This window comes from Nocardia sp. 348MFTsu5.1 (genome assembly GCF_000383535.1).
Taxonomy (GTDB): Bacteria; Actinomycetota; Actinomycetes; order Mycobacteriales; family Mycobacteriaceae; genus Williamsia; species Williamsia faeni.
This window is the reverse complement of sequence record NZ_KB911514.1, coordinates 1-57,671: the sequence shown is the minus strand read 5'-3', so window position 1 is coordinate 57,671 and position 57,671 is coordinate 1. Positions and strand designations below refer to the sequence as shown.

The 57,671-nt window shown below is 64.8% G+C and carries 51 protein-coding genes, 2 tRNA genes and 1 rRNA gene (1 of these 54 running past the window's edge); 20 read left to right on the top strand and 34 right to left on the bottom strand.

The features are described 5' to 3' along the window. A protein-coding gene (locus H290_RS0112775) for an Ig-like domain-containing protein (RefSeq protein WP_051121993.1) crosses the window boundary here: on the bottom strand, nt 1-4 show its 5' end (the start). It extends 1,232 nt beyond the left edge of the window; the window shows 4 of its 1,236 coding nt (coding positions 1-4); its start codon is at nt 2-4; its stop codon lies beyond the left edge, outside the window. A 248-nt stretch (nt 5-252) separates the two neighbouring features. Here H290_RS0112775 and H290_RS0112770 point away from each other — a divergent pair. From H290_RS0112770 to H290_RS30210, 3 genes are all read left to right on the top strand, one after another. Beyond that, nucleotides 253-325, top strand: a tRNA-Lys gene (locus H290_RS0112770). Between the two features lie 218 nt (nt 326-543). Further along, nucleotides 544-1,509 carry an ABC transporter ATP-binding protein gene (locus H290_RS0112765; protein WP_196809539.1) on the top strand — a complete coding sequence of 322 codons (966 nt, stop codon included), beginning with the start codon at nt 544-546 and terminating at the stop codon, nt 1,507-1,509. Continuing rightward, nucleotides 1,506-2,222 (top strand): ABC transporter permease subunit, encoded by a 717-nt coding sequence (locus H290_RS30210; protein ID WP_020107201.1) that lies wholly within the window; start codon nt 1,506-1,508, stop codon nt 2,220-2,222. The genes H290_RS0112765 and H290_RS30210 overlap by 4 nt, the downstream gene beginning before the upstream one ends. Nucleotides 2,223-2,263: 41 nt before the next feature. Here H290_RS30210 and H290_RS0112755 read toward each other — a convergent pair whose 3' ends face one another. Then, a complete protein-coding gene (locus H290_RS0112755; protein ID WP_020107200.1) occupies nt 2,264-2,512 on the bottom strand; it encodes a DUF3618 domain-containing protein in 249 nt (82 codons plus the stop codon). A gap of 143 nt (nt 2,513-2,655) precedes the next feature. Between H290_RS0112755 and bcp the strand changes: the two genes are divergently transcribed. Further along, a complete protein-coding gene (gene bcp, locus H290_RS0112750; RefSeq protein ID WP_020107199.1) occupies nt 2,656-3,129 on the top strand; it encodes a thioredoxin-dependent thiol peroxidase in 474 nt (157 codons plus the stop codon). Nucleotides 3,130-3,148: 19 nt separating this feature from the next. Continuing rightward, the gene (locus H290_RS0112745; RefSeq protein WP_020107198.1) at nt 3,149-3,862 is read left to right on the top strand and encodes a TetR/AcrR family transcriptional regulator; all 714 of its coding nucleotides are present in this window, start codon (nt 3,149-3,151) and stop codon (nt 3,860-3,862) included. A gap of 27 nt (nt 3,863-3,889) precedes the next feature. Here the strand turns inward: H290_RS0112745 and H290_RS0112740 are convergent, their stop codons facing one another. Continuing rightward, nucleotides 3,890-4,294 (bottom strand): holo-ACP synthase, encoded by a 405-nt coding sequence (locus H290_RS0112740; protein ID WP_028463121.1) that lies wholly within the window; start codon nt 4,292-4,294, stop codon nt 3,890-3,892. Nucleotides 4,295-4,307: 13 nt separating this feature from the next. After that, nucleotides 4,308-13,538: a type I polyketide synthase gene (locus tag H290_RS0112735; protein WP_020107196.1), complete on the bottom strand. Its 9,231-nt coding sequence runs from the start codon at nt 13,536-13,538 to the stop codon at nt 4,308-4,310. A gap of 436 nt (nt 13,539-13,974) precedes the next feature. Here H290_RS0112735 and H290_RS0112725 point away from each other — a divergent pair, with 436 nt between their 5' ends. Then, on the top strand, nt 13,975-14,403 hold the full coding sequence (locus H290_RS0112725) for an HIT family protein (protein WP_020107194.1): 429 nt from the start codon (nt 13,975-13,977) through the stop codon (nt 14,401-14,403). Beyond that, nucleotides 14,400-15,170 (top strand): NAD-dependent deacylase, encoded by a 771-nt coding sequence (locus H290_RS0112720; protein ID WP_020107193.1) that lies wholly within the window; start codon nt 14,400-14,402, stop codon nt 15,168-15,170. The genes H290_RS0112725 and H290_RS0112720 overlap by 4 nt, the downstream gene beginning before the upstream one ends. A 3-nt stretch (nt 15,171-15,173) precedes the next feature. Here H290_RS0112720 and H290_RS0112715 read toward each other — a convergent pair whose 3' ends face one another. From H290_RS0112715 to H290_RS0112705, 3 genes are all read right to left on the bottom strand, one after another. Continuing rightward, nucleotides 15,174-19,337 (bottom strand): AAA domain-containing protein, encoded by a 4,164-nt coding sequence (locus tag H290_RS0112715; RefSeq protein ID WP_020107192.1) that lies wholly within the window; start codon nt 19,335-19,337, stop codon nt 15,174-15,176. A 115-nt stretch (nt 19,338-19,452) separates the two neighbouring features. Continuing rightward, entirely contained in the window at nt 19,453-19,803 is a 351-nt protein-coding gene (locus H290_RS0112710; protein ID WP_020107191.1) for a rhodanese-like domain-containing protein, read from the bottom strand. Nucleotides 19,804-19,960: 157 nt separating this feature from the next. Further along, complete coding sequence (locus H290_RS0112705) at nt 19,961-21,682, bottom strand: DEAD/DEAH box helicase (RefSeq protein ID WP_020107190.1); 1,722 nt, start codon at nt 21,680-21,682, stop codon at nt 19,961-19,963. A gap of 223 nt (nt 21,683-21,905) precedes the next feature. Here H290_RS0112705 and H290_RS0112700 point away from each other — a divergent pair, with 223 nt between their 5' ends. Next, entirely contained in the window at nt 21,906-23,696 is a 1,791-nt protein-coding gene (locus H290_RS0112700) for a long-chain fatty acid--CoA ligase (protein WP_020107189.1), read from the top strand. A gap of 74 nt (nt 23,697-23,770) precedes the next feature. On the opposite strand, the gene H290_RS31165 is transcribed toward H290_RS0112700, so the two are convergent. From H290_RS31165 to H290_RS0112655, 9 genes are all read right to left on the bottom strand, one after another. Further along, nucleotides 23,771-23,944: a hypothetical protein gene (locus tag H290_RS31165; RefSeq protein ID WP_020107188.1), complete on the bottom strand. Its 174-nt coding sequence runs from the start codon at nt 23,942-23,944 to the stop codon at nt 23,771-23,773. 97 nt (nt 23,945-24,041) lie between these two features. After that, a complete protein-coding gene (locus H290_RS28480) occupies nt 24,042-24,968 on the bottom strand; it encodes a hypothetical protein (protein WP_020107187.1) in 927 nt (308 codons plus the stop codon). 63 nt (nt 24,969-25,031) lie between these two features. Further along, the gene (locus tag H290_RS0112685) at nt 25,032-25,343 is read right to left on the bottom strand and encodes a hypothetical protein (RefSeq protein ID WP_028463118.1); all 312 of its coding nucleotides are present in this window, start codon (nt 25,341-25,343) and stop codon (nt 25,032-25,034) included. A 125-nt stretch (nt 25,344-25,468) separates the two neighbouring features. Then, nucleotides 25,469-27,037: an HNH endonuclease signature motif containing protein gene (locus H290_RS28475; RefSeq protein ID WP_051121991.1), complete on the bottom strand. Its 1,569-nt coding sequence runs from the start codon at nt 27,035-27,037 to the stop codon at nt 25,469-25,471. 290 nt (nt 27,038-27,327) lie between these two features. Further along, entirely contained in the window at nt 27,328-28,140 is an 813-nt protein-coding gene (locus tag H290_RS0112675; RefSeq protein ID WP_051121989.1) for a hypothetical protein, read from the bottom strand. Between the two features lie 11 nt (nt 28,141-28,151). After that, nucleotides 28,152-28,400 (bottom strand): DUF2510 domain-containing protein, encoded by a 249-nt coding sequence (locus H290_RS32025; RefSeq protein ID WP_036518872.1) that lies wholly within the window; start codon nt 28,398-28,400, stop codon nt 28,152-28,154. A 154-nt stretch (nt 28,401-28,554) separates the two neighbouring features. Then, nucleotides 28,555-29,229 carry an Ltp family lipoprotein gene (locus tag H290_RS28465; protein WP_081631571.1) on the bottom strand — a complete coding sequence of 225 codons (675 nt, stop codon included), beginning with the start codon at nt 29,227-29,229 and terminating at the stop codon, nt 28,555-28,557. A gap of 235 nt (nt 29,230-29,464) precedes the next feature. After that, nucleotides 29,465-30,073 carry a hypothetical protein gene (locus H290_RS30205; RefSeq protein ID WP_155976831.1) on the bottom strand — a complete coding sequence of 203 codons (609 nt, stop codon included), beginning with the start codon at nt 30,071-30,073 and terminating at the stop codon, nt 29,465-29,467. Nucleotides 30,074-30,298: 225 nt separating this feature from the next. Then, a tRNA-Leu gene (locus H290_RS0112655) sits at nt 30,299-30,380 on the bottom strand. 59 nt (nt 30,381-30,439) lie between these two features. Between H290_RS0112655 and H290_RS0112650 the strand changes: the two genes are divergently transcribed. Both H290_RS0112650 and H290_RS0112645 read left to right on the top strand, forming a co-directional pair. Then, complete coding sequence (locus H290_RS0112650) at nt 30,440-30,889, top strand: glucitol operon activator (protein ID WP_036518870.1); 450 nt, start codon at nt 30,440-30,442, stop codon at nt 30,887-30,889. Next, entirely contained in the window at nt 30,886-31,245 is a 360-nt protein-coding gene (locus tag H290_RS0112645) for a DUF3817 domain-containing protein (protein WP_020107181.1), read from the top strand. Before H290_RS0112650 ends, H290_RS0112645 begins: the two co-directional genes overlap by 4 nt. Before the next feature lie 24 nt (nt 31,246-31,269). Here the strand turns inward: H290_RS0112645 and H290_RS0112640 are convergent, their stop codons facing one another. The 11 genes from H290_RS0112640 to clpS all read right to left on the bottom strand — a co-directional run bounded on the left by H290_RS0112640 (nt 31,270) and on the right by clpS (nt 38,930). Next, nucleotides 31,270-31,884 (bottom strand): non-canonical purine NTP pyrophosphatase, encoded by a 615-nt coding sequence (locus H290_RS0112640; protein ID WP_020107180.1) that lies wholly within the window; start codon nt 31,882-31,884, stop codon nt 31,270-31,272. Further along, a complete protein-coding gene (rph, locus tag H290_RS0112635; protein WP_020107179.1) occupies nt 31,884-32,669 on the bottom strand; it encodes a ribonuclease PH in 786 nt (261 codons plus the stop codon). The genes H290_RS0112640 and rph overlap by 1 nt, the downstream gene beginning before the upstream one ends. A gap of 77 nt (nt 32,670-32,746) precedes the next feature. Continuing rightward, the gene (locus H290_RS0112630; protein WP_020107178.1) at nt 32,747-33,511 is read right to left on the bottom strand and encodes a cyclic nucleotide-degrading phosphodiesterase; all 765 of its coding nucleotides are present in this window, start codon (nt 33,509-33,511) and stop codon (nt 32,747-32,749) included. 48 nt (nt 33,512-33,559) lie between these two features. Then, nucleotides 33,560-34,366: a glutamate racemase gene (gene murI, locus H290_RS0112625; protein WP_020107177.1), complete on the bottom strand. Its 807-nt coding sequence runs from the start codon at nt 34,364-34,366 to the stop codon at nt 33,560-33,562. A gap of 8 nt (nt 34,367-34,374) precedes the next feature. Continuing rightward, complete coding sequence (locus H290_RS0112620; protein WP_020107176.1) at nt 34,375-35,073, bottom strand: rhomboid family intramembrane serine protease; 699 nt, start codon at nt 35,071-35,073, stop codon at nt 34,375-34,377. Between the two features lie 52 nt (nt 35,074-35,125). Continuing rightward, on the bottom strand, nt 35,126-36,097 hold the full coding sequence (locus H290_RS0112615) for a PLP-dependent cysteine synthase family protein (RefSeq protein WP_020107175.1): 972 nt from the start codon (nt 36,095-36,097) through the stop codon (nt 35,126-35,128). Between the two features lie 27 nt (nt 36,098-36,124). After that, the gene (locus H290_RS0112610) at nt 36,125-36,397 is read right to left on the bottom strand and encodes a MoaD/ThiS family protein (RefSeq protein WP_020107174.1); all 273 of its coding nucleotides are present in this window, start codon (nt 36,395-36,397) and stop codon (nt 36,125-36,127) included. 11 nt (nt 36,398-36,408) lie between these two features. Next, on the bottom strand, nt 36,409-36,813 hold the full coding sequence (locus H290_RS0112605) for a Mov34/MPN/PAD-1 family protein (RefSeq protein WP_020107173.1): 405 nt from the start codon (nt 36,811-36,813) through the stop codon (nt 36,409-36,411). A 47-nt stretch (nt 36,814-36,860) separates the two neighbouring features. Continuing rightward, nucleotides 36,861-37,955 carry a P1 family peptidase gene (locus H290_RS0112600; protein WP_020107172.1) on the bottom strand — a complete coding sequence of 365 codons (1,095 nt, stop codon included), beginning with the start codon at nt 37,953-37,955 and terminating at the stop codon, nt 36,861-36,863. A gap of 53 nt (nt 37,956-38,008) precedes the next feature. Further along, on the bottom strand, nt 38,009-38,590 hold the full coding sequence (locus H290_RS0112595; RefSeq protein WP_020107171.1) for a DUF2017 domain-containing protein: 582 nt from the start codon (nt 38,588-38,590) through the stop codon (nt 38,009-38,011). A 4-nt stretch (nt 38,591-38,594) separates the two neighbouring features. Then, on the bottom strand, nt 38,595-38,930 hold the full coding sequence (gene clpS, locus H290_RS0112590) for an ATP-dependent Clp protease adapter ClpS (protein ID WP_051122012.1): 336 nt from the start codon (nt 38,928-38,930) through the stop codon (nt 38,595-38,597). Between the two features lie 34 nt (nt 38,931-38,964). Here clpS and H290_RS0112585 point away from each other — a divergent pair, with 34 nt between their 5' ends. The 6 genes from H290_RS0112585 to H290_RS0112560 all read left to right on the top strand — a co-directional run bounded on the left by H290_RS0112585 (nt 38,965) and on the right by H290_RS0112560 (nt 48,841). Next, a complete protein-coding gene (locus tag H290_RS0112585; protein ID WP_020107169.1) occupies nt 38,965-40,266 on the top strand; it encodes a nicotinate phosphoribosyltransferase in 1,302 nt (433 codons plus the stop codon). Between the two features lie 55 nt (nt 40,267-40,321). Then, nucleotides 40,322-40,915 (top strand): isochorismatase family protein, encoded by a 594-nt coding sequence (locus tag H290_RS0112580; protein WP_231373608.1) that lies wholly within the window; start codon nt 40,322-40,324, stop codon nt 40,913-40,915. Nucleotides 40,916-40,925: 10 nt separating this feature from the next. Then, the gene (locus tag H290_RS0112575; RefSeq protein ID WP_020107167.1) at nt 40,926-43,028 is read left to right on the top strand and encodes an ATP-dependent DNA helicase; all 2,103 of its coding nucleotides are present in this window, start codon (nt 40,926-40,928) and stop codon (nt 43,026-43,028) included. Nucleotides 43,029-43,140: 112 nt separating this feature from the next. Beyond that, entirely contained in the window at nt 43,141-45,147 is a 2,007-nt protein-coding gene (locus H290_RS0112570; protein ID WP_028463115.1) for a maltotransferase domain-containing protein, read from the top strand. Beyond that, complete coding sequence (glgB, locus tag H290_RS0112565; RefSeq protein ID WP_020107165.1) at nt 45,144-47,375, top strand: 1,4-alpha-glucan branching protein GlgB; 2,232 nt, start codon at nt 45,144-45,146, stop codon at nt 47,373-47,375. The genes H290_RS0112570 and glgB overlap by 4 nt, the downstream gene beginning before the upstream one ends. Before the next feature lie 17 nt (nt 47,376-47,392). Continuing rightward, nucleotides 47,393-48,841 (top strand): hypothetical protein, encoded by a 1,449-nt coding sequence (locus H290_RS0112560; RefSeq protein WP_155976830.1) that lies wholly within the window; start codon nt 47,393-47,395, stop codon nt 48,839-48,841. A gap of 25 nt (nt 48,842-48,866) precedes the next feature. Here H290_RS0112560 and H290_RS0112555 read toward each other — a convergent pair whose 3' ends face one another. From H290_RS0112555 to H290_RS0112540, 4 genes are read right to left on the bottom strand one after another with little or no spacing between them, the layout of a single operon-like run. After that, on the bottom strand, nt 48,867-49,793 hold the full coding sequence (locus H290_RS0112555; RefSeq protein ID WP_028463113.1) for a tetratricopeptide repeat protein: 927 nt from the start codon (nt 49,791-49,793) through the stop codon (nt 48,867-48,869). A 47-nt stretch (nt 49,794-49,840) separates the two neighbouring features. Next, entirely contained in the window at nt 49,841-51,046 is a 1,206-nt protein-coding gene (locus tag H290_RS28455; protein ID WP_020107162.1) for an MFS transporter, read from the bottom strand. 41 nt (nt 51,047-51,087) lie between these two features. Next, nucleotides 51,088-51,423 carry a DUF3817 domain-containing protein gene (locus H290_RS0112545; RefSeq protein WP_020107161.1) on the bottom strand — a complete coding sequence of 112 codons (336 nt, stop codon included), beginning with the start codon at nt 51,421-51,423 and terminating at the stop codon, nt 51,088-51,090. A 14-nt stretch (nt 51,424-51,437) separates the two neighbouring features. Then, on the bottom strand, nt 51,438-52,625 hold the full coding sequence (locus H290_RS0112540; protein ID WP_028463112.1) for an acetyl-CoA C-acetyltransferase: 1,188 nt from the start codon (nt 52,623-52,625) through the stop codon (nt 51,438-51,440). A 67-nt stretch (nt 52,626-52,692) separates the two neighbouring features. Between H290_RS0112540 and mce the strand changes: the two genes are divergently transcribed. From mce to H290_RS32020, 3 genes are all read left to right on the top strand, one after another. Next, nucleotides 52,693-53,172, top strand: a complete 480-nt coding sequence (gene mce, locus H290_RS0112535; protein WP_020107159.1) for a methylmalonyl-CoA epimerase — start codon at nt 52,693-52,695, stop codon at nt 53,170-53,172. A gap of 117 nt (nt 53,173-53,289) precedes the next feature. After that, entirely contained in the window at nt 53,290-54,369 is a 1,080-nt protein-coding gene (locus tag H290_RS0112530) for a hypothetical protein (RefSeq protein WP_020107158.1), read from the top strand. Between the two features lie 52 nt (nt 54,370-54,421). Beyond that, nucleotides 54,422-54,607, top strand: a complete 186-nt coding sequence (locus H290_RS32020) for a hypothetical protein (protein ID WP_155976829.1) — start codon at nt 54,422-54,424, stop codon at nt 54,605-54,607. 43 nt (nt 54,608-54,650) lie between these two features. Here the strand turns inward: H290_RS32020 and nucS are convergent, their stop codons facing one another. Beyond that, nucleotides 54,651-55,349 carry an endonuclease NucS gene (gene nucS / locus H290_RS0112520; protein ID WP_020107156.1) on the bottom strand — a complete coding sequence of 233 codons (699 nt, stop codon included), beginning with the start codon at nt 55,347-55,349 and terminating at the stop codon, nt 54,651-54,653. A 68-nt stretch (nt 55,350-55,417) separates the two neighbouring features. Between nucS and H290_RS0112515 the strand changes: the two genes are divergently transcribed. Next, nucleotides 55,418-55,954 carry an NUDIX hydrolase gene (locus tag H290_RS0112515; protein ID WP_020107155.1) on the top strand — a complete coding sequence of 179 codons (537 nt, stop codon included), beginning with the start codon at nt 55,418-55,420 and terminating at the stop codon, nt 55,952-55,954. Nucleotides 55,955-55,980: 26 nt separating this feature from the next. On the opposite strand, the gene glsA is transcribed toward H290_RS0112515, so the two are convergent. Together glsA and rrf are read right to left on the bottom strand one after the other, a co-directional pair. Beyond that, entirely contained in the window at nt 55,981-57,378 is a 1,398-nt protein-coding gene (glsA, locus tag H290_RS0112510; RefSeq protein WP_020107154.1) for a glutaminase A, read from the bottom strand. Nucleotides 57,379-57,525: 147 nt separating this feature from the next. Continuing rightward, nucleotides 57,526-57,642: ribosomal RNA gene (rrf, locus tag H290_RS0112505) — 5S ribosomal RNA — on the bottom strand. Nucleotides 57,643-57,671: the final 29 nt, after the last annotated feature.

The following is a 57,671-nucleotide window of genomic DNA, read 5'->3' as shown; positions in this document are numbered from 1 at the left end:
CCATCACACTCCCAAGATCTGTCTAAGGCCCGACAACGCGGGCAAGAAACTAACTATCCGCAGTCTACGGGGTGGAGACGACATCCATGGAAACGAAAACCCGCCGGCACTGTGACGCCCCTTACACGAAGCACCCTGCGAACCAGGGGTTTCCACTGTTTCAACCCGGGCGACCAGGCGATTTTTATTTCTGCGGGTCGGCCTGATAGCGTTCTGTCTCGCAAGAACAAGTCAAAAACAACTGAAGAACATGCGCCATTAGCTCAATTGGCAGAGCAGCTGACTCTTAATCAGCGGGTTCGGGGTTCGAGTCCCTGATGGCGCACAGCAAAGTAAAACCCCCGGGCGACTGGGGGTTTTCTCTTGTCCGAATGACATTCGGCCGAATGATCCACCTGATGTCACACCCCGCGATCACGCACGAGGTGATTCCTACCCTCCCAAAGTCGATCCGGCGTGTCGCGATTCGTTCAGGTATGTCGGGTCAGTTTGCGGGGTTTCGAGATCTTAAGATGTGGACATTCCGACTCCTAGGAGATGACTGTGTCCCATGCTCTCGCCTCGCCGCCCGGTGGATCCGGTGGCGCTCATCCGATCGAGTTCGAAGGGACAGTCAAGAAGTACGGCAGCCGTACCGTTCTCAACGGACTCAACTTCAGCGTTCCGGCCGGCTCGATCGTCGGCCTGCTCGGCCCCAACGGGGCCGGAAAGACGACCGCGATGCGGATCCTGCTCGGTCTCCAGCGTCCCACTGCGGGAACGGTCAGGATCATGGGACACGAGCCGGGAACCTCGGCTTACGGGAAAGAGCTGAAGAAGGTCGGCTCGATTCTCGAGGCGCCGCCGCTGTACAAAAACGTCTCTCCGCGGGACAACCTCGCGATCAGGGCGGCGGCAATCGGTCAAAAGATCGGCCGTCACGAGATCGACAGCCTCATCGCGCACGTCGGCCTCGAGGGCCGCGGCGGCGACGACGTCGGCAAGTTCTCCCTCGGTATGCGCCAGCGGATCGGCCTGGCGCTGGCCATGATCGGCGAACCCAACATCGTGATACTCGACGAACCCACCAACGGCATGGACCCCGCGGGTGCAGTCGACATCCGCAAGCTGGTCACCGCCCTGCCCCAACGCGGCGCGACCGCCCTGGTGTGCACGCATCGCCTCGCCGAGGTCGAGCACATGTGCGACTACGTCGTTGTCCTGCGAGAAGGGGAACTCGTCACACAGGGCAGCCTCGAAGACATCCTCGCTGCGGCGTCGTCGGCTTTCGGGCACCGGATCGAAGTTGCGCCCCACGAGGTCGAGTTGGCCCTGCGGGTGCTCTCCCCTCTCGCCCTCGGAGAGATCACAGTGTCCGGCGGGGTCATCGAGACGACACAGACATTGCCTGACCCGTCCGCCATCTCGCATCTGCTCGCCGACGCCGGAATCTACCTACGCGCCTTGGAATCCCATCGCGCGACACTGGAGGACGCGTTCCTCGAACTCACCCAGGAGGCGGGCCGATGAGGGCCGAGATCGCCAAGTTGCGCTATCTTCCGTTGCCGCGTTGGACCGCGGTCGCGGTCCTCGCGGCAGCAGTCATCGCCGGCTTCGCGCTCATCGCGTTCCGGCCGGACAGCAGCTCGACCTACACCGAGGTCCCCTCTACGGTCCTCGATTCGCTGAACCAGATCGCCCTCATGGTCCTCGGTGTCTGGATCGCCACCCTCGAGTTCAGCTCCGGCACTCTCCAGCGCACGCTGACCGCCGAATCGAGGCGTACGCGAGTCCTCACCGCAAAGCTGGTGGTGCTGATAGTGGCCGCGCTCATCCTGCTCGTCGTATCGGTCGCCACCCTCGGCGGGCTCATCCATTTCGCCGCGATCGAGAATGACGTCGACATCGACAAGGCGCATCTGGTGCGCACATTGTTCGGCACAATCCCGGTGTCGGTCGCATTCGCCTTGATCGGCTTCGGTTTCGGATTGCTACTGCGTTCGATGGGCGGCGGTATCACCGTCGCGCTGGCGTTCACCTTTGTGATCTCCGGTGTCGTCTCGCTCGCCCCGCACGCCGCCGAGTACACCGTCACCCAGTTCTCCAACGACCTCAGCAACCACCTGACCGGCAATGGCGCGACAGTCCATGGATGGACCCTGGCCGCGATCGGGACCCTTGGGTGGTGCTTGATCGTGATCGTGCCGGGTTGGATCAAGTTCTTACGCGACGACCTGAAGTAACACGGCCACGCGGTCGGCGGTGGACGGTGACGAAGACGTCGTCAGCTCACAATCTTCTTGATGACGACGGCAATCACGACCACGCCGACCGCGATCAGCGTTCCGGCAACCGCAGGCTTGCTGACCGTGGCGATGACGGTCGCCTTGGCGTCATCGGCCAACCGCTGCGGACTGGTGCGGGTGGCAAGCGCGTCGAGAGTCCCGGCCAGTTCGTCGCGAGCCCGCTCGATATCGCGTTCGATGCTGTCGATGCTGGGCGGCTTGGGGGTGTTGGGGGTGTCGCGTGCCACAGGTCCTCCATCAGTGCAGTGCCGTCCTCGCCGAAATCTGGGGCGTGGATCGGTCCGGTCAGGTCTTCCGCTCTACGGTAGTTCACCCACCGTGTTGCACGTGTTGCGCCACACTGATTGCCCACTCGGCTAGCCTGGGTTCGATGACTGACAACACACGTTTGGCGGTGGGCGACGACGCCCCCGGATTCTCTCTGCCCGATGCCGACGAGAACACCGTCTCCCTCGCGGACTACCGCGGACGAGCGGTGATCGTCTATTTCTATCCGGCCGCGAGTACACCCGGTTGCACCAAGCAGGCCTGCGACTTCCGTGACAATCTTGCCGAGCTCAACACCGAGGGCATCGACGTCATCGGGATCTCCCCCGACAAACCGGCCAAGCTCGCGAAGTTCCGCGACGCCGAGAGCCTGACGTTCCCGCTGCTCTCCGATGTCGACAAATCGGTCCTGACGGCGTGGGGCGCCTTCGGTGAGAAGAAGATGTACGGCAAGACCGTGACCGGTGTCATCCGGTCGACATTCCTGGTCGACGCCGACGGCAAAATCGCTGCCGCCCAATACAATGTGCGGGCCACCGGCCACGTGGCCAAGCTGCGCCGCGACCTCTCGGTCTGACCGGAGGCGGGCATCGTCCATGGTTTCACGGCAGTCCGGCCCCGGACCCGGGCCCACCGGAGCGCTCAAGACCAGTGCTCCGCGGTCCGGAGCTTCGAGGCTGCTCAGTGCCGAACCATTGGTTCCCCGCAAGCGGCCGACACAGCAACGTAGCCAACTGCGCTTCGATGCGATGCTGGCCGCTGCCCGGGAGCTGCTGATCGAGGTCGGTTTCGAGTCCCTGACCTGCGAGCACATCGCCGCGCGGGCCGACGTCCCGATCGGCACCCTCTATCAGTATTTCGCGAACAAGTACGTGGTGGTCTGCGAGCTCGACCGCGAAGACGCGACCGGCGTCCAGAGCGAGCTGGCGAGCTTTGCCGCGGAGATCCCGTCGCTGGACTGGCCCCGGCTGCTCGAGAAGTTCATCGATCACCTCGCCAGGCTCTGGCACGACGACCCGTCCCGGCGGGCCGTGTGGTTGGCCGTTCAGTCGACGCCGGCGACCAGGGCGACCGCGACAGTCCATGAACGCGCTCTGGCCGCCCAGGTGGCGCGCATCATCGCGCCGTTGACCCCGCAGCGCGATCGCCGTGCGCTGATGTCGGAGTTGCTGGTGCACACGGCGTATTCGCTGTTGAGCTTCTCGGTGCAGGAAGGCCACAACCATCCCGACACCGTGGCCGAACTCAAACTCATGCTCGGGCGGTACATGATGCTCGAGAATCCCGAAAGCCGCCAGACCACAGAGTGATCCGGCGGCATCCGCGAGCCGAGTAATTCAGTTCTCTGTCGGCACATCCTCGATGACGGCCACGGCGGCGGCCATGTCACCGTCGTGGGTCAGCGAGATGTGCACCACAGTGCCCTCCAAGAATCTGGAGATCTCACCGGCCAGCCTGATCGCCGGCCGACCCCAGGTGTCGGTGACAACCTCGATGTCGCCGTGACGGATCAAGGGCAACAACGGCTTCCGTGCAAAGCGGCTCACCGACCAGGCCTTGATGAAGGCTTCCTTCGCCGCCCAACGGGCGGCCAGGTGCCGGGCGTCTTCGCCGGTACCGGACGCCGAGTCACGACGCTCCCCCACCGTGAACCGGTCGGCGAATGTGGTGCCCGGCTGCTTCAGCTGTTCGGCGAAGCCGGGGACCGACACGAGGTCGATCCCCACTCCGATAACCGTCATTCCGTGCCGGCCGTCATACGCCGGCGCCGTAGTGCCCGTTGGCCGACAAGCGAGCGTCATGGTCGAGCAGCATGGCCGCTTCCTGGTCACCCTCGTAGGCACTGTCGTCGAAGCGACGGTTCGGCGGCCGCTGGTAGGCGGGCTTGCCACCGAACATCGACTCGAGCAGACGCTGCTGTCCCAGCCGTGAACGCTCTGCTGCCGCGGTCCGGTACTGCTCACGCTGAGCCGGATCAAGCGATGCGACAAAGGCTTCCGGATGGACAACCGCGATCAGTCCGGAGACGTGACCGAAGCCGAGGCTGGTCAGCAGACCCGCCTTGAGTGCGAACCGGTCGCCGAAGTGCAGCGGCTTGGTCGGCCAGACGAGGTGCTTGTACTCCTCCATGGCCTCATCGACACAGTCCAGGCTGCGGTTCGGCGGGATGACGCCGTCGCGCAACATCTGGCAGAGGCCGATCAGCTGGAAGGCTGCCGCACCACCCTTGGCGTGTCCGGTCAGCGACTTCTGGGACACCACGAAGAGCGGTGCACCTTCGCTGCGGCCGATCGCCGCGGCGAGACGCTCGTGCAGGTTCGCCTCGTTGGGATCGTTGGCCTTGGTCGAGGTGTCGTGCTTCGAGACCAGTGCCACGTCGTCCGGGCTCACACCCAGCTGGCGCAACGACCGGGCGAAGCCCGAATCCTTCTGTCCACGAGCCGCACCCAGTGCGCCGATGCCCGGAGCCGGGATCGAGGTGTGGACACCGTCGCCGAAGCTCTGTGCCCAACCGACAACACCGAGGACCGGCAGGCCCATCTCGGCCGCGACATCGCCGCGGGCGAGCAGGATCGTGCCGCCGCCCTGGGACTCCACGAATCCGCCACGACGACGGTCGTTGGCGCGGGAGTAGCGGCGCTCGTTGATGCCCTGCGCTGCCATCTTCCCGGACTCCGCGGTGGCCGACATGTCACCGAATCCGACGATGCCCTCGATACCGAGGTCATCGAAACCGCCGGCGACTGCGAACAGCGCCTTGCCGAGCTTGATCTTGTCGACACCCTCCTCCACCGAAACGGCGGCGGTGGCACAGGCGGCGACCGGATGGATCATCGCGCCGTAGCTACCGATGTAGGACTGGACCACGTGGGCCGCAACCACATTCGGAAGAGCTTCCTGCAGGATGTCGTTGGCCTTGGCCTCACCGGTGAAGGTGTCCAGGTACAGCGACCGCATCGACGTCATGCCGCCCATGCCGGTGCCCTGGGTGTTGGCGACCAGACCCGGGTGGACCCAGCGCATCAGTTCCGACGGCTCGAATCCGGAGGCCAGGAAGGCATCCACGGTGGCGATCAGGTTCCACAGTGCAACCCGGTCGATGGACTCGGTCATGTCCGCGGAGACACCCCAGCGAGTGGGATCGAATCCGGTGGGGATCTGACCGCCCACGGTCCGGCTCAGCTTGAACTTGCGCGGGACGCGGATCTCGGTGCCCGACATGCGGGTCACCTGCCATTCGCCGCTCTCGGCGTCGACCTTGATCTTGGTCTTGTCGGGTGCTGCGGACAGGAACGACCGTGCCTCGGCTTCCGACGCCACCGAGAAGGTGAGGTCGTTGTCCAGGAACACCGACGTGAGCAGTGGCGACGCGTTGTCGATCATGTCGCCGTCGTCGACGTACCGGCGGATGCCGCAGCGCTCGACCACGGTGTCGTGGTAGCGATCCGCGATCTCCGCTTCCGCCACCGGATCACCCGATTCGACGTCGTACCAACCCGGCTTCGGTGTTGCCTCCCAGGTGATGAGCCCGGTGCTCCAGGCCAGCTCGAGCACACCGGCGGCCGAGAGTTCTTCTGCGACCTCCATCTCGAAGCGGGTCCGGCTGCTGCCGTACGGTCCGAGCTCTCCGGCGCCGACGATCACCACCAGATCCTCGGGGCGGGCGTCGATGTTGCCCCATGCCGGGGTGGTCGACTCGGGAGCGCGGGCCGGCGACGGCAGCGCCGCCACTGTCGGCTCGTCGTCCTCGGTGTCGTCCTCGGTTGCGGCAGCCGCGTCGGCCTGAGCCTGAGCCAGTGCCTTCATGTCGAGCTTGGCATCGCCGAGCCCACCGGTCAGGTCGAGCTGCAACGGTTCGGTGCGTGCCTGCAGTCGTGCCGCCGGGGTGACGGCCTTGAGCAGTTCGGTGGCCATCTCGGGTGTCGACCACGTCTTGACACCGGCGGCCTCCACGGCCGCGACGAGTCCGTCGTTGTGGCCCATCAGACCGGTTCCGGAGACCCAGCCGATCAGAGCGTGAGCCAGCGTGACCTTCGAGTTCCACGAATCCTCGGCGCCCCAACGCTTCACGAGCGCGTCGAGCGCCGCCTTGGACTCGCCGTAGGCACCGTCGCCACCGAACATTCCGCGGTTCGGGGAACCGGGCAGCACCACGTGCAGGCGTGCGGCCAGGTGGTGGTCGGCAGCGATGTCACCGAGTCCGGCGATCAACCGCTCCACCGACCACAGCAGCACCTTCATCTCGAGCTCGGCGCGACCACCGGCATCGGTGAGATCACCGGCAACGCGGGGTGCGGCAAACGGGAACAGCAACGTCGGCTTGAGGGCCGGCTTCACCACACCTGTTTTGCCACCGAGGTTTTCGGTCTGCTCGCTACCGATCCACGAGACGAGCTCGTCGACGTCGGTGTACGACGACAGGTTCGCCGGAACCACCCAGAGTGCAGCGTTTCCGCGGGCACTGCGGCGGTACAGCGACTTGAAGAACGCCATCCGGTTGTCGTCGAGACGCGATGTCGTGGCGACAACGGTTGCGCCGTCGGCCAGGAGCTGTTCGACGACCGCTGCGGCGATCGAACCCTTGCTGGCGCCGGTCACGACCGCGATGTCATCCGAGTAGGACGAGGGCTTCGGATCCTGTGCGGCGTGGGCGATCTGGCCGTACAGGCGCGAATGCTCCTGGTAGCCGTTGGCCAATGCCTTGCCCTGCCACCAGGTGGCCTGGTGGCAGACCGTCTCGCCGGCACCGACGAAGCGCGCCGCGATGTCGTAGAAGTCCTGGTCGAGGACGTGCTCGTCTTCGATCCACAGTCGCGCCAGATCCTCACGGGAGGTGGCCCAGCGATCGTCGATCAGGACCGCACGGCGCTCGTCGAAGGCCGGGGTCACGACCCGCAGCCAGTCCGAACCCAGTTCGGCGCTGACACGTTCGAGGGCGGCGGTGTTGTCCTCGACGGGCTCGGCGGCCGAAACCTCATCGGCCAGACCGAGCTTCTCCAGGATGGTCTTGGCAGCCGAGGCCAGGGCCCCGCTACGCCCGGTGAACTGTTCGGTCAGCTCGCCCAGTGCCGCAGCGTCGACCATGCCTCCGCCACCACCGCCACCGACGGCCGGCTTCGACACGGCGATGCCCTTGATGGCACCGACCTTGGCGACCGCTGCGTCGATCAGTGCGTCGACGGCTTCGGCGTTGGCCGGAGGCGTCGAGATCAGGTCACCGAGATCGCCACCGCGCACGCTCACGCCGTCGCGGCTGCCGAGTGCCACCGCAACCGTGGTGTGCGTCGCCCAGCCGGAGCCGAGCTGCCACACCGAGGTGACGCGGTCCTCGATGTACGACGAGCGCTTGCCCGCCGGGCCGAAGACCTTACGGATCTGATCGCCCACCGCGTCGGAGAGGACCGAACCCAGTGGCTTGTAGCCGCGGGCCAGTGCGTTCACGGTCGATGCCAGCGCCGGCATCTCCGCCTCTGCGGCACCGTCGATCGCACCCAGTCCGAGTTCGCCGCCGATGTCGAGGAGCAGCTGGTTACGACGCGAGGAGACACCGTCACACAGCGCCTCGATCGTGTCCGCCGATCCGATCTGATCGACGCGGATCTTGGTCCACAGTGCGATCACCGAATTGACGGCGTCGGCCGGGCCGAACGAGATGTCGTCGGGACGCGGACCCGAATCTGCCGGGGCGGCAACAGGAGCCGGAGCGGCTGCGGCCGGCGCGGCAGCTTCGGCCGGTGCACCGGATTCCGCCGGTGCCTCGGCGACGTCGTCGTCCTCGTCCACCTCGGGTGCGGAGTCCTTGGACAGGATCGCATCGGAGTCGCGCTCGATGTTGAGCACCTGGACGGTGGCCTGCTGATAGTCGTCGAGCTTGAGTGTGTTGCCGGCCAGACCGCTCAGTGTCGGTGCCGACTTCACGCCGACCTCGATGAAGCGTTCGACGCCGACTCCGCCGCGCTCGGCGGGGGTGAACAGCAGATCCTGGGTCTCGATCCAGCGGACCGGGCTGGCGAACTGCCATGCCAGCAGCTCCACCAGGATCACGCGGGTCAGCTCGCCGGGCTTGGTGCTCCACGAATCCCAGTCGGCCAGAACCTCGTTCAGCGGATCCGACGGAACCAGGTCCGCGATCTCCTGGACGAAGTCGCGGCCCAGGTTGAACATCCGCGGCACCAGGTTGGGCACGTAGCGTCCGACGAGGATGTCGGGATCGATGTGCTCGGGCAGCAGGTCCTGCAAGCGGGTCCGGAAGTCCGGCACACCGGCGCGCAGCACTGTCGAGTGGAACGGCACGTCGATGCCGGGAACCACGATGAACGAGCGCTTGCCACCGGTCTTCGCGCGGCGGATCTCGATCTCGGCCTCGAGTGCTTCGAGACCCTTCACGGTGCCGGCGATGGCGTACTGCGAACCGAGCAGGTTGAGGTTCACGACCTCGACGAACTCGCCGCTGCGCTCACCGATCTCGTTGACGAAAGGAATGACGTCCTCGTCGGCCAGACCGAACTGGCTGGGCCGAATGGCCGCCATCTGGTAGTCGCTGCGGCCCTTGGCATCTCGCGGAACGAGATGGTGCATGGCCTCGCCGCGCTGGAAGACGACCTCGAGAACTGCCTCGAGCGGGAGAACACCGGCGCAGGCAGCCAGCGCGTTGTACTCGCCGACCGAGTGGCCACAGGTGATCGCACCTTCGACGAAGGCTCCGGACTCTTTCAGCTCGGCGATCTGCGCAACACCGAGAGTCGCCATGGCGACCTGGGTGAACTGCGTCAGGAACAGGACGCCATCGGGATGCTGGTAGGTGGTGCCGCCTGCCGACAACGTGGTCGGGTTGTCGCGGACCACGGCCAGGATCGAGAAGCCCAGTGCGTCACGGGTGTGCTTGTCGGCGCGGTCCCAGATCTTGCGAGCGGCCTTCGAGCGGGCCCGGGCGTCGAGACCCATGCCCTTGCTCTGGATGCCCTGACCCGGGAAGGCGTAGACGGTCTTCGGCGGGGCCAGCAGTCCGGTGGCGTTCATGACCAGCAGGTCACCCACCTTGCAGCTGACCTCGATGATGTCGCGGCCGGCATCCATGCCGACGCGGTCGACGCGAATCGTCACCTCATCGCCGGGACGGACCATGCCGAGGAAGCGGGCGGTCCAGCCCTGCAGTGCACGCGGAACCGGGATCGGGTTCTTGGCGTCGGTGGCGGTGGCGACGTGCTGCGCAGCGGCCGACAGCCACATGCCGTGCACGATCGGGCGTCCGAGTCCGGCCATCTTCGCGGCCGAATCGTTGACGTGGATCGGGTTGTGGTCACCCGACACCAACGCAAAGCCGTGCATCCGCGACGGGGTCGCGAACTTGGCTTCCCGCAACTTCTTCCGGGTTGCGTCACCGGCTGCGGCGCTCAGGGCGCCACCGGCGCGGGCCGGATCGGACAGTTCGCCGGCGCCGGTGCGGCCACGCACGGCGAAACGCTCTGTCATCTCGGCGATCACGACGGATCCGTCGGTGATGGCCACCGCGATGGTGATCACGCGGCCCATGTCGGTGTCGGTGACATCCGAAAGGGTTGCGGTGACGGTGAACTCGGCCTTGACGCGGGGCAGTTGTCCCACGGTCGATGCCACGTGGTCGAGGTGGACCAGATCGAGGAGGCCCTCGACAACGGGTGCACCGTCGTCGGTGGTGGCCGCTCCGATCACGCTGAACACGGTCGGCCAGCAGAGTCCGACGAGGGTGTCGGGGTTGGCGAAGCCGCTCACACCCTGCGGCAGTGAGGCGCTGAGGTGTTCGGGCAGCGTGTACGCGGTCACGGCGGCGTGATCGGCAACCGCTTCCGGGTCCCAGGTCGCCGTGCAGGTCGCGGTCCGGTCGGACACAGCGGTGAGCGATCCTCCGGCGGCGACGGTGAGGATCTGGCGCATCGCACCGGCAGCCGCATCAATGGTCACCTTCGGGGCACCACCGTCGAAGATCGAGTTGTCGACGATCATCGGGATCGAGACGGTCGACTTTCCGATCGGCACATTCAGGACGACGCCGTCTTCGGTGCGCTCCAGAACGGCACCGGTGGGCTCGTGCTCACCGCGCTCGTCCGACGGGAACTCCCAGGCATCGCGATCACCCAGCAGCGCAATCGGATTGGCGACCAGGCGGCCGGACCACTGGACGTTCAGCGCTTCGATGACGCTGCCGACGACTCCGTCGACATCGACCAGTCCGGCCCGCAGGCGAGCGCTGATCGGCTGCGACTGCTCACCGACACCGGCGAGGTCGGTGACGACCTGCGCCTCGAAACGGTCGAGCAGTTCGCCCACCGGCTCGTCGACGCGGGTGATACCGGCAACCGCAACGGGTCCGGGGATGATGCAGACCTCGTCGGCGCCGTAGCGGGCGTCATGGGCCTGCCACAGCGAGTCACTGCGCCACCAGCGGCGCACGTCCTTGTCGATGACGGGCACGAAGTTGACCGGCTTGCCCGGCGTCCGGCACAGCTCGAGGAAGAACACCAGGTCGGCGGGATGCAGTACATCGGTGCCGGCCGACGGGTAGACCGCGATCAGTGCATCGACGGCGGCACCGGCGTTGTCGGTGGCCGAGTCGTGTCCGAAGAGGGTGGTGATCTGGCCGCGGTCGGAGTCGTTCAGCCGCGCCTCGGCGCGCTGCAGCATCTCGACGAAGCGCTGGCGCCAGGTGATGTCGACCCAGGTCTTGTCACCGGTGGCGTCACCGACGGCGAGGTCGATGTAGCGCTCGAGCCACTGCTGATAGGTCATCTGAGCGACGTCACCGAAGTACGGCTTGGCCGTACCGGACAGGGCTTCGATGATCTCGTCGCGACGCTCGGCAACAGCCTCTTCGTCACCGGCGACGTCATCGAGCAGACGGCCACAACGCGAGGCGGCATTGTCGATCTCGTGAATGTCGGCGCCCAATTGGCTTCGGCCCGATGCCATTCCGGCAGCGGCGTAACCGGCACCGATCCACTCGTCACACCCGGGGGTGTTGACCAGCAGTTCCTTGACGGCCGGCGAGGTGGTCGCCTCTTTGGCGGCCATCGCGGCGGTGCCGACCAGGATGCCGTCGAGCGGCATCAGCGGGTAGTCGTGGGCCGCCGACCAGACACCGGTCAGGTATTCGCTGGCACGCTCGGCGGTGCCGATGCCGCCACCGACACAGATGACGACGTTCTGGCGGGCGCGCAGCTCGCCGTAGGTGGCCAGCAGCAGCGCGTCGAGGTCTTCCCACGAGTGGTGTCCACCCGCGCGGCCACCCTCGATCTGCACGATCACGGGGTAGTGCGGCACCTCGGCGGCGATGCGGATCACCGAGCGGATCTGTCCGATCGTGCCGGGCTTGAAGGCGATGTACGGGATCTGCGCGTCGGCGAGCTCAGAGACGAGCGCAACGGCCTCGTCGAGCTCGGGGATACCGGCCGACACGATGACACCGTCGATCGGGGCGCCGTTCGCGCGGGCCTTCTGCACCAGGCGCTTGCCGCCGATCTGCAGCTTCCAGAGGTACGGATCGAGGAACAGGGTGTTGAACTGTGCCTGGCGGCCCGGCTCGAGCAAGTCGGTCAGCTTCGCGATGTTCTCAGCGAAGATCGCCTCGGTCACCTGTCCGCCACCGGCCAGCTCGGCCCAGTGGCCGGCGTTGGCGGCAGCGGCGACGATCGCGGGATCAACCGTTGTCGGGGTCATACCGGCCAGCAGCATCGGTGAGCGACCGGTCAGGCGGGTGAACGCGGTCTCGACAACCTGGCGGCCATCGGGAAGCGACACGATGCGGGGGCGGTAGCTGCTCCACGGGATCTGGACATCAGGGATGCCGCCGGGTGCGAACAGGTTGCGCTGTCCGCCGCGCTGGCTGACGGAGATGAGTCCGATGCCCTGTCCGCGGACGACGGGAACACTCAGACGGGTGGCGACGTCGCCGGGACCGAGGTCGAGGATCCACTTCGCGCCGGCGTTGATCACGTCGTCGAGGGCATCAACCCACTGGACCTGATCGACCAGGACGGCGGCGGCGAGTCGACGGGCAGCAACCTCGTCGATGTCGCAGGCTCGCGCCCAATCGGCAACGAGATCGCATGCGGCTTCGAGTGAAGGATGGTGGAACGCGATCGACACGGACAGAGGATCGAAGACCGGCGCGAACGGCGAGCCACCGGTGACCTTCTTCTTGCGGTCGGCGGCTTCCGCGGCAGCAACCGTCTCGCACTGGCTGATGAACGCGGCCAGGTGACGCGGGGCGCCGGAGAGCACGACCGAGCGACGGCCGTTGATGATCGAGACAACAGGTGCCGACACCCGGTCGGACTCCGCGAGTCCCTGGGCGTATTCGTCGACAAGCACCTGGATGCGGGCGGGATCGACCTGGGTGACCGAGAGCATCGGGCTGCCCGAGGCGTCCACGGTCAGTCCGCGGCGGCGGGCGATCAACGCTCCGGCAGCACCGATGAGATGCGCAACCGCGAGGAGCGCGCCGTCTCCGAGCCCACCATCCTCAGATGCGGACCTGATGGCCTCGGCGGCCAATACGCCCTGCGAGTGACCCACGGCGGCAACCGGCGGCAACGCGCCGAGGTCGAGTCCCTGCTTGCGGTTCGCGCTGATCGCGGCGAGCTGCGCCAGCAGGATGCCCGGCACGGAGACCGGGGCGGCAACGAGTGCCGAGTCGGTCGGCAAGACCTCTTCGCTGTTGTAGGCGTGCACCCAGCTCAGGGGATGGAAGCCATCGGGGCGCGCGGCCGAGAGCTGATCGGCCACCGGCTCGATGAGTCGTTCGGCGGCTTCGACGATCTTGGTGGTGCTGCGGTCGAGATCTGCGTCGATCACCAATTCGGCGAGCACGGGCAGCCACGGGCCACCCTGTCCCCCGAAGCTGACTGCATAGGACTCACCCTCGCGAAGCCGGTCGATCAACGATCCATCTGGGCGCGGGGCCCAGGCTGAGTTCTCTTCTGCTCCTGCGCGAAACTGGTGAATGGTCACGGGGCTCCCTCATTGCTGTTGCATATTGATGGTCTGCGGCGTGACACCGCTCATCGTCTGTGACTGCGCACCTGCGAGCTGTTTACACCCGTCAGCGACCACAACGTTGTTGATCATGTTGTGGTACAACATGATTCATCGCCAGAGCCAGGCCTCGACGCCCGGCGTCCTCAGATGCGCATGGGAACTATGTTGGCACACGAAAATGAGGTTTTCCTCATGTTTGAAAGTGACCCACGGGTATACCCGCGGGTAACCTCCCGGGCACCCCCTCCAGCAATCCGCAAAGGGGGGCAAGCAATCGGATGATAGGCAGTTCACACCCCCCGAACGATCACTCGGACGGCGAAAATCGGACACAAAAAGTTGTTATCGAACCGTGACAATTGAATTGGTCACTATCTGTCGCGTCAGCGGCTCCCATTAGGCTGGGGTCATGACGGAGTGCATCTTCTGTGCCATCGCCGACGGCTCGTCGCCGGCCCACATCGTCTACGAAGACACCGACATCCTGGGCTTCCTCGACATCCGCCCCGTTCGCCCCGGTCACACCCTGCTCATCCCGAAGAAGCATGCCGCCGACCTCGCCGAACTGAGCCCGGAACTGGGCGGCAAACTCTTCGTGGCGGGCCAATCCATCGCGGCCGCACTGCGCGCATCGTCGATCGCAGCCGACGGCGTGAACCTACTGGTCAACGACGGGCGTGCAGCATTCCAATCCGTCTTCCATTCCCACCTGCACGTGGTGCCGCGTCATCACGGCGACAAACTGACCCTGGCACGGGGCCTGCTGACCAGACGCGACAACGACATGCCCGCAACGGCCGCGATCCTGCGTGCCCAACTGGAGGGTCCTCGCCGATGACCGACACCACGCTCGACCCGGCCATCGCAGATCTGGTGCGAGGCGCAGCCTGGGTGACGGTCTGCTCCGGCGCCGGAATGTCCGCCGAGAGCAATGTGCCGACCTTCCGGGACGCCGAGACCGGACTCTGGGAACGCTTCGACCCGACAGAACTGGCCACACCGCAGGCGTGGTCCCGGGACTCGGCGATGGTGTGGGCCTGGTACCAGTGGCGGGCCAAATTGGTCCGTTCGACCACACCCAATCCCGGCCATGTGGCGCTCGCCGAGTGGGCCGACCGCCGGACCGTCATGGTGGTGACCCAGAACGTCGACGATCTCCATGAGCGCGCCGGTAGCGCGGTCACCGCGCATCTGCACGGCAGTCTGTTCGAACCGAGATGCTCCCACTGCGATCTGCCCTATTCCGGCATCGACGCCGACCCCGAGGTCGCCACCGAGACGCTCCGCGTCCAACCACCGTCGTGTCCCCGGTGTCTGTCAGAGGTGCGCCCCGGTGTGGTGTGGTTCGGTGAACCACTCCCCTCCCACGCCTGGGAACGTGCTGCCGACGCCGCCGCCGGATGCGACCTGCTGATCGTCGTCGGTACCTCGGGCATCGTCTACCCGGCCGCATCATTGCCCGAGCGGGCTCTCGCCGCAGGCATCCCGGTGATCGAGATCAACCCGGAGCCAACACCTTTGAGCTCGTTGGTGACCCACTTCATGCAGACCACCGCAGCCGTCGGGCTCCCCGCATTGCTGCAGGAAGTCCCGCCGGCGGGCTGAATGCTAGTCGCCGTGGGTCAGGGTCAACGGTTCCCAGGGGTCCTCGACCGGACCGCCCGCAAGGTCGGGCCCCACCGAATCGGGCCGCACACCACGCTTTTCGAGTTCGTCCCAGAGACCGTCGAGTGCGTGCCCCGGATTCAGCAGGTATTCCGATTCCCGGACCCGCCAGAAACGCCAGCCACATCGGCGGAGTTCACGCTCGCGCTCCATGTCCGCGCGGGCCTGTTCGGGCGTGCTGGTGAACTCGTCGCCGTCGCACTCGACAGCCAGCCGTGCATCACTTCCGGTGACGACCAGATCCACAATCCGGTTGTTCACCACTACTTTTGGATTCACATAGAACCCACGGTCGACCAGGTCGACGAAGATCTGCTGCTCGAAAAGTGAATCGAACGGTTCGGTGCGTGCAGTCGGGGTCACGCCCGTCGGGATCGGATCCACCAGCGCACCTTCGGTCTTCTGCAAGTACGTCAGCAGCGAATAGCGCAGATCGTTCTCTTTGAGATCGTCGGGTTGAACGGAGTGGACGAGCCACAACTGTTCCATCGCGCGTGATGCCGCAACGTTGATGCGCCGCTGAGATTCGCTGCGGGTCAAAGCATTCACGTTGGTGTCGGGGCAGACAACCATCGACAGGAACACCACGTGCCGTTCGTCGCCCTGGAAGTCGGGCGGTGTGCCGACCCGGAGGCTGCGGTCACGCCACACCTGCGGGTCGATCGCTTCCCGCAACAACTGGGTGACCAGATCCACCTGACGCTGCCCCTGCAGGACCACGACACCGAAGGACATGCCGTCGTAGCGCGGGTCGTCCGCGCACTCGGTCAGCAGACGCACCAGCGCATTTGCCTCATCCACGTTGACCAGCGACGAGTTCGATCCGGTACTGCGGGCGTCCTCGACGTGGTGCGTCCGCAGCGGCGGCAACCGGTCGGCACCGAATTGGCGGACCGGGACCAGCGGTGAATCCGGATAGAACTGCCGGCTCGAGAACTCGATGATCTCGGGCATCGACCGGAAGTGTTCGCGCAATCGCACCACATGACCGAACCTCGTCCGAAGCATCGAGAACAGACTCGACCGCGGAGTGAGGCTGTCACGCATGTATTGCGGGATGTCGGGCAGATAGGTGTCGAGCTTGGCAAACACCTCTTCCATCCCCGATCCGCCGAAACCACCTGGTGCACACTGACGATCGTCGCCGACGACAATGACGCGCGGCGCGAGCCACAGCAGGAACAGACTGGAGATGTCGGCCTGGCTGGCCTCGTCGACGATGACCACGTCAAACGAGTTCTGCGCAGGCGCAACCGAACTGAGAACCTGGGCGATCGGCATGATCCATGCCGGAACCGCCGTCTGGGCCTGTGCCATCGCCGACCGGGCCGCCAGCCGGAAGCGCTCGGCATGTTTGCCCGAACCCTTCCCGATGTTGGTGATGTGGTCGCGGTACGACTGCAGCGCCTGCACCTGGCTGACGGTCATGTGCTCCAGGCACTCTCGCCAGGCACACGCGGCAGCCAACCTGGCCGTGAAGTGTGTGATGTCCGCCTCGACCTCGTCGAGGTCGGCTTCGAGACGGGTCTCGCGGGTGGGATCGCTGCGCTCTTGGGCCCACTGGTAGGCGCGGCGCCACGACCAGGCGGCATCGAGGTCGGCGAGCCGGTCCTCCCAGACCGGGTCGTCGGACGTCTCGATCAGAAGCTTCACCAGCGCGGGCGCCTTCTGCTTCAGACGCAATTCCAAAAGATCGAGGGCGCCCTGGTTTTCGAGTTCTCCGCGGGCGGTGTACCAGGCCCGGCGTGCTTCAAGCACCCCATCTGCGTCGGCTGCCCGCACCGCGGCCAGGAGCGCGTCCCCTTCCGGCGACGGACCTTTTTCGACCTCGGCCGACAGTGCTCGGGCGACATCGTCGAGCTCGCGTCGGGCCAGCACACCGTCGTTGGCCGCGGCGATCGCGCCGGCCTGCCGGGCAACCTCTTCGACCTCGTCGATGCTCTTCGGCCGTGGACCGCCAGGACTGATCGCATTGAGTTCACGGACCAACTGATCACGGCCGGTGAGCAATTCGGATACCCAGGCGAGCTGTCCGTCGAGACGAACCAACCGGCCGAGCTGCACCGAACGCGCCCCGGAGGTATCCATCGGGACGTTCACCTCGGCCAGGATCGCCTGCACACGCGCGACCGCGTCGAGCACACCGAGATGATCGGCGACCAGGCGCAGCGACGCCGCATCCGACGGTTCACGGCCGTCCACGGTGAACGTGGCACCGAGATCTTCGACGGCCTTCTGCTGTGGAGCTTTTCGGAAACGCCCACGCCACTGGCCACCGGACTCGAGGTACTCGGCGGCCTTCTCGTAGAGCACCAGATCGCCGGGCGCGGCGCCACCACCTTCGATGGTGTGCGTGCCGATCCGGGTGTCGCGTTCGGTGGCGTCGTCGATCACACCCGACAATGCCGTCACCCGATTCCACAGGTATGACGCCTCACCCGAGAGCAAACGGTCGGCCATCTGCTGCAGATGTGGTGGGAACGTACGGACTTCACGCACCGCGGCACCGAGCCGATCACACCGTGCCTTGACCCTGAGCAAACGGGCGCTGTCGACATCGGCGAGGATCGCGAGCAGCGACCCGCTGCCGACCATCTCTTCGACGGGGCGATTACGTACCCGACTGCAGATGGTTTCGAGTTCCATCGTCCCCGGCAACACCACGTCGAGGTCGGGCAGATGTTGACCGAGCCGGCTCGACCAGCGCTCGGTACGTCGACCCAGGAGTTCGAGAAGCCGGTCGAACTCTTCGGACTCCAGCGGCGGCAGCGCACTGTGTAGCGGCCCCGGAAGCCATTCATACTGTGCGGCAACGTCATTGCACTGCCGGACGATTCCGGCGGCGGTGCCGCTGTAGCCGGCGGCAACCCACTCGTGCTTTTCTGTCTCGGATTCGCGAAGCTGCCAGATCTCGCGCAGGATCTGCTCCCGTTTGGAACGGGCCTGGTCACGCTTGGACCTCAGGTTCTTGATCTCACTGGTCGCCACCCGCGACTGGAAACTCCCCTTGCGATTGGCAATCGCCTCCACGCTGTCGATCAGTGACTGCGACCCGTCTTTGGTGACGTCGGTGATCGATACCGCGAGCTGCTGAACTTCGACGGGCAGTTTGTCACGCAGGACATGCAGGGCCTGCGCCTTTTCCGAAACAACCAGCACCCGCTGCCCTTTGGCCAGCAGAGCGGTCATCAGGTTGGCGATGGTGTGCGTCTTACCGGTTCCGGGAGGCCCCTCGACCACAACGCCGCTGTCGAGACCGAGCTGGGCCAGGATGTCACGCTGCTCGACGTTGGACGGCAACGGATACAGCGCGTCCTCGATGAGCTCTTCGGCCGACATGGCGCCGCTCTCGCGCAGGCGCTGGATACGTTCCTCGGCCTCCACCGGTTCGACCAATTGGGCCAGACCGACCGGGATCTCGTTCGACTCGTCCCGAAGGGCGGCAATCATCGACTCGTAATAATCCAGGAGCGGGGCCGAACCGCGGCGCCGGAGCACCAGCGCCGGCTCCAGGTCGACTTTCACCGACGCCGGATCATCGGCGACCGCACGGCGCCATTTGGTGAAGAACTTCTCGATGGAATCCGCGACCGGCGAACGCGTGGTGGCCAATTGACCGGCCACCTCTGCCGAGGCGGAGAGATCGAACCCCTCGAAACCGGTCAGCAGATGTCCGGCATGCAGTTCTGGTTGCGAACCACCGGCCAGCTTGACCGTGATGGTTCCCGCAGTGTGGTCGTGCAGGGCAAGAACGGGCTGTGTCACGAGATGCTCTCGGACCAGCACGGGGTCGCCGTATGTCAGCAGTCCCGACGCGAGGACCAGTTCCAGCGACTCGGGGCGCTCGGCCAATTCGTCGATCGCCTGCGCGAGAAGGTCATACCCGGTGTTCTGCGCAGGATTGTCGCGCGACAGCTCGGTGATCACCTGGCCGACGGCCGCATCGCGATTCATCGGAATGTCGTAGCTGTCGCCGAGCCACACCACGCCGGCATGGTCGTCGACATCACGAATGACTGACGATTTTGCGCGGATCAGTTCATGCAGGAACTGCAACAAACGCAGAACTCTGCCACGCCGGTCGTCGCCGGACACCGAATCGGTCATCACGTCCTCGAGTTAAGCCTCAGGTTGACACTCTTTGCCACCCTGAACGCTACCCGCTGAAGCGCCTCGGTTCACACCGCGTGGCTGGTTGACGGCCCAGTTGACGGCCCTGTTGTCACTTGTGTCCGATGGCGGTGCGCAATGCGCGATACCCGCCGACAACGTAATGCACGTTGGTGTATCCCATGGCGGCGATCTTCTCGGCGATCCGGGCGGCCTGTGACTTCACCGACACGACGTCGATCTCGGTGTCGAGACCGTCGATCGCAGCGATTCGGCGGCTCGACCCCGGTTCGAATGCATCGTGCAACTCACCGGGTTCGACCACCACGGCTCCGGGCAAACTGCCCTGATGCCGGACCACCTGTGGTCGCATGTCGACCACTATCGCCGTTCCGCGATCGCGATGTTCGGCGGCTTCTGCCGCCGAGATCGGATCCGCCGTCGCCACTGGACTCATCACCATTCCTACTGCTCAAACCTTCGTGTTGCTCAAAAGCACGTGCGCCACTCGTTAGGTCGCGTCGCAGACCCGCATTGTTACGGGAATGTTTCACATTAACGAACGTAGCCCAAACACGGACATGGTTTGGCAATAAGGAACAGCCTCGAACAGGGACTATCTAGGGTCGGCCTCGACCCGCTACCTTCTGCGTACCGCGTCGGTCGCGGCCGTATGACTTGTTGCCGTACCCCTGCGAACGACCGCGCGGAGATCCCTCATCCTTCTTGATCCCGATGGGAACACCGGCGATTCGGGTGCTGCGCAACCGCGACAACGTTTCGCGGTCGAGGTTGCGAGGCAGCTCGACCAGGGAATGGTCGGCCCGAATGCTGATGTGACCGAAGTCTCCACGGGACAGGCCGCCCTCGTTGGCGATTGCGCCCACGATTGCACCCGGCGTGACGTTGTTCTGACGTCCCACAGCAAGGCGGTACGTCGCGAAATCTCCGTCACCGCGCCCGGAACGCTCAGTGCGTTCCTTGCGGTCACGGTCTTTGCGTTCGCTTGCCGGCGGATCGGGTGACAGCAGGAATCCGCCGTCACGCGTTTCGAGTGCCAGGGCGGCCGCGATGTCGGCCATCGTGACGTCGTTCTCGCTGGCGTAGTCCTCGATCAGCTTGCGGAAGAGGTCGAGATTGTCCGATCCCAGGTTGCTGGTGATCGACTCGCCGAACTTCGCCACACGCTGCGCGTTGACGTCATCGACACTGGGCAGGCCGATCTCGTCGAGCGGCTGCCGGGTGGCCTTCTCGATCGCCCGGAGCAGGTGACGCTCGCGCGGCGAGACGAAGAGCAGCGCATTGCCCGAACGACCGGCGCGGCCGGTACGTCCGATGCGGTGCACATAGGCCTCGGTGTCGTGCGGGATGTCGTAGTTGAGGACATGCGAGATCCGCTCGACATCGAGTCCGCGGGCAGCAACATCGGTGGCGACCAGGATGTCGACCTGACCGTTCTTCAGCTGAGCGATCGTCCGCTCACGCTGCGCCTGGGCGATGTCACCGTTGATCGCTGCCGCCGAGAAGCCACGCGAACGCAAACGCTCGGCAAGGTCCTCGGTGGCCTGCTTGGTACGGACGAAGACGATCATCGCGTCGAACGACTCGACTTCGAGCACGCGCGTCAACGCATCGAGCTTGCGCTGGTGCGATACCTGCAAGTACTTCTGCGTGATGTTGGACGCGGTCGCGGTCTTGGCCTTCATGGTGACCTCGACCGGATTCTTGAGGTACCGCTGCGACAACCGTCCGATGGTCTTCGGCATGGTGGCCGAGAACAGAGCGACCTGCTTGCTCTCCGGGGTGTCGCGCAGAATCCGCTCGACGTCTTCGGCGAAGCCCATGTTGAGCATCTCGTCCGCCTCGTCGAGGACGAGGTAGTCGAGCTCGGAGATGTCGAGGGTGCCCTTGTCGAGGTGATCGATCACGCGACCAGGTGTGCCCACGATGATCTGGGCGCCGCGGCGCAGACCGGACAGCTGGACGGTGTAGCTCTGGCCACCGTAGATCGGCAGGACCTTCACACCGGGGAGGTGAACCGAGTAACGCCCGAAGGCTTCGGCGACCTGCAATGCGAGCTCACGAGTCGGTGCGAGGATCAGCGCTTTGGGCTTACGAGCGCTCGGATCGATGCCCGAAAGAATCGGTACCGCGAAGGCGGCGGTCTTACCTGTACCGGTCTGTGCAAGACCGACCACATCCCGGCCGTCGAGGAGCGGCGGAATTGTCGCTGCCTGGATCGGCGAAGGGGTTTCATAACCCACATCCGTGAGTGCTTGCAACACACGGGGATCCATCCCGAGGTCTGCAAAGGTCACGGTTTCTTCATTTTCGGCGGCCATATCACTCGTGGGGACCGCACCAATACTGTCTGTCATCGGTTCCCACTGTAGCCGTGATCAGCTCAAATCCGTTATTCCCAACCCGCGTGGTGAGGATGCGATACGCATACACTGCCCGCGCCCTACTCGCGAGTAACGCGAAAAGGTAACCTGGCCCACAACCACTGGTGTCCGAATTGGTCGGCCACCCGCTCTCCGCCCCAACCTTCCACTGGAGGCCAACGTGCAAGAGATCACCGTCCCCTCTGACTTCGTTGTTCCGGAGAAGGCATCGATCGTCGATTCGATGCTGAAGCACCGCTCGGAGTCACCTACAAAAGCATTGTTCAAGCGCCGTGCAGCGGACGGCTCCTGGTACGACGTGACCACCAAAGAGTTCGCCGATCTCGTCGACAAGGTCGCCAAGGGTTTCATCGCCTCGGGCGTCGGACCGGGCGACCGGGTCTCCATCCTCTCGGCCACCCGCTACGAGTGGACCGTCGTCGACTACGCCGTCTGGCGGGCCGGCGGCACCACCGTCGCCATCTATGAGACCTCGTCGTCGTCGCAGGTCCAGTACATCGTCGAGAACTCCGGCACATCGCTGCTGGTTGTCGAAAACGCCAATCAGAAGGCGCAGCACTCGCCTTCACTGGCCGACGCCGCCGAACTCAAAGAGACGCTGGTCATCGAGGAGGGAGCCATCGAGGAACTGGTCAAGCGAGGCGAGGGGATCGGCGACGACGAACTCGAACAGCGTCACGCGAACACCCTGGCGTCCGACGTCGCGACGCTGGTCTACACCTCCGGCACCACCGGTAAGCCCAAAGGTGTGGCACTGACCCACGCCAACTTCATCCACGAATGCCACGCGGTCCGTGTCACCCTCGGGGACCTGATGTCGGAAGGCAGCTCCACGCTGCTGTTCCTCCCGCTGGCGCACATCTTCGCGCGAGTCATCTCGGTGGCATCGATCGTGCATCTCGTGCAGCTCGGTCACACCACGGTGACCCCCACGCTGATGGACGACCTGGCCGCGTTCAAGCCCAGCTACCTGCTGTCGGTCCCCCGCGTGTTCGAAAAGGTCTACAACAGCGCCGAGCAGAAGGCCGAGGACGGCGGCAAGGGCAAGATCTTCGCCGCCGCGACCGAAACCGCCATCGCCTACTCGAAGGCCCTGGAATCCGGCGGGCCCGGATTGGTCCTCAAGGTCAAGCACAAGATCTTCGACGTCCTCGTCTACTCGAAGCTGCGCGCCGCACTGGGAGGTAATTGCGACAGCGCCGTCTCCGGCGGTGCAGCTCTGGGCGCACGCCTCGGCCACTTCTTCCGCGGCGTCGGTATCCCGATTTTCGAGGGCTACGGACTGAGCGAGACCACCGCGGCCGTCACAGTCAATGCCGAAGGCGCACAACGCATCGGAACCGTCGGCCGCCCCGTCCACGGCCAGTCGGTGGCCATCGCCGACGACGGCGAGGTCCTGCTCAAGGGACCGGTGGTCTTCGGGGGTTACTGGAAGAACGAGCAGGCCACCAGCGAAGCGATCAAGGACGGCTGGTTCCACACCGGCGACATCGGCACCCTCGACGACGGATACCTCTCCATCACCGGACGCAAGAAGGAACTGATCGTCACCGCCGGCGGCAAGAACGTCTCGCCGGCCCAGATGGAAGATGCCGTCCGCGCCCATCCGCTGGTCAGCCAGGCTCTGGTCGTCGGCGACAACAAGCCGTACATCGCCGCCCTGGTCACCCTGGATCCAGAGGCACTGCCGGGTTGGCTCCATCGGCACGAACTCCCCGCGGACACGCCGATCTCAGATCTGCTGGACAACGAGAAAATACGCGCCGACATCGACGACGCCATCGCCGCGGCGAACGCTCTGGTGTCCAAGGCCGAAGCGATCAAGAAGTACCGCATCATCGACACCGACTTCACCATCGAGTCGGGCGAGCTCACTCCCACGCTCAAACTCAAGCGCAACGTGATCCACGATTCACACAACACTGAGATCGAGGGTCTTTACACCAAGTAGGACCGCCTCGGCGGAACACAACAGCGGTACAAAACAAAGGGAGATCACCGTCGCGGTGATCTCCCTTTGGTTCTCTACTTCAGTACCAGCACAACCACCACAACCGCCACGAGGACCGCCAGGATCAACCATTCCAGCTTGTCGCCACGACTCTTTCGCGACGTCACCCCATCACCGTCCGGGTGTAGGCCGGCCTGTTGCGCGCGGAAGCCATTGGTCCATGGCGGTGGGGGTGGAAACGCACTCACTATCAACAACTCCTCGATTACTTGGCGACCGGTCAACGGCGGGCACTGCAGCTGTGTTCCCCAAACGTGCCCGCGCGGGACCGACGTCACATTCCGGCTACGGTACGACGCCGACTGCGGCGCTCAACACCTCGTTGACGGTATTCGTTAACGCTGTAAGGCGGTCCCGTCCTGCCTGCCAATCTTCTTCGAGCTCTTGACGACTGAGCAGAACCACCACAAACCGCCCTTCGTCACCGACGAGTCCCGCGCTGTGCAAGTAGCTGGTCGTGCCCCAACAGCACATCCACCCCTGTTTGGCGGCGATCGGGCCGGTGGACCGCGGAGCCAGCAGACCGAAATCTTGATCAAAGCCATCGGCGGCCACGGCTGGTGCCGCGGCGAGCGCCCCGATGATCAGGTCGCGGTCGCGCTGCGGCATGCGCAGCACGTGCCGGTAGATCCGCGCGATGTCCGCGGCGGTGACCGTCACCTCACCCCAAATGGACGGATCTTCTGGCATCACCGTTCCGGTCAGGCCAAGTCGCGCCGCCACCCGGCCGACCGCTCCTGCCCCGTCGAAGCCAGTCCACAGCTCGTTCATCGCAAGGTCGTCGCTAGGCCCGAGTGCTTGCCGGATCAGATCGATGGCGAACGGATCCACCACCAACCCTTCAGCGCGTCTCCTGTCGACGATGTCCACCGCGACAATCAATTTCGAGAGCGACGCCGACAACATCGGAATTGCAGGGCGACCACCCAGCGCCAGTTGACCGGTCTGCGTATCAAGGATGGCTGCCTCGAGCTCGATCCGTCCCATGCCATCGGCCGCATTCGCTGCGGCCTCGGCGGCTGCGTCTACGTAGTTCTGGTTCGCTGTCGCCGAGTCCGCCGCGATCACGTCGGGGCCGGCCTCGGTCGCGCTGCCGGCACCGCAGAACACCGCACCGACCGAGGCCGTCAACAGGATGTGCACAGCAATCAACCAGCCCGCCACGACAGCTCGTGCGGACTTGTGGCCGGAGGCTGCGAGGCTGGCAAACATGGTATTTCCAGCATCCGCTCGAATGTCTTGCGGTGCCACTTCGGGACCACCCGTCGGCTCGAGTCAGGTGCTTTTCGACTCCTCGATCGGCCGCAGTACCCAGCCGGGTACCCAATGCGTCACCTTCTCGTCACGGCCCCGCGCCGGGATCGTGTACGTGACCTTGCCGAACCACTCGCCCCATTCGGTCATCCCCCACTCGGTGAGGACACCGACCGTCTTCCTTCGGAACTGCAGACCTTCGGGGTGATAGATGCCGGAGTGATGCGGCTGGTAGGCGTAGAGCGTCACGAGGTCTATCGACACGGCAACATGGCCAACTCGAACAAACGCCGGCCGACGGGGTTGCCCACCGTCTCCGCCAATATTCGCCACCTTCACCGTTCGATCATACGTTCGAATCTCTGCTAGTCTCAACTACGGCAGGGCGGCGATACCTGCAGACGCGAACGCGGATGTGGAAGACGCCGCCCGCCATTTCAGCTCAATCAGCGGACACATCAGGCAGCGCGGTAGATCGCGCGGCGCCAGCCGAAGTCGACTTTGTACACCGGTGCCTCGGCGGCCTTCTGCTCGAATGCCGCGCGGGCGCGCTGCTTGAACCATTCGGCGTCGGCGTCGCTGTCGGGATTCCACAACTCCGGATTCGTGAAGTACTTCTCCGGGAAATGAGTGTTGTTGGGCCGCGGCGGATCCAGGGTTCCGCGTTGGCGCCACCCGACTCGGCCCTGCCAGCCCGGTGGGCCGGTGCCCTCGTTGATGATCTCGGTGATCCACCCGGTGTCCCCGTCATGGATGTGACCGTGATCGGGACCGCAGACCAGGGTCAGGACGGTGATATCGGTACGACCGCCCTTGGAGTACTCGACTGTGTGATGCACCGCGGTTTCCGTCGCGGGCGCATCACAGCCCGGCCGGGAACATCCCCGTTCGGCGGCGATCAACGCCAGGCGTTGATATGCGGTGGCCAATCGTTTTTCACGGCCGAGGAACAGGGGGCGGTGTTTGTCGTCGAGCAACGCCAGGAACTTGCGGCTCACACCGGCCAGGCGCAGGGCATCGCGGACCGGCACCACCCCGCCGGAGGCGGTGGTCGCCAAGCCGGCCTCGGCCTCGAGCTGTTCCAGGGTCATCGTCACGATGACCTGCGCGGGCAGACCACGATGCTGACCGAGGATGCCTTGCCCGACCACCATTTCCATCAACCGTTTGAACGCGTCATGATTGCGCTGACCCGGGGTGCGGGTATCACGCTTGGCTGCGGCCTTGAGCGTCTCAGCATCAGCCTTGTCTGCGCTCCCGGTGGGTGAGTCCGGATCGTTCGGGTTGTTCATCCCCTGCGCGGCCCACTTCGCGGCCACGATGTCCCACAACGCTTTGGTGGCCGGATCCAACGTGCCCTTGATCCCCGCCATATGGTCGGCACCCTGCTTGGACACTTTCAGGTCTCGTTTTTGCGCCCGGTCGACGTCATCGAACTCACCGTCCGGATTGAGGTAGGCATGTAGATGCAGGCCCACCCTTTTCAACTCATCCGGATCCATCGTCCGGGCGGCTTCGGCCATCAACCGTTCACCCTCGGACCACAGAGCCAGATCACTACGAATCGTTCCCGGCAACGCCCGCAACACTTCATCGATCACGTTGTAATGGGCGATTCCGATCGCACCGTCCCGCAACGCCAGCCACGTCGTGGGATACACCGGCGAGGTGACCTCACCCGATGGTGTGTGCCATTCACCCACGCGTTCAGCGCGTTTCGACCGCGCGCTGGCCTGGGTCGCCGAGATGCGTAGGTGGTGACGTAAGAACTTGTTGTGCTTGAGACCCTGCTTCGCGGCGACCGACCGCTCCCGCAACTCGACTGCGACCCGAACCTTCACGGCTTCATCACGACGGGTCTGCATCTCGACAACTTGAGCGAGGTTCACTGTTTCTTTGTCCGACAACATCGCCAACGAAACATCAACAAGCCTGCGGGACAACACTTCACGGACAGCAACGATCTCCTCCGCATCAAGAGCCATGCCCTCGATACGGTTGATCAGATCTGCCACCCCCGAACCCATGAGATATTTCTATCAGTGCCCTCCGACAAGTCTGTTGCCAGCGGTTTTGCGTCAAACCTGGTGCACGTCAGGCACAATGTCGGCTCCCGGCATCGACTCTGGCTTCCAATGCAGTAGTCCATGCCTTCGCCGCCGCATCTTTGGCAGCGGATGCCGACGCCGTCGCCCGCGAGCTGCTCGGCGATGTTGGGTGGATGAGCGACGATGTGACTGATCGGTGCCAGGTTTGTGCGGTGATTAGTCCGGACAGTCCCGCCCATAACACTCCTTCGGCCTCGTTGGCGTGGCACCTATTCGGGCCCCGGGTCCGATTCGAGAATTGGCCACGGCTGATGTATTTCGAGGTACGGAAGGCCGGCACGCGAGTAGACGTTTGCGAACCGACTAGCAATCGTCCCGCCGACTGGTTCGTCGGAACTCCACTTGACAAGAGCGCCGACTGGCCCGACGCAGATCTCGGTGACCAAGGCGGTTGGAATTCTCTTGCTCTTGCTTATCGTTGCGATCAGTGGTCCGATCGAGAGCATGGTTATCGGTGCCTGCCGGTCCATCAGGGCTGCTCGCTCATGACTGTAGAACAGACAGATGCCAAGACTGCCGTTATTCGCGCCGCTGTCGAGATAGGACCTGATGTCGTCAGGAACTCTGAATCCGTCGTTGCTGATACGGCACCCCAGTTGCCGAACGACATATTGCTGCAACTCGAGCGCCTGTCGTGACAACTCAAGCGGATGGTCGCCATACAACTCACCTAGGTCGAGTGTGTCCCGACCGCCCATGGTCACCCAATTCTCAAACGTATATTCGCTGAGTGCTTGCCAGGCACGATCCGCGGGCTGGCTTCGCTCGTTGTTGCAGCGACTGCACAGGTTCTTCTGATTGTGCCGAGCGCGTCGATCTCCCGAGCTCCGCAGTTGCTGCCACTCGACACCATCTGTCCACAGCAGCGCATCATCGCCGAGCGCTTTGAGATCTGAGCGCTTGAACTTGTGCTCCGAAGTGACCTTTTCGGCCCCACACCACCAGCACCGACCATCGAACTCATGCTTGAATTCACTGAGTTCGGCACCAGCGACGTATACCTCACCGTGCTCGTTCTTCATTTCCACCACGATCACACGAACTCGCCAGGGAAACTGTCGCGCAACGCATTTAGCTGGCGTCCTAGATCATCAAGCTCGTGCCTCGAGATCGCGACCGCCTCCCGTCCATAGCGCTGGCGATGCCCTCCAAGGCTAGGTTGAGGTGCATACCCGATGGGACGCGTAGCACTGGTCCACTGCAGACCTTCCCGCCACCGAAGCTGATTTGGGACACCCTCAGGGTCTGGATGCCATCCAGGCTGGGTGCTACTCGACGTCATAGATCGTTCTGGTTTCGTGAGGCATTCGTTGATCTAAACGCACACAGGGAACCAGCACGCGCCCGCCGACTCTGACATCCACGAAACGAGAGAGAACGCCCCGAGCCAGGATCGAACTGGTTTCGGGGCGTTCTTAGCGTCACGTGAGTTTGGGCTACATGCCCGCGCCGACCACACCGTACTCGGCTTGCTCGTCTGTGAACCCGTCAAAGACCAATTGGTCGACAAGTCCGCCATGGGAAAAAGAAGTGTAGTCCAGGTACTTCTTGGCCGTTTTCACAGCTTGCGCGTTCCAGTCGACGTGGAGGCTGTCAACGCCATAGGTGGCGTCCGCGGTAGAAAACTCTTCGAACTCCAACTGCCCGATGAGGCCACTACGAGAGAAAGACGTGTATTCCAGGTACTTTTTAGCCGACTTGGCGGCGTTCTTCTGCGATGCGGTGACCTGCGGTGCGGGTGCTGGTGCTTGGACGGGCGCTGGTGCGACCGACGGAGCAGCCGCTGGTGCGGGTGCGGGTGCGGCCGGTTCGGTGACCGGCGCAGGCGGCGCGGACTGAGTCGTCTCCGCAACAGTGGTCGGAGCCGGAGCCGGAGCCGGCGCCAACGTCGATGTCGATGCGGCGTTGCTTTCTTTCTCGTCACTTTCGCCACCACCGGCTGCCGCGGCAATAACGACGACGACGACGACCGCGGCCAACCCGATCCACAATCCCTTGCGGCTCTTCTTCACCGGCGGCGGAGGGGGCCCCGGGCTCCACTGTGGCGGCTGCTGTGCCCAGTTGGGTAGACCCGATTGTTCGGGCGAGGAGGGCGGTGGAGGCGTTGTCATATGTGTTACTTCCTGCTGTGTATTCGCTGAGAAACTGATGTTCTCCGACGCTGATCGTAAAGGGCTCGCAAAAGGCGTTTCGGACGTCATCTGAACGAACTACAGGTTCGTGGCCACAGAGAACGCCCCGAGCCGTGACGGTTCGGGGCGTTCTTTTGCGTCGGGCCGTACCCCTCCCCAGAAGCGGACCCGACGGATGAAGACTGTAGATCAGGTGTGCGACAGGCGTCCTGCGTTACCCACCCTGGCGGACCCTCGCCACGCAGTTCTGCAGCGCCGAACCGTACTCGTCCCCCGCGCTGATGTTCACGTCGAGCAGGTCCCGCCCATCGGGCAAGATCGAGAGCTTGTTGGCCGAGCCGGACAAGGCATAGATCACGTCATCCTTCACGACCCAAATGTCCTGACCTGACTCCCGTTCACCGTCCCGTAGTACGTCGGCTCCGATATAGACCAGTCCGCGAGGCGCTTCCAACGACTGCAGATTCTCAAGGGCGAGCGACGAGTCGATCAGGCTCATCTCGATCGCGCTGACGTAGGCGTCCGGTGCGGCCTCGCAGGCAACATTGGCAACTGTCAGCGTCGGCGTGGTGGCCGGCGGTGGCGTGAACGTCGTTGCGGCAGTCGGAGGCGGGTAGGACGTGAAGTCGGTGACGGTCACGTCGACTCGACCTTCCGCATCGGAATCCTCATCGGCACCAAATATGGCAATGGGGAGCACCACCACAACGAAGAAGACCAACAGTCCGACGCCGGCCCGCATGACGATCTTGTTGTTGCGCCTCTTCTGTTCCGGCGACAGAGGTTCGCGGTCCCAACTTGGTTGTTTCGGTGGTTGCGTCACGGTGAGATTCAAGCATTGAATGGGCTGATCAGGCGAGCCATCGAGCGGACCATTCCGACACACGAGTACCGGATGCATCACATGGTTGATGCTGGCGAACTTGACCACGTTTTGACCACGTTTGGTGCTGAAAAGGGCTCGAACACACTCACAGCAACTCCGAGCCCCAAGTTGGATATCAGCAGGTGAGGGCCAAAGATCGCCCTGAGCTGGATGTTCGAATTGTGCGCGAGGGGGGACTTGAACCCCCACGTCCTGAGACACTGGAACCTAAATCCAGCGCGTCTGCCAATTCCGCCACTCGCGCGTGCAGGAGACAGAGTACCGGCTGACCTGCGACTTGAATCACTTAGGTACCGTCAAGACATGGCATCGAACAAACGGAGGCACCGACCAGCCCTCATAGTGCTGGTTGTTGTCGCAGCTACCGCATGCCTGGCGCTGGCGTGGTGGCAGTGGAGCCGTTTCGAGTCGAGCTCCGGAAGCGGTCAGAATCTCGGGTACGCATTGCAGTGGCCGGCGTTCGCGGCGTTCTGCGTCTACGCCTATCGCAAGTTCGTGGTTCTCGAATCCGATCCCGATGAGGTCGAGAAGCTCAACAGCCGGGGCATGACGGAGATCCCGGAAGGGATCCTGCCGCCCCGCCCGGATTCGGCACCGACACCGCTGGTCGACGACGGCACCGCCGACGGCGAACAGATCGCCGAGTACAACCGACTGCTGGCCGAGCTGGCCGATCCGAACTCTCATCGGGCAACCCGCACCGACAGCACCAACGATCACCCCACCGACAACCCGCAACGGAGCAATCAGTGAGCCAGACCCCCGCCGAGTCGACCACCACAGTCACCAAAACGGCACCGCCGAGCAAGATCAAGGGCGCGCTGCTGCGGTACCGGGTGATGGCGTGGGTCACCGGCCTGTGGCTACTCCTGCTTGTTGCAGAGTTGATCCTGGCCTACGGATTCGACAACCACAGCCTCGACTTTGTCCCGATCGTGCACGGCTGGGTCTACTTCGTGTACCTGATCATGGCGATCGATCTGGGCATCAAGGTTCGCTGGCCGATCGGTAAAGCGATCCTGACGCTGATCGCCGGCACGATTCCGTTCCTGTCGTTCTGGGTGGAGCACAAGCGCACCCTGGAGATCCGGGCCCAGTTCGACGTCTGACCGAACCAGGCCCCGATCCCCGGTTCAGTTCGCGGCCAGCTCCTGCAGCGCCGGAATCAACTGTGCCAGCGCCCGGCCGCGATGACTCAACGCGTCTTTCTCGGTCGGCGACAGCTGCGCCGAACTGCGGCCACTCGCCGATTCCTCGTCGGGAACGAACACCGGGTCGTAGCCGAAACCGTTGTCGCCAACAGGCTCTGAGATGATCCGCCCACGCCACTCACCCCGGACAACAACTTCCGAGTCGGCGGTCACCAGCGCGCAGGCCGACACAAATGCCCCGCCGCGACGTTCCTCGGGAACGTCGCCCAGCTGATTGAGCAACAACTCGGTGTTGGCCATGTCGTCACCGTGGCGTCCGGACCATCGCGCCGACAACACACCCGGCATGCCGTTCAGTGCATCGACCTCGAGACCCGAATCGTCTGCAACACAGGGTAATCCGGTGGCCGCATAGGCATCACGCGCTTTGGCGAGTGCGTTCTCCTCGAACGTCGCGCCGATTTCGGGCGCCTCCTCGAAGGGGGGCACTTCGTCGAGACCGACCACGTCCAGACCCTCGATACCCGCCTGCTCGACAACACGACGCAGTTCGGCCAGCTTCTTTTTGTTGCGGCTGGCGACCAGGATCTGGCCCATCAGCTACCGAAAGTCTTTCGCTTGCCGGTGAGTTCGGGTTCGGGGAGCTTACCCGGGTACGGCAACGCCAGAGCCTCGCGCTGCACGACGAACAGTTGCTCGATGCCGGCCATTGCCGAATCCAGCAGGCGGTCAAGGGTCGACCGCGGGAACGTGGCGCCCTCGCCGGTGCCCTGGATCTCCACGAGCGTGCCGGTGTCGGTTGCGACGACGTTCATGTCGACCTCGGCGCGCGAATCCTCTTCGTACGGCAGGTCGAGGCGGACGCGGCCGTCGACAACACCCACGCTGACCGCCGCGATCCCACACGAGATCGGTTGTGGATCAGCAAGTTTCCCGGCCGCGTTGAGATAGGTGACCGCATCGGACAACGCCACATAGGCTCCCGTGATCGCGGCGGTGCGGGTACCACCGTCGGCTTGCAGCACATCGCAGTCGAGGGCAATGGTGTTCTCCCCCAGTGCTGCCAGGTCGATGCAGGCGCGCAGCGAGCGCCCGATCAGCCGGCTGATCTCCTGAGTCCGACCGCCCACCTTGCCCTTGACGGACTCACGGTCCGAACGGTCGTGGGTGGCTGCCGGCAACATCGCGTATTCGGCGGTCAGCCAGCCGAGCCCGGATCCACGACGCCAACGCGGCACGCCCTCGGTGACGCTGGCGGTGCACATGACCCGCGTGTCCCCGAATTCAACAAGTACTGATCCGGCGGGGTGACTGGTGAAACCACGGGTGATGGTCACCTTCCGCAGTTCGTCATCGGTTCGGCCATCTGCACGTCTACTCACAGGGACCACCCTATCGAGTCGCCCCGCACGCCGTATCGGGGTGGGCGATACCCGTTGCCCGGCCGCGTGAGTGGTTGTCAGGCGATGTCGATTTCGTCGCCGCGGCGGACCACCCGGATCGGTCCGTCGTACGCCGAGCGAGCCTCGGCCAACACATCGTCGGCCCACGTCCAGGGCGGTAGATGGGTCAGCAGGAGACTCTTGGCGCCGGCTTTTGCCGCCGCCTCCCCCGCCTCACGACCCGACAAGTGCAGATTCGGCGGCCGGTTGACCGGATCGTGGGTCCACGACGCCTCGCACAGGAACACGTCGGCTTCCTCGGCCAGTTCGATCAATTCGTCGCAGACGCCGGTGTCGCCGCTGTACGTGAGTACCTGACCTTCGGGACCGGTCACGCGAAAACCGAACGTCGACGGCGGATGATTGACCCGGCGCGGGAAGAAAGTCATCCCACCGATCTCGATCTGACCGCCGTCGGTCCAGGCACCGACCTCGAAGGTGTCGGTGATGTCGTCGACCTCACCGGGATACTCCGACGACGCCGCGCCGATCCGCTGCGCTGTCCCCGGCGGCCCGATCAACGTGCCTTTGCCCACCGCCGGCACCGGGCTGTAGCGACGCCACACCAACAGGCCGGGGAGGTCCAGACAATGATCGGCGTGCAGGTGGCTGAGCACGATGGCGACGTCGTTCGGATCAGCATGTTGCAGCAGTGAACCAAGGACGCCGGGACCGAAATCCATCGCCACCGGCTGCCGGCCGGGCACTGTCAGCAGGTACCCCGACGCGGGCGAATCGGGGCCCGACAAACTGCCAGTACAACCCAGCACGGTCAAACGCATGCCGCCATGCTGCCACGCTTGTTCAGTTCACGGTTGCCGGAACCGCCATCACACGTGTTGGACTGCTCCGAGCGCTGGTCCGAGGAATCTGGTCGCAAGCTTTGCGAACGATTCTGGATCCCCGGTGGCCTGGAAAATCCGTTCCGCCGGAACATCGGTCGGCGCGCGCAGCAAATCGTGTGTGGTCAGTACCCGAAGGACATCCTTGGCGGTTTCCTCGGCACTGGACACCAGCGTCACGTCGTCGCCGACGGCCAGCTGGATGACCCCGGTCAGCATCGGATAGTGGGTGCACCCGAGCACCACGGTGTCGACGCGCGCCGCGGCAAGGGGCTCGAGGTAGCCCTCCGCCAGTCCGAGTACCTGACGTCCGCTGGTGATCCCGCGCTCCACGAAGTCGACGAACCGCGGGCAGGCCACCGAGGTGATGACCGCGTTCTGGGCTGCGGCGAACGAGTCCTCGTAGGCCCGGGAGGCGATGGTCGCCTCCGTGCCGATCACGCCGATCCGGCCCGACCGGGTGGCCGCCACCGCACGCCGGACCGCCGGCAGAACAACCTCGATCACCGGAATCGGATAGCGCTCGCGAGCATCACGCAGGCAGGCCGCGGACGCCGTGTTGCACGCGATCACGAGCGCCTTGACGCCGCGCTCGACGAGCTCGTCGCCGATGGCGAGTGCGTGTGCCCGGATCTCCGGAATGGTCAGCGGTCCGTAGGGACCGTTCGCCGTGTCGCCGATGTAGATGATGTTCTCCGACGGCAGCTGATCGATCACCGCACGGGCAACAGTGAGCCCCCCGACGCCGGAGTCGAAGATGCCGATCGGCGCGTTGACATCTGGACTCGCAGGCATATCTGAAATCACAGTCTGGTGCTCCCGGGGTTGCCGAAGTTGGTGGTTCCGTAGGGCGATGGTGGCGGCGTCTGGGCTTGCTTCCGGTCCTTCTTGGACAGATACCAGGCCGCGAGAACGCCACCGGCGGCCCCGAAGAGATGACCTTGCCACGACACACCGGTGCCGGCCGGCACCACACCCCACAAGATGCCGCCGTAGATCAGGAAGACGGCCACACCGATCACGACTTGTAAGAAATTCCGGTTGAACAGGCCGCGCACCAAAACGTAGGTGAGCCAGCCGAAGATGATGCCCGACGCGCCGACGGTCACCGTATACGGCGGCGCGAACAACCACACCCCGAGACCGGAGACAACCCAGATGATCGCGGTGGCGATCAGGAAGTGCCGGGTCATCAGAACCAGGAATCCGAGCACGATGCCGGGAATCGTGTTGGCCATCAAGTGTTCCCAGTCGGCATGCAGAAACGGGGATGCCGCGATCCCGCTCAGGCCATCCAGCTCACGAGGTTCGATACCGGCGCTGTCGAGATCACGATCGCTGACCACGTCGATGAACTCGATGACGTACAGCAATGCCGTCAGCGACAGCATGATGATGACCGACCGTGCCCACAGCGGCCAGGAAGCCGGGCCCTTCGACGGTGAACCGGACGGCGGCGGACTGCTACCGGCACCGCCATAGGAGCCAAGTGATCCGGTCATGGTTCTCCGATCGAACGGTGGCGACATCGAATGGTGGCACAGCGGTGGCGCGTCAGGCCCAGAGCTGCCCTTCGAGCCCCTCACCTGCTTCATCGAGGCTACCTTCGTACGCTCCGGTCGACAGATACTTCCACCCCGCGTCGGCCACCACGAACCCGATGTCGGCCCGGACCCCGGCCTTGATCGCCTTGCGTCCGACGCCGAGCGCGGCATGCAGGATCGCACCCGTCGATATACCCGCGAAGATCCCCTCGGACTCGATCAGTTCCCTGATGCGGCGGACGGCGTTGCGCCCCTCGACCGAGAACCGGCTGGTGAGGATCGCGTCGTCATACAGCTCGGGTACGAATCCCTCGTCGATGTTCCGCAGGCCGTAGACCTCGTCACCATAGCGAGGTTCGGCGGCGACGATCTCGACGCCGGGCTTGGTCTCCCGCAGGTACCGGCCCACCCCCATGAGCGTGCCGGTGGTACCGAGCCCGGCGACAAAGTGTGTGATCTCCGGCAGATCCGCCAGGAGTTCGGGGCCGGTGCCCTCGTAATGCGCGAGCGCGTTCGCGGCATTGCCGTACTGGTAGAGCATGACCCAGTCGGGGTGCTCGACTGCCAATTCCTTGGCCATCGCCACGGCCTTGTTCGATCCCCCCGCCGCCGGCGACGAGATGATCTGCGCACCGAACATCGTCAGCAGCTGGCGACGCTCGATCGAGGTGTTCTCGGGCATCACGCAGATCAGGTTGTAGCCCTTGAGTTTTGCGGCCATCGCCAGCGAGATGCCGGTGTTGCCGCTGGTCGGTTCGAGGATGGTCGCACCGGGTGCCAACAGGCCATCGGCTTCGGCCTGCTCGATCATCCGCAGCGCCGGACGGTCTTTGATCGAGCCCGTGGGATTGCGGTCTTCGAGTTTGGCCCAGAGCCGCACCGCCGGACCCTCATCGCTGTCGTCCCAGCGCGGCGACAGGTGCTGCAGCCCGATCAGTGGGGTGTTGCCCACCGAGTCGATGAGCGATTCATAACGTGCCATCTCAGTTACGTGTCATCCCGGTTCGATTCAGCCGCCGGCAACGGCAGGCAGGATCGTCACCTCGTCGCCATCGGCCACCGACGTGTCGAGGCCGCCGGAGAACCGCACGTCTTCGTCGTTGACGTAGACGTTCACGAAGCGATGCAGCTTGCCCGAGGCGATCAGCCGGTCCTTGAGACCGCTGTGGCTGGCATCGAGGTTGTCGATCAGCTCACCCACGGTGGCCCCGCTGGACTCGACCCGCTTGTTGCCGTCGGTGTAGGGACGCAGGATCGTCGGGATGGAAACTGTTACTGCCATGGCGAACTCCTCTAGGTGATGGCGATCGGCTCTTCGGTGATCTCACCGTCGACGATCCGATAGCTCCGGATTTCCTCGGTCTCGGGGTCACGGGTCGAGATCAGCACGTAGTGCGCATTCGGCTCGGAGGCGAACGAGACATCCGTACGACTCGGATACGCCTCGGTCGCGGTGTGCGAGTGGTAGATGACCACCGGCTCTTCGTCGCCGCGATCCATCTCGCGCCAGACCTTGAGCTGCTCGACGGAATCGAAGCGATAGAAGGTGGGTGACCGTTCGGCGTTCACCATCGCGATGAATCGCTCCGGACGGTCCGAACCCTCGGGTCCGGCGATCACACCGCAGGCCTCGTCGGGGTGGTCGGCACGGGCATGGGCGAGCATCTGATCAACCAGCGACCGGCTGATGGTGAGCACTTCGACAACCCCTGACCTCGTATCGGTGGCTTCTGCGGTGCCCGAAACTATCCGGACACGAATGCTGTTGGCAACGTCTCCCGGTAGGTCGGTATTCCGCCGACCGGAGTGGCGGCGATGACCGCATTGACGATGGCGCGTTGCACCACGGTCGCCGCGGCCTCCCCGACCGCCGCGACGAGTGCCACGTCCGGGTTCATGCCCGGCGGAACCTGCGGTGTCTCATCGGGTCCGGGCGTCGGCGTCGCCGAACCTGTGGCAAATGCGAAAAGTGTGTCGCCGTCGAGCGGTGAATGGGCAGGACGGACCGCTCGGGCCAGTCCGTCGTGGGCAGTCATCGCCACCCGGCGCACCGACGCGGGATCCAATGCCGCGTCAGTGGCGATGACACCGATGGTGGTGTTCAGCGGATTCGATTTGGCGGTGAGATTCAACAGGTTCGCCACCTCGCCGGGTGCCGGCTGCCGCAGACCGTAGTAGTCCAGTTCCAATGGGAGTGCACCCCACGGCAATCCACTGGTCGGGTCGATGACCGCGCCCATCGGGTTGGCCACGATCAGCGCCGCCACCGTGATGCCCGTTGCCGGACCCGTGGTGAAGGTGATGCTCGCGCTGCCCACGCCCCCTTTGAGCGCTCCGGCCTGGGCGCCGGTGCCGGCACCGACCGATCCGACGGCAACCGAAGTATCCGCGTTCGCCGCGGCCTGCGCACCGAACTCGCGATCCGGACGAGCCGACCAGGCGCCGACCGACAGATCGAAGATCACCGCGCCGGGAACGATCGGCACCACCGAACCACGCTTGTCCATCGCGAGGCCGATGCCCTGGCTCTCGAGGTGGGTCATCACACCGTCGGCCGCGGCCAATCCGTAAGCACTGCCGCCGCTGAGGACGATCGCGTGCGCCTGCTGCACAGTGTTGGACGGATCGAGCAGGTCGGTTTCCCGGGTACCCGGGCCACCTCCTCGGACATCGACGGCGGCCACGGCGCCTTCGGGCAACAACACCACCGTTGTACCGGTGGCCCAGCCTTCGCCGGCGGCATCATCGGTGGCCACGATGACGTGGTCGTCGAGCCGCTGATGCTGGCCGACGCGCACGCCGGCGACGTCGGTGATGGAGTCTGACGGTCCTGGGATCATCCATTCCTCACTTGGCGGGCCGCTCACTTCGCGGGTCGCTTACTTACCGCGCATTACTTGCCGATGAGTGCGACGACCAGCAGTTCCTGCACGACGGTCAGCCAGTGGTAGACATCGAGATGCGCCGCCATGGGATCGCCCTCGGGAAGCTGATCCGGGGTGGACTCGCTGATTCCGATCATCGCGCCCAGTGCCAGCCGCACATCGTTCACCGCGGACAACCACTGATCGGCTTCCTCCGCGGTCAACGAGACCGCACCGCCGCCCTCGGGCAGCGAGTCGAGGACCACCCGGGCGGCTTCCTGTTTGGCGGAGATGATGTGTGGTTCGTGGAGGCTGCGCAGTGCGCCGTTGAGGTCGCCGGTGGCCGCGTCCATCGACGTGGTCTCGTCCTGATCGGGGCGATGAAAATCCGGAAAGAGACGGCCCAGGGTGGCATCGGACGGTGGATTGGAGTGCCCCGACCGGATACCCGTGAGATCAGACAGCTCATCGGTCGGAGCCGTCGACTCACGCTCGTCGAGCAACTCCGTCATCGACGTGACAAGCGATGCGATCAGGTCGGATTCGTGCTGATCGAGTTCGGTGGTGATACGCAGACGATCACCGGAACCACGCCGTTTCCAATTGCGCACGCGATCAGCTGTCTCGCTGCATCGTGGCCCACAGGCCCGCGGAATGCAGCTTCTGCACGTCGAGTTCCACCTTGTCGCGGTCGCCGGACGACACCACGGCCCGCCCTTCGGTGTGCACCTGCATCATCAACTCGGAGGCCTTGGTCTCGCTGTACCCGAACAACTTCTGGAAGACGTATGTCACGTACCGCATCAAGTTCACCGGGTCGTCCCACACGATGGTCACCCACGGGCGGTCGAGTGCCGCGTCGCGTTCGGCAACGGCGGTGGTGGACGGGGTAGCCTCGTGCTGACCGTCGCCCGCCGTCAACGTGGTGTGGACACGCTGCGGTGCGGTCATCATCTGTCCGCGCATAAGCCCTAGGGTACCGATAGTGACCGCATCGAAGACAGCGCTGCTGACCGACCAATACGAGCTCACCATGATCGCGGCCGCGCTCGCGGGTGGAAGTGCGCACCGCACCTGCACGTTCGAGCTGTTCGCGCGGCGACTCCCCGATGGTCGCCGGTACGGCGTTGTCGCTGGTACCGGGCGTCTGGTCGAGCAACTTGCCGAGTTCACCTTCGGCCCCGACGAACTGGCCCTCGTCGAACGGTTCCTCGACCCCGAGACGCTCGACTGGCTGAGCAGATACCGGTTCTCCGGAGATATCGACGGGTATCCGGAGGGCGAGTTGTACTTCCCCGGCTCCCCGATCCTGACCGTTCGCGGCACCTTCGCCGAAGCGGTCGTCCTCGAGACCCTGGCCTTGTCGATCCTCAATCACGACAGTGCCATCGCCTCGGCGGCGGCCCGGATGGTCACCGCGGCCGGTTCCCGTCCGATCATCGAGATGGGATCACGCCGCACCCACGAGCAGGCCGCGGTGGCATCGGCGCGGGCCGGCTATCTCGCCGGGATGTCGGCGACGTCCAACCTCGAAGCCGCGCGCCGGCACGGCATCCCCAGCACCGGCACCAGTGCGCACTCGTTCACCCTGTTGCACACCACGGCCGACGGCCCGGACGAGAAGGCGGCGTTCGCGTCACAGATCGCGCGTCTCGGTGTCGGGACCACACTTCTCGTCGACACCTACGACATCCGCCAGGGTGTTGCCAACGCCATCGAGGTGGCCGGCACCGAACTCGGCGGCGTGCGCATCGACTCCGGCGATCTGGGCATGCTCGCCCGTCAGGTTCGCCAGCAACTCGACGATCTGGGCGCCACCAAGACCAAGATCATCGTCTCCGGCGACCTCGATGAGTACGCCATCGCGGCATTGCGCGCCGAACCGGTGGACGCCTACGGGGTCGGCACGGCGCTGGTCACCGGGTCGGGGTCACCGACCGCCGGAATGGTCTACAAGCTGGTGGAGGTCGACGGCATCCCGGTGGCAAAACGCTCCAGCCACAAGGAATCTCGCGGCGGCGCGAAAGCCGCACTGCGGACGGCGAAGCCGTCGGGCACGATCTTGGAAGAAGTCGTGTACCCCAGCGGATCCGCCGCCCCCGGCCTGCCGGCACCGTCGCGGCCGCTGCAGATCCCGCTGATCCGGGGTGGCAAACCGGTCGACGGGCTACCTACCCTGGAAGAGTCCCGGCAGCACCTGGCCGCGGCCCTTGTCAGTCTGCCGTGGGAAGGTTTGGGTCTGTCCCGCGGCGAACCGGCAATACCTACGCGCTTCATCACCCCGTAGGCGCAGTGTTTCACCCGGTAAGGATCATGTTGTCTCATCAAGTAGGGAATCTGTTGTGAGCGAACATATTCGAACTGCATTGCTGATCGTCGACGTGCAGAACGACTTCTGCGAGGGCGGCTCGCTGGCGGTATCCGGAGGCAGCGACGTCGCAGCCGCGATCACGCTTTACACGCAGCGCGATCACGGCTACCTGGCGATCGCAGCGACCCGCGACCACCACATCGACCCGGGAGATCACTTCTCTGACAACCCCGACTACGTCAACAGCTGGCCCAGGCATTGCGTCGAGGGCACACCGGGCATGGATTTCCATCCCCGATTCGATGCGTCCATCGCCGATGCGACGTTCTCGAAGGGCAAGTACAGCGCGGCATACTCGGGCTTCGAGGGCGCCGACAGCAATGACGTGATGCTCGGCGACTGGCTCCGTGACCGTGAGATCAACGCCGTCGATGTGGTCGGGCTCGCGACCGATCACTGCGTCCGTGCCACCGCCCTCGACGCCGTCGCCGCCGGGTTCACCACCCGCGTCCTGCTCGGTTACTGCGCAGGCGTCGGCATCGACACCACCGATGCCGCTGTCGCCGAGATGAGCAATGCCGGCGTCACCATCGTGCCGCCGTCGCTGGGAGATCACGTCCGATGACAGACCCGCAGTGAGTTCGATACCCGAGGTACCCGACCTGCTCGCCGAGGCCGTCTCGGCACTCGGCGGCGCCCGGCGCGACGGCCAGCTGAAGATGGCCTCTGCGGTGGCCCACTCCATCGACACCGGCGAACATCTGGCCGTCCAGGCCGGCACCGGTACCGGCAAATCGCTGGCCTACCTGGTTCCCTCATTGCGTCATGCCGTCGACACGGGCAAGACCGTGATCGTCTCGACCGCGACCATCGCGTTGCAGCGCCAGCTCGTCGATCGCGATCTGCCACGGACCTCTGAGGCGCTCACCAAGGCGCTCGGCCGGGCACCGGAGTTCGCCATCCTCAAGGGTCGCGGAAACTACCTGTGCCTCAACAAGATCCACGCCGGGACGATTGATGAATCCGCCGACGACGATCTGTTCAGTGCCGGCGGTCAACCCGATCCGTTTGCCGCCTCCCGACTGGGCCGTGAGGTCACCCGCCTGCGCGAGTGGACCTCCGACACCGAGACCGGCGACCGCGACGACCTTGTCACCAGCGTCTCCGATCGCGCGTGGCGGCAGGTCAGTGTGACCGCCCGGGAATGCCTCGGCGCCACCAATTGCTCATACGGCGCCGAATGTTTCGCCGAGAAGGCAAAGGCCAAGGCCGGTCAGTCCGACCTGGTGGTCACCAATCACGCGCTGCTGGCGATCGATGCGATGAGCCCGGCCGCGATCCTTCCCGAACACGATGTCGTGGTGGTCGACGAAGCGCACGAACTCGCCGATCGGATCACCTCGGTGGCCACCGCCGAGATGTCGGGCGGATCCATTGCCGGTGTCGCCCGGCGTTGCGGGAGGCTCATCGACGACGAGCTGTCCGACGACATCGCGGGCAGCAGCGAGCAGATCGAGATACTGCTCGACGAACTCGCACCCGGCCGGTGGACGGGTCTGCCCGACGGCGCGCCGCTGGCCCTGTCCTCGCTGCGCGATCGGCTGTGGAAAGCCCACACCGCCATCGGTCCGGCCCGCCGCAGCGGTGAGCTCGACGCCGATGCCAGTGCCGCCCGATCGGCAGCACTGACCGCGCTGGAAGAAATGCACGACACTGCTGTCCGGATCCTGGGCGCCTTCGACGATCCCGATCCGGCCCGGCGGCCCGACGTCGTGTGGGTCGCCGAGGAGCTCGTCCGCGGCGACCGCAAAAAGGTTCTGCGGGTGGCACCTCTATCGGTGGGCGGACTGCTCCGCGCGTCCCTGTTCGCCAACGCCACCGTGATCCTCACCTCCGCGACGCTGACCGTCGGCGGTTCGTTCGACGGCCTGGCCGCGGAATGGGGCCTGCCCCCGCACCGGCCGAGTTCGGACGACGAGTCCGAGCCCGAAACGCAGGCGACCAAATCGGCGCAGAGCATCACCGCCATCGGCAAGCCACCGCCATCCGACAAGAAAAAGATCATCTGGAACGGCGTCGATGTGGGCTCCCCCTTCGACCACCAGAAGGCCGCGATCCTCTATGTGGCCCGTCACCTCCCACCACCGGGCCGCGATGGCCTGTCGCCCCGCATCGTCGACGAGATGGTCGAACTCATCACCGCTGCGGGCGGTCGCACACTGGGCCTCTTCTCGTCGATGCGCGCGGCCAAGGCCGCGGCCGAGGCGGTCCGCGGCCGCATCGAGCTCCCCGTGCTCTGCCAGGGCGAAGGAGCCACCGGCGCCCTGGTGAAGGAGTTCGCGGCCGACGAGAGCACCTGCCTGTTCGGCACCCTGTCCCTGTGGCAGGGCGTCGACGTCCCAGGGCCGTCGCTCAATCTGGTGCTGATCGATCGCATCCCGTTCCCGCGGCCCGACGATCCGCTGTTGCTGGCGCGCCAACAGGCGGTCGAGGCCCGTGGCGGTAACGGCTTCATGGCCATCGCCGCCGGCCACGCCGCACTGCTGTTGTCCCAGGGCACCGGCCGACTGCTGCGATCCACCTCCGACCGGGGCGTGGTGGCCGTCCTCGACTCACGTTTGGCCACGGCCCGATACGGCAACTATCTACTGGCGTCGTTGCCACCCTTCTGGCGGACCTCGGATGGGCAGCTGGTCCGTGGAGCCCTGAGCAGATTGCACGGGGGCACCACGCCCTGAAGGTCGCCGAGCCCCAGCCGAACCGGCCGCGGTCGCATACGGTGGTAGCGACAGCGATGACAGTGCAGCACCCTCGAGAACCAGTTGAAAACATCGAAAGGTGGCACAGAAGGTGATAGGGCGCATCGGGATCGATGACATAGCCCCCGTGGTCTCCTCAGGTCAGTTCTCCGCGAAAGCGGTTGTTGGAGAGACCTTCCCAATCAGTGCAACAGTGTGGAGGGAAGGCCACGACGCCGTCGCAGCCACCCTGCATGTAGACGGGCCGGCACGTAGCAAGACCATTGACGTCCGAATGTCGCCGGGCGCCGAGCCCGACACGTTCAATGCCCTGTTCACACCGGACGCGATCGGCTACTGGTCCTACCGGATCGATGGCTGGAGCGATCCCTTCGCGACCTGGCGCGACGCGATGGACAAGAAGCTCGCCGCAGGTCAGGGCAGTGCCGAACTCGCCAATGACATCGAGCGCGGCGCACGTCTGCTCGAGAAGGCACTCGACATCGTCCCGCCGAGTGATCGCGAGCTGTTGACCAGCGCGATCACGGCATTGCGTGACCAGCACGCCGCCCTTCCGAGTCGTGTCGGACCGGCGATGTCCCAGCCCGTCAGCACCCTGCTGATCGATTACCCGGTTCGGGAGCTGGTCACCAAGAGCCGCACCCACCGCATCTGGGTCGACCGCGAGCGGGCGTTGTACGGGTCCTGGTACGAGATGTTCCCCCGGTCCACCGGTGGCTGGGACAACGAGGGACGCCCGGTGCACGGCACCTTCCTCACCGCCGCCGAAGACCTCCCCCGGATCGCCGACATGGCCTTCGACGTGGTCTATCTGCCGCCGATCCATCCGATCGGCGAGGTCAACCGCAAGGGCCCCAACAACTCCGTCACCGCCGCACCCGGCGACGTCGGTTCCCCCTGGGCGATCGGATCGGCCGACGGCGGACACGACGCGATCCACCCGCGTCTGGGCACCCTCGACGACTTCATCTACTTCCGCGAGCGCGCCGAAGAACTCGGCATGGAGGTCGCCATCGACCTGGCGCTCCAGTGCGCGCCCGACCACCCCTGGACCACCGAGCATCCCGACTGGTTCACGATCGAACCGGACGGCACGATCCGGTATGCGGAGAATCCGCCCAAGAAGTACCAGGACATCTACCCCCTCAACTTCGACGACGATCGCAACGGGATCTTCCGCGGCGTCCTGAAGGTTGTCCTGCACTGGGTCGCGCAGGGCGTCAAGATCTTTCGGGTCGACAACCCGCACACCAAGCCACCGGACTTCTGGGAGTGGCTCATCATCGAGGTGAAGAAGCGGGACCCCGACGTGCTGTTCCTCGCCGAGGCCTTCACCCGTCCGGCCCGCCTCTACGGTCTGGCCAAGCTGGGGTTCACGCAGTCGTACACGTACTTCACCTGGCGGACCGCCAAGTGGGAGCTCACCGAGTTCGGCAACGAGATCGCGGACAGGGCCGACATCGGCCGCCCCAACCTGTTCGTCAACACCCCGGACATCCTCCACGAGAGCCTGCAACACGGTGGTCCCGGCATGTTTGCGCTGCGGGCCGCGCTGGCAGCCACGTTGTCGCCGACCTGGGGTGTCTACAGCGGCTACGAATTGTTCGAACACCGCGCCGTCCGTGAAGGTAGCGAGGAGTATCTGGATTCGGAGAAGTACGAGCTGCGCCCCCGCGACTACAAGGGCGCGGCCAGCCGGGGCGAATCCCTCGAAGGCTGGATTCGCTCACTCAATGAAATCCGCAGGCGCCACCCGGCGCTGCAGCAGTTGCGGTATCTGAAGTTCCATCACGTCGACAACGATGCGCTCATCGCGTTCTCGAAGTTCGACCCGCACACCGGCGACACCGTGGTGGTGGTCATCAACATCAACCCCTACGGCGCCGAGGAATCAACCGTGTGGCTGGACATGCCCTCGATCGGATACAACTGGCACGACCGGTTCAGCGGAATCGATGAGGTCACCGGCGAGAGCTTCCACTGGGGTCAGTCGAACTATGTCCGGCTCGAACCCTGGCGCTCCGTTGCCCACATCGTCGCACTGCCGCCCATGCCCGAATCAGCGCGCAGCGCACTCGCGTTCAGGACTCCGTCATGACCACTCCGTCAAAACCCTCGAATACCCCGAAGACCGCACCCGACGCCACCATCGAGCAGTCGGAGCTGAGCAGACTGCTCGACGGTACCCACCACAATCCGCATGGGATCCTCGGCGCACACACCTCGGGTGAGTTCACGATCCTGCGCACCCTCAAGCCCGACGCGGTCTCGGTGAGTGCTGTGATCGGCGGTGTCGACCATCCACTCACACACCAGGATTCGGGACTTTTTGTCGCGACGGTGCCGTACCCGGAACTCATCGACTACCGGTATCGGGTCACCTATCGCGATGCGGAATCCGGCGTCGACCGCGAGTTCGTGGTCGCCGACGGATACCGGTTCCTTCCGAGCCTGGGCGAACTCGACATCCACCTGTTCACCGAGGGCCGGCACGAGCGGTTGTGGGAAATCCTCGGCCCGCAGGCACGGCTCTATTCGACGCCGGACGGGGACGTCGAGGGCACCAGCTTCGCCGTCTGGGCACCGAACGCCCAGGGCGTCACCCTCATCGGCAGCTTCGACGGCTGGCGCGGGCACACCGCGCCGATGCGAAGCCTCGGTTCGAGTGGGGTCTGGGAAGTGTTCGTGCCCCACATCGGGCCGGGAACAACCTACAAGTTCCGGATCACCGGCAACGACGGAGTGGCCAGGGAAAAGGCCGATCCGATGGCGCGGGCCACCGAGATCCCGCCGGCCACCGCCTCGGTGATCCCCGAGACCCACTTCGAGTGGAGTGACGCCGAGTGGGTGGCCCAGCGCGAGAAGCTGGTAGCGGTCAAGGAACCGATGAGCGCGTACGAGGTACATCTCGGGTCGTGGCGTCAAGGTCTCAGTTACCGCGAACTCGCCGACGAACTCGGCGCCTACGTCAGCGAACTCGGCTTCACCCACGTCGAGTTGCTCCCGGTGTCGGAGCACCCATTCGGTGGATCGTGGGGATATCAGGTCACGTCGTATTACGCACCGACCTCGCGTTTCGGCAGTCCCGACGACTTCCGGTTCTTTGTCGACCGCCTGCACGAACTGGGGATCGGTGTCCTGGTCGATTGGGTTCCCGCCCACTTCCCCAAGGACGCCTGGGCGCTGGCCCGCTTCGACGGCACCCCGCTCTACGAACACGGTGACCCGCAGCGTGGTGAGCAACTCGACTGGGGCACTTACGTTTTCGATTTCGGACGCCCGGAGGTCCGCAACTTCCTGGTCGCCAACGCGCTCTACTGGTTCGACGAGTTCCACATCGACGGTCTGCGTGTCGACGCCGTCGCATCGATGCTCTATCTCGATTACTCCCGGCCGGACGGCGGCTGGTCCCCCAACGTCCACGGGGGTCGCGAAAACCTCGAGGCCGTGCAGTTCCTGCAGGAGATGAACGCGACGGTGCACAAACACCATCCCGGTGTGGTGACCATCGCCGAGGAGTCGACGTCCTGGCCCGGTGTCACCCGCGACACCAATCTGGGCGGACTCGGCTTCTCGATGAAGTGGAACATGGGCTGGATGCACGACACGCTCGGCTATCTCGGGCGCGATCAGATCCACCGCAGTTTCCACCACCACGAGATCACGTTCTCCCTGATGTACGCGTGGAGCGAGAACTTCGTGCTGCCCATCAGCCACGACGAAGTGGTGCACGGCAAAGGCACCCTGTGGACACGGATGCCCGGTGATTCACAAACCAAGGCGGCCGGCGTCCGGACACTGCTGTCCTACATGTGGGCGCATCCGGGCAAACAGTTGCTGTTCATGGGCCAGGAATTCGCGCAAACACCCGAATGGTCGGAGAACCGCAGCCTGTCGTGGGAGCAACTCGAAGGCTGGGAAGGTGAGCTGCACGTCGGGGTCAAATCACTTGTCACCGACCTCAACAGCATCTACCGTCGGCATCCCGCGCTCTACAGCCAGGACATCACACCCAGCGGATACTCCTGGATCGACGCCAACGACACCGCCGGCAACATCATCAGCTTCCTGCGGTGGGGATCCGATGGCTCGGTGGTGGCGTGTGTCTTCAACTTCTCGGGCACCACACGCACCGACTACCGGGTCGGACTTCCGATCGCCGGACGGTGGAACGAGATCCTCAACACAGATGCACCGGGTTACGGCGGATCCGGCGAAGGTAATCTCGGCCAAGTGATCGCCAACGACGAAACGTGGCACGGACGCCCTGCATGCGCCCGCCTGACATTGCCTGCCAACGGAGCCATCTGGATCGCGCCGGCCTGACGGCGCCGGGGGCATCGGTGATCACACGAAAAATCTCTTGGATCTGTGCGCTGGTGGGTATCTGCCTGCTGGTGTCGACCGGGTGTGCCAGTCGCGATGAGCGGGTGATCGTCGACGGTGATCCGGTGTCGGTGTACTCCGACGCGTTCACGGTCGCCGGCCTCCCGGTCAGCGACGGGCCCAATGGTGTGCGGGAGGGCGCCGAAGAACCGGTGCTCGACATCGACAATGCGGACTCCGGTGAGATCGACACCCTGATGGCTGCCGCCCTGTTGGACCTCGAGTCCTACTGGAAGCAGGCGTTCGAGCCGGCGTTCGGTGAGGAGTTCAAAACCGGGCTCGGGTTTGTGTCCTGGGATGCCGAGGCACCCCGCAGCGCGGCGGTGAACTTCTGCGGCGACTCGACCTACGGACACGTCAATGCCGCCTTCTGCCCGCCCCGTGACCAGATCGGCTGGGACCGCGGCGTTTTGATGCCCGCACTGCTCGACGAGTTCGGGCCGATGGCTCCGGTCACGGTCATCGCACACGAATACGGCCACTACGTCCAGATGCTCGCAGGTATAGACGACGAGGCCTCACCGATCGTCAGCGAGCAGCAGGCGGATTGCCTGGCCGGCAACTTCATCCGCTGGATCGCCGAGGACAAAGGTACATACCTGCAGATCAACACCTCCGACGGACTGAACACCGCAGTCGCCGCCCTGATCTCGGCCCGGGACAGCGAACGCGGGCAATCCGATCACGGCACCGCGTTCGAACGGGCGCACGCCTTCGAAACCGGATTCGGCAACGGTCCGCAGCGGTGTGCGTCGATCGACGCGATCAGCGTCGACGACATGCGCGACGCGATGCCGCCGCGTTTCGACAATTCCGGCAGCATCGACACAACACCGTTCAGCGAGGGTGGGCTGGAGTCGGTGATCTCGTCGGTGGAGGGGTTCTTCGCCCTACCGCCCGACGTCCGGCCGGCCGTGGACACCGATGCACGCAGCACTGAGTGCCCCGCGATCGACACGGTCGGCGTCGAGCCTCCGGTGGCCTTCTGCCCCGCCACCAACACCGTGTCGATGGACTCGTCGGAACTCGAGTCGATCGCCACCAACGGAACCAGCGGCCCGTCCGGGCTACCGAGTTTGATCAGCGGCGACTTCAGCGCCTACTCCCTGGTCGCATCCCGCTATTCGATCGCCGCCCAGCAGGCCCGCGGTCAGGCGATCGACCAGCCGGTCGCTGCGGCGCGAGCCGCGTGCGCCACCGGTCAGTGGGCCCGATCCACCGCGGACGCCGGCACCTTCACCCTGCGCGGCGGGGACCTCGACGAGCTGGTGTCCGGACTGCTGATCAGCGGCGCGGTGGCCAGCGATGTGACCGGCCGCGCGCTTCCCAGTGGGTTCTCCCGGATCGCGGCGTTCTCGGCCGGTTACTTCAACACCGACACCGGATGCTCCCGCTACGACCCCTAGGCCTGACCGGCCCGGGCAGCAGCGGTCAGTAGAGAGCCGTTGCGAGTTTGCGCCGCGCCGCGACCACAAACGGTTCGGCCGGATCGAACAGCTCGAAGAGTTCGAGGAGCCGGGCCCGCGCAGCGCTGCGGTCGTCGCCCGCAGTCCTGGCAACAACCTTGACGATCCGGTCGAATGCGGCCTCGGGCTGCTGATTGAGCAGTTCGATGTCCGCGGCGGCCAGTTGCTTCTCGAGGTCGTCGGGCGCCGCGTCGGCAACGTCGGCGGGGTCATGGGCCTGTGCCCGCGCGACAAACGTGAGGTTGCGAACCAGCGAGGCGGCCTCCACATTGTTCGGCTCAGCGGCGGCGATGGCTTTGTAATCGGCGAGCGCACCGTCGATGTCGCCGACGTTGAGTTTGTCCTCGGCCGCGGCCATCCGCGGGTCGACAGGCTCTTCGGCCTCGTCGCCGTCCTCGGCTGCCGGGACACCCGTGATCGCCGCGCCGTGCTGGGTCATGATGTCGTCGATCCAGCCCTGAATCTGCGCTGCCGGCTGTGCGCCCGCAAACGCCGACACTGGTTGTCCGCCGGCGATCGCGACCACGGTCGGCACCGACTGCACGCCGAACAATTGCGCGATGCGCGGGTTGGCATCGACGTCGACCTTCGCGAGTACCCAGGTGCCACCGGATTCGGCGGCCATCCGCTCGAGGGTCGGCGACAACTGCTTGCACGGGCCACACCACGTCGCCCACAAGTCCACCACCACGAGAACCTGCGACGACCGGGCGACAACCTCGGTCTCGAAGGTTTCCTCCGTGACGTCGTAGACAGCCGGGAAAGCTGCTCCCCCGGCCGGGCCCGGAGCCGACGACGATGCGGCCGCGGGTGGCGGGGTGGGCCGATTCGCCTGTGCGCGTTGCGCCTCGGCCCGTTCCTTGAGAACGGAAAGGTCCACGGCCCCGGACATCGCCGCTGCCGCACGGGCAGCCGCCTGCTGACTTTGTTGCGGTCTGGTCATTGCTCCAGTTTGGCACGGTCTTCGGCGAGGTGGCGGCTGGGTCCGGTTGTCCGAGGTCCGGTGTTGCGGGGCCGGACCACGGGCGCAAAAACGATGGCAACAACCAGCCCGGCCACCGCAAACCACAACGCACTCCCGAGAGAGAACCAGTGGCTCAGCGGCCCGATGACGGCCGGGCCCGCCAGCATCCCGACATAACCGGTCCCGACAACCACCGAGATGATCTGCCCGCTCGACGCAGTCGTCACGTTTCCGGCCGCGGTGAACAGCTGTGGAACCCCGCCCGCGATGCCGAGACCGAACACCGCCCACCCGACGATGCTCAACGGGGCAGTGGGTGCGCAGATCGCCAGCGCCATCCCGGCGACCGCGACGGCCGCACCACCGCGGACCACCGCCACCGGGCCGAACCGCGCACTGACCGCATCGGCCGAGAAGCGGAAGATCACCATCGAGGCGCTGAAGGCACCGAACGCCACTGCACCCACCGCTGCGGAGGTACTGAAGTTTTCCACGATGTAGAGCGCACTCCAGTCGTAGGCAACACCTTCGGCGAGCATGAGCATGAAAGCAACCAGGGCGAGTACCGCGATCCGGCCCCACGGCCGGCGCTCGACGGTCTCGCTGACCTTGTCCCGATCAGGTGTGCCCACTTCATCGCCGGCCCGGCCTGGCATCAGGTCGCGTGAGAGGACCACTGCGCTGAGCAGGCCCAGGGCACTGAACGTGCCCAATACCGCCATGAGCGGCACGTCCAGGGCCAAACCGACCGCCACAATGCCGGCACCGACCAGACCGCCGACCGAGAAGTATCCGTGAAACGACGACATGATGGGCCGTTTGTAGGCGCGTTCACACAGCACGGCCTGGGTGTTCATCGAGACGTCGAGGGCACCGTTGCAGAAGCCGAAGGCGACAAGACCCACTGCCAGCGATGCGGTGCCGGTGGCCAGACCGGGTAACAGGATCGCCAGCGACAACCCGATCGCACTGACCACGGTGGGCCATTTCGATCCGATGCGGTCGGTCAGCGGCCCGACCAGCTGCATTGCGACGAGCGCCGATCCACCGATCGCCAGCAGCAGAAGACCGAGCGTGGCGTGGTCGACCCCGGTCCGGGCCCCGATCACCGGGATATGGGCCACCCACATCGCGGCCAGTAGCCCGTTGAGGCCGAAGATGCACGAAACCGCCACCCGCACCCGAAGATTCGGGTGCGCGATGGCGGTTTCGGGTTGTGTTGTCAGGCTGCTGCGACCTTCGACGGAGCTTCCACGTCGTCGAGATGGCCCTTACGCTTCGCCCAGATCTCGAAGACCAGCGTGCCGAACGGTGGAATACTCGCCACCAGTGCCAGTCCGGTGGTCGTGAGGGTCCACTTCAGGCGCCACGCTGTGAACAGCGAGACCACGACGTAGACCACGAACACGATCCCGTGGGTCATACCCGGGATGGCGATGGCCTCTTCATGGCCGAGCACCCACTTGAAGAACATCGCGATCAGCAGCGCGAGCCAGGTGACGGCCTCGGCGATCGCGACCACGCGGAAAACCTGTGCGGTCAGCTTTGCAGAAATCATTCGGTGCGCCGACTTCACTTCTTGGGAACGGTGAGGATGAGCGCATCACCCTGGCCACCGGCACCACAGAGTGCCGCCACACCGGTGCCGCCGCCGCGGCGGCCGAGCTCGAGTGCGAGGTGCAGCGTGATGCGGGCGCCGGAAGCACCGATCGGGTGACCGATGGCGATGGCGCCACCGTTGACGTTGACCTTGTCCTCGGAAATCCCGAGTTCCTTCGCCGAGGCCAGGCCGACGGCCGAGAACGCCTCGTTGATCTCGTACACGTCGAATCCGGCGGGATCGATCCCGGCCTTCGAGGCAGCCTTGCGGATGGCGTTGGCCGGCTGGTGCTGCAGGGTGGAGTCGGGGCCGGCGACGACGCCGTGGGCACCGATCTCGGCGATCCACTCGAGGCCGAGGGCCTGCGCCTTGGCCTTGCTCATCACGATGACGGCAGCGGCGCCGTCCGAGATCTGCGAGGAGTTACCCGCGGTGATGGTTCCGTCCTTGCGGAAGGCCGGACGCAGACGCGACAGCGACTCGACGGTCGTATCGGCGCGGATGCCCTCGTCTTCGGTGAACAGGACCGGATCACCCTTACGCTGCGGGATCGGCACCGGCACGACCTCGTCGTCGTACACGCCGTTCTTCCACGCGATGGCGGCACGCTGGTTCGACTGGGCGGCGAACTCGTCCTGCTGCTCACGGGTGAACTTCTCGACGTCGTTCTGCTGCTCGGTGAGCGCGCCCATCGGCTGATCGGTGAAGGGATCGTGCAGACCGTCGTAGGCCGTGTGATCAACCAGCTCCGTGTTGCCGTACTTGAAACCGTTGCGGCTGCCCTGCAGGATATGCGGCGCCTGAGTCATCGATTCCTGTCCACCGGCGACGACACATTCGAACTCGCCGGCGCGGATGAGCTGATCGGCCATGGCGATCGCGTTGATACCCGACAGGCACATCTTGTTGATCGACAGAGCGGGGACATCCCAGCCGATGCCGGCCTTGACCGCGGTCTGCTTGGCAGGCATCTGACCCGCACCGGCACCGAGGACCTGACCCATGATGACGTATTCGACCTCAGAGGCCGGGACGTTGCCCTTCTCGAGCGCACCGCGGATGGCGATCGCGCCGAGATCCACTGCACTGAAATCCTTGAGCGAACCCATCAATCGACCGATCGGGGTTCGAGCTCCGGACACTATTACCGACGTTGTCATCTTGTTCTGACCTCTCTGAAAGCTGGCTGAATCGTCGCTCAACTACCCCCGAGGTTACCTTTAGGCCATGAGCACATCCGAACAGAACCCCCAGTCAGCGGCCCTGGCCACCATCGGCGAGCTTGTCACCGCCATCGATCACGTCGGGATCGCCGTGCCCGATCTCGAGGCCGCGAAAGCCTGGTACCTCGAAAACCTGGGCCTGGTCACGCTTCACCAGGAAACGAATACGGCCCAAGGTGTGGTCGAGGCGATGGTCGGCCCCGCCGGTGCCGACAAGTCGCACGCCCTCATCCAGTTGCTGTCGCCGATCGATGAGACGTCGACCATCGCCAAGTTCATCGACCGCAACGGCCCCGGACTGCAGCAGATGGCCGTCCGCGTGACCGACGTCGAAGAGGTCACCCGCCGCCTGGTCGCCAACGGTCTGCGGGTCCTGTACCCCGAGGCGCGCCACGGCACGGCGAACTCCCGGATCAACTTCATCCACCCCAAAGATGCCGGTGGAGTCCTCCTCGAACTGGTCGAACCGGCCGCCGCGCACTGAATCGGACGCTTGACGTCGCCGCCCGGGCCACGAACGCGGGTTGCAGCCTGGTAACTCCTGTGCAGCACCCCGTGTTCACGTCCGGCACCGGCGGCGACACAGCGTAAAATCGCTGCCATGCCAAATAACGAGGCCACATCTGCCAGCGGCCTGCCATTTGCCACGGTCATGCGCGGTTACGACCGGGACCAGGTCACCGATTTCTTCCGTCGCTTCGACGCGGAAATGCGGGTAATTGCCGCAGACCGCGACGCCGCGACGGCCAACGCCCGCGAGCTCGCCGAAAATCTCGCAATCGCACGCGACGACATCGACGAACTTCGTCGTGAGGTCAACCGGCTCTCGGTACCGCCCACCACCGTCCAGGGGATGAGCGAGCGCGTCTCGAGCATGCTGCGCCTGGCCTCCGACGAGGCGTCCGAGATCAGGGCACAGTCGGAAGCCGAAGCGGCTGAGATACTTTCGATTGCTCGCCAGGAAGCCACCGAGCACCGTGCGGAGATCGCGCGCCAGAACGAGGAGCTCGACCGACGTCGCGAGGCGATGCACGCCGAGCATGAGGCGACGATGAAGGCCGCCCGCGAAGAAGCCGAACGCATTGTCGCCGAGGCCACCGCGCAGGCCGAGGAACTCGATGCTCGCGCGCAGGGCAACCGCGAGCGGATTCAGGAAGACTTCGACGTGACGATGGCCGCCCGCCGGTCCGACGCGATCGCCGCCGCCAACAAACTCGAGACCGACAGCAAGAACGAAGCCCGCGAACGGCTCGAGACCGCCCGCGCCGAAGCCGAGAGCCTGCGACAACGCGCGGCCTCTGCCGCAACCGAAAGGGTCACGCGCTCACAGGAAGTCACCGAACAGGTGCGTGCGCTGCGAAGCCGGATGCTGTCTCAGCTCGCGGAGATCCGCAGCCAACTCGACGACGTGCCACAGCTGCTCGCCGAGGTCGAGAACGAGCCCGAACTGCTCGATCCGAACACCACCGGACTCCTCAACAAAGAGCTCTCCGACAATGCGCGTCTCGAAGAATCGTCGCCGGCCGACAACAACACCGACAAACACGTCGGACCGTCCACATCGGGTACTGCCGAATCGAACGCCGCCGAATCAGATGATTCCGAATCAGACAGCGCCGAGACCGAGAGCGAGCCCGATAGCAAGGACACTCCCGACCGGGTGAGCGCCTCCTACCGATAGGACGCTAGCGACGCGACCCCCGTTGCCCACGTCGCCAGCAACCGGTGTGCCAATGGCGGCGATCATCGACATGGGTATCGCCGCCCTGTCCTTCGAACCAGTGGTCATCGACAGGCCAGGCCACCACATGCGGAACACCGACCGTGATGGTCTGGTTGCACCCCGGGCATCGGTAGATCTTGGTGGCACGCTGGCCCGCAATCGGCCGGACGTAGTAGTCGTCGCCACCGGGGCCTGATTCGATCCGTTCCATCACTCGCCGGTTCTCTGGAGCCTGGCCACTAAAAGAGCCGGAATTCGGTGCTCTCGGTACCCCGCAGCTTGTCGTAGTCGAGCGTGACGCAACGGATTCCGCGATCATTGGCGAGTGTTTTGGCCTGCGGCTTGATCTGCTGAGCCGCAAAAATACCCTGAACAGGCGCCAGCAACGGATCGCGATTCATCAGTTCCAGATAGCGGGTCAGTTGCTCCACACCATCGATCTCACCGCGTCGTTTGATCTCTACCGCAACCGATACTCCGTCCGCGTCGCGGCACAGCAGGTCAACGGGGCCGATCGCGGTCATGTACTCACGCCGCACCAGTGAATAGCCGGTTCCGAGCGTCTCCACATGTTCGGCGAGCAGCTCCTGCAGGTGGGCTTCGACACCGTCCTTCACCAGACCCGGGTCGACGCCGAGCTCGTGGTTCGAATCGTGCTCGATCTCGGTGATGGTGATCCGGAGTTCCTCGCCCGCCTTGTTGGTCACCACCCAAAGTTGCGTTCCATCAGCGTTTTCCGGCGAGTCAACGGTTTCCGGTGTGGTCTCGACCAGCCAGCATGGCGGGCTCATCCAGTTCAGGGGCTTGTAGGCACGATCGTCGGCGTGCACACTCACTGAACCGTCGGACTTGATCAACAGCAGTCGGCGAGCTTTGGGCAGATGGGCGGTGAGCCGTCCGACATAGTCGACCTGGCATTCGGCAATAACAAGACGCACGACAACTACCTTAGGCCCGCGGCCGTCATGCGCGACGCCCCCGTGCCGTGCACCCGTCATATTCTGATGTGGTGTCGATCGAGCGAGTGTCCTCAGCCGAAATCTATGCCAATCCGTGGTTGTCTCTCCGCGAGGACAAGATCGTTCGTTCCGACGGCAGTTCCGGTATCTACAGCGTCGTCGACAAGCCGGCGGGCGTCATCGTCATCCCTCGCGAAGATGGCCGCCTGTATCTGGTCGAACAGTTCCGGTACGCGATGAACGCGCGGCGATGGGAGTTCCCCGCCGGCACCGCACCCGACCGGCAACACATGGCGGCCCCGGCTCTGGCCGAACGCGAACTCTCCGAGGAGACCGGCCTGCGGTCGGGTCGGCTGACGCAGATCGGAATCGTCGACGTGGCACCGGGATTCAGCAGTCAGCGACAGTCCGTGTTTCTCGCCGAGGAGCTGAGCGCCGGCCCCACTGCCCGCGAGCACGAGGAGCAGGACATGGACGGACGATGGTGGTCAAGTGATGAGGTGTGGACAGCGGTCGCTGACGGCGAGATCTGCGACGCTCAGACCTTGGCAGCGCTGACCCTCCTTCGGGTGCACGACCGGTAAGGGCCGAGGCCCCAACAAATGGGCCGCTACGAAGGTTCTTTTGCCATCTCCAGCAACGAGTCTTCGGCCCGCGTCAGGGCTTCAGTCATGGTCTGCACCACCGACTCCGCACCCCGCCTCGCCTCCGACGCATGCGCGCCCTTCTGGACCACAACGGAGTCCGGATCGAAGATCACGCCGTCACGGCCGGATGCCCGCAAATTCTGGCTCGACCCGACAAGCATTGCCCGCGACACCTCGTCGATCTGATCGACCCGGCTCATGTCCAGGATGGCTACATCGAAACTCGATGCCGACGCCCGCAGCCGCCGCAGAACGCTCTCCATTCCGGAGAATGTCAGATCACCTTGCAACTCGTACACGCGAATACGGTTCCGCTTGCCGTTCAAGAACCGGCGTTCCTCCGGTGTCCGGTCGGTCTCGATGTCGAGTTCTTCGGCGTCGTAGTGGGAGCGAACAGTGACCCGGCTCTCGCGGGTCACGTTGAAGATGTGCAGGCCGAGATCAGAGGAGAGTCGTTTACAGGCACTGACTCCGCGGACGCTGTTGCCGTGTTCGTCGAGGAGCGGCGAATACACTCCGATCCCCAACTGGCCCGGCAGTACCGCCATGATGCCGCCCCCGACACCACTCTTTGCCGGCAAACCCACCGAGGTCACCCAGTCGCCGGCCCCGTCGTACATTCCGCAGGTCGTCATCACGCTCAGGACCCGTTGCACGACATTCTGTCCCAGCGCTCGTCGCCCCGTTCGGGGGTTCACTCCACCATTGGCCAGGGTTCCGCCGATGACTGCGAGATCGTCCGTCGTGACGATGACCGAACATTGGCGGAAGTACAGGTCGATGGTGTCCTCCGGCGGCGCCTTCAGCGTTCCGAAACTCTGCAGCATGAATGCGATGGCCCGATTGCGCGCCCCACTGCGCATCTCCGACTCGTACACCTCGGTGTCGAGCGACAGCTTGCGTCCGGCGCATGCGCCGTAGAACTCCAGCAGTTCGGCAAACGCCTTGTCGACGTCGGGCTGAGCTTCGAGCAGCAGTGACGCCGACAGGATCGCCCCGGCGTTGATCATCGGATTCCGGGGCCGACGCTGCGAGTCGACGCTGATCTCATTGAACGCCTCACCGGACGGTTCAACTCCGATTCGTTCGTCCACCGCAGTAAAACCCTTGTGGGTCAACGCGAGTGCGTACGTGAGCGGCTTCGACACCGACTGGATGGTGAAGCCGATGCGGGCATCGCCGATCGAATAGACGTGACCCTCATGCACCGCCATGCTCAGGCCGAATCCATTCGGGTCAACTCTCGTCAACTCGGGGATGTAGTCCGCCAACGCCCCCTGCTCGCCGACAGCACAGCTGTCGTGAATGAACTGGAGGTAGGACTCGACCAGTGAAGGTCCGAGGGATGCCGGCAAGGTCATGGGTTCATCTAATCAAGAACCCGACCGAACTGGGATAGAACGGACATGGATCGACCAACAGCATCGACGGTGAACACAGGCCGGGGATAGCAAAATACCCCGTATTCGTAGTCCGGGGACTGTGAATACGGGGTATTCGCAAATTGTGTTCGGCGGTGTCCTACTCTCCCACACTGATTAGGGTGCAGTACCATCGGCGCTGGTAGGCTTAGCTTCCGGGTTCGGAATGGGACCGGGCGTTTCCCTACCGCTATAGCCGCCGTAACAATGTGAAACAACCAGTAAGTCACAAA

Bases quoted from the DNA above. Each gene is read 5' to 3' on its own strand.
- H290_RS32025 (WP_036518872.1), bottom strand. From the start codon at position 28,400: ATGACGTCGAGTAGCACCCAGCCTGGATGGCATCCAGACCCTGAGGGT.
- H290_RS0112620 (WP_020107176.1), bottom strand. From the start codon at position 35,073: ATGACCGGATCACTTGGCTCCTATGGCGGTGCCGGTAGCAGTCCGCCG.
- H290_RS0112640 (WP_020107180.1), bottom strand. From the start codon at position 31,884: ATGGGCCAGATCCTGGTCGCCAGCCGCAACAAAAAGAAGCTGGCCGAA.
- H290_RS0112745 (WP_020107198.1), top strand. From the start codon at position 3,149: ATGGTTTCACGGCAGTCCGGCCCCGGACCCGGGCCCACCGGAGCGCTC.
- H290_RS30210 (WP_020107201.1), top strand. From the start codon at position 1,506: ATGAGGGCCGAGATCGCCAAGTTGCGCTATCTTCCGTTGCCGCGTTGG.
- H290_RS32020 (WP_155976829.1), top strand. From the start codon at position 54,422: ATGGCGGCGATCATCGACATGGGTATCGCCGCCCTGTCCTTCGAACCA.
- H290_RS0112610 (WP_020107174.1), bottom strand. From the start codon at position 36,397: ATGGCAGTAACAGTTTCCATCCCGACGATCCTGCGTCCCTACACCGAC.
- H290_RS0112710 (WP_020107191.1), bottom strand. From the start codon at position 19,803: ATGGTGATGAGTCCAGTGGCGACGGCGGATCCGATCTCGGCGGCAGAA.
- H290_RS28465 (WP_081631571.1), bottom strand. From the start codon at position 29,229: ATGACAACGCCTCCACCGCCCTCCTCGCCCGAACAATCGGGTCTACCC.
- clpS (WP_051122012.1), bottom strand. From the start codon at position 38,930: ATGACCGCACCGCAGCGTGTCCACACCACGTTGACGGCGGGCGACGGT.
- H290_RS0112530 (WP_020107158.1), top strand. From the start codon at position 53,290: ATGCCAAATAACGAGGCCACATCTGCCAGCGGCCTGCCATTTGCCACG.
- H290_RS0112540 (WP_028463112.1), bottom strand. From the start codon at position 52,625: ATGACAACGTCGGTAATAGTGTCCGGAGCTCGAACCCCGATCGGTCGA.
- H290_RS0112725 (WP_020107194.1), top strand. From the start codon at position 13,975: ATGACGGAGTGCATCTTCTGTGCCATCGCCGACGGCTCGTCGCCGGCC.
- H290_RS28475 (WP_051121991.1), bottom strand. From the start codon at position 27,037: ATGGGTTCGGGGGTGGCAGATCTGATCAACCGTATCGAGGGCATGGCT.
- bcp (WP_020107199.1), top strand. From the start codon at position 2,656: ATGACTGACAACACACGTTTGGCGGTGGGCGACGACGCCCCCGGATTC.
- H290_RS0112720 (WP_020107193.1), top strand. From the start codon at position 14,400: ATGACCGACACCACGCTCGACCCGGCCATCGCAGATCTGGTGCGAGGC.
- H290_RS0112650 (WP_036518870.1), top strand. From the start codon at position 30,440: ATGGCATCGAACAAACGGAGGCACCGACCAGCCCTCATAGTGCTGGTT.
- H290_RS0112615 (WP_020107175.1), bottom strand. From the start codon at position 36,097: ATGGCACGTTATGAATCGCTCATCGACTCGGTGGGCAACACCCCACTG.
- murI (WP_020107177.1), bottom strand. From the start codon at position 34,366: ATGCCTGCGAGTCCAGATGTCAACGCGCCGATCGGCATCTTCGACTCC.
- H290_RS0112705 (WP_020107190.1), bottom strand. From the start codon at position 21,682: ATGGCCGCCGAAAATGAAGAAACCGTGACCTTTGCAGACCTCGGGATG.
- H290_RS28480 (WP_020107187.1), bottom strand. From the start codon at position 24,968: ATGTTTGCCAGCCTCGCAGCCTCCGGCCACAAGTCCGCACGAGCTGTC.
- H290_RS0112600 (WP_020107172.1), bottom strand. From the start codon at position 37,955: ATGATCCCAGGACCGTCAGACTCCATCACCGACGTCGCCGGCGTGCGC.
- H290_RS0112675 (WP_051121989.1), bottom strand. From the start codon at position 28,140: ATGAAGAACGAGCACGGTGAGGTATACGTCGCTGGTGCCGAACTCAGT.
- glsA (WP_020107154.1), bottom strand. From the start codon at position 57,378: ATGACCTTGCCGGCATCCCTCGGACCTTCACTGGTCGAGTCCTACCTC.
- glgB (WP_020107165.1), top strand. From the start codon at position 45,144: ATGACCACTCCGTCAAAACCCTCGAATACCCCGAAGACCGCACCCGAC.
- H290_RS0112740 (WP_028463121.1), bottom strand. From the start codon at position 4,294: ATGACGGTTATCGGAGTGGGGATCGACCTCGTGTCGGTCCCCGGCTTC.
- H290_RS0112555 (WP_028463113.1), bottom strand. From the start codon at position 49,793: ATGTCCGGGGCCGTGGACCTTTCCGTTCTCAAGGAACGGGCCGAGGCG.
- H290_RS0112630 (WP_020107178.1), bottom strand. From the start codon at position 33,511: ATGCGTTTGACCGTGCTGGGTTGTACTGGCAGTTTGTCGGGCCCCGAT.
- H290_RS0112715 (WP_020107192.1), bottom strand. From the start codon at position 19,337: ATGACCGATTCGGTGTCCGGCGACGACCGGCGTGGCAGAGTTCTGCGT.
- H290_RS0112545 (WP_020107161.1), bottom strand. From the start codon at position 51,423: ATGATTTCTGCAAAGCTGACCGCACAGGTTTTCCGCGTGGTCGCGATC.
- mce (WP_020107159.1), top strand. From the start codon at position 52,693: ATGAGCACATCCGAACAGAACCCCCAGTCAGCGGCCCTGGCCACCATC.